Consider the following 55595-nt stretch of genomic DNA (forward strand, 5'->3'; position numbering starts at 1 on the left):
GCCCGGCCGCCGGTACCGGGGGTGCCGCTTCGCATCACGTGCATGGTCGTCTTCCCTCTCGACTGCGCCGCCCGGGCCCCGCTCTCGGTGTCCCGGATGCTGTTCCAGGCCGATCCTGGACACGTCTCACGTGACACCTTGAGGCGGATCCACGACTGAATCGCAATCCGACGGAGAAATCACCCGTAACGCCCCGGGCGTTCGCCCGTCCGGGACGGGTTCCCCCGAACTCGGGTTCCACCGGGGTCGGTTCTTCCGGACGGCCGGGAGCGGGCGGGAACGGGCGAGTCGGCTGCTCGCCGCGGCCGGCGCCGTGCCATGCCGTGCCGTGCCGTGCCGTGCCGTGCCATGACATGCCATGCGTGCTCGGCCGGCACGGGACCTCCGGTGCGCGCTTCGTCGGGCGCAGGTCCCCCGCCTGGTCTCGTCCGCCATCGTCGGCGCGGCACCGATCGGGTCCAGGGCTCTCCGGGCGCCCTTTTACGAGCTGCCAATCGAACCGGACCCCAGGGCTGCACCGCCGGAGCAGTGGCCGACCGCTCCGGACCGGCAGGAACGAAGGCAATTGGCCCTGTCGGATTACCTTTTCATGACTTCCGGATGACCTCTCCCTTCCAATCCGATGGCTACGATGACCGCACCCATGTCGATCAGAGTCGACATAGCCGGGTAGGGGGAACTGACGGTGAACCACATCCACGTCCAGACGCATGCCCTGCGCCAGTCGGCGAACGGCCTCACCGAGGCCGCCAAGACCTTCGGGCCCGTCGGGCACTGGCTCGACGACAGCCACACGGCCGCCGACAGCATGTCGGCCTGGGACTCCGGACCGGCGCTGAAGGACTGCGCCGACGCCTGGCAGGCCCATGTGAAGTCCGTCGTCGATCAACTACACGTCTATTCGAAGCAGTTGCACGATTCGGCCCACTCCTACGACCAGGCCGACCAGGAGTACGCCCGCCGGCTCGAGTCCGCGCTCAACGACCTCGGCGGTGCGGCGACGGAGCAGCAGCCGTGACGATGACCATCGCGGCGCTCAAGGCCGCCAACAGCATCGGCGTCGACGCCGCCGCCGGCTCCTGGCTCACTCTGTCCAAGCAGGCGTGGCAAGCCGTCAACGACATCCACGCCAACGGTGTCGACCCGCTCAAGGAGAACTGGAAGGACAAGGTCGGCGAGGCCGCCGGCCGCAAACTCCAGGAACAGGCCCAGATCCTGGAGGCCGGCGCGGACATCATGCGCGGCGTCGTCATGGTCCTCGACGGGCTGAGCGCCAGCATCACCCGGGCCAAACTCACCCTGAACTCCGCCCTGGACATGGCCAGGCAGTACGGCCTCACCGTCGACGAGTCCACGGCCACCGTCCACGGCAGCGGCGGCGCGGCGGCCTCCGACGACAACGTCGTCCAGGAGATCGACGCGCTACTCCAGGAGGCGCTGCGCGAGGCCGCCCAGGCCGACCGGCTGGCCTCCGCCGAGCTTCGCAAGCTCGCCGGGGCGGCCTGCGAGACCGATCCGCGCAAGGCCCTGGACCAGCTCCAGCGCGAAGCCTCACAGACCGAACTGTCCATGTACACCGGGGACATCCCCAGCGGGCAGGACCCCCGACTCGTCAGCGACTGGTGGAACGCGCTGACCGACAACCAGCGCGAGCAGCTGATGCTCTCCGATCCCGTGACCCTCGCCAACCTCCCCGGCATCCCCGACGACGTGAAGGTGGGCCTGCGCGGCGGGCCCAACGCCAAGTACGACCGGGTGAAGACCGTGCAGTGGGCGCTGGAGCACTGGAACGACACCACCATCGACGTCTTCGACGACAACTGCACCAACTTCGCCTCGGAGGCGCTGCGCCGGGGCGGCGTGCACGCCAAGTGGGACCAGTGGTGGGGCTGGCGTGGGGACGACACCTGGGGGCGCAGCGACGACGCCGGCGGCGACTGGTTCGACCAGCGGCTCGACTACTCGAAGAGCTGGGCCGGGGCGCAGAACATGCACGACTTCATGCTGCGCCACGGCGGTCGGGAGCTCACTCCGGACGAGGTGAGGCCCGGGGACATCGTCTACTACGAGGAGGACTCCGACCAGGACTCGCAGGACAAGAAGGGCGTCGTCCACCACACCGCGGTGGTGACGGCGGTGACCCCGGACGGGGACATCCGCTACACCCAGCACAGCGGCGGCCAGCAGAACGCGAGCCTGGGCGGCCGGATCGACAGCTTCCAGGAGCAGCGCGGGCACCAGAAGCTGCACTTCGTCCGCGTGAATCCGGACTGGTACTAGGCCTATGAACGAGGAACAGCGCTCTCCCCGGTGGCTGCGGGCGGGCGGCCCGTTGGTGCTCGGCTGCCTCGGGTGGGCGTTCGGCGTGCCGACGCTCCTCGCGGACGGCGACATCCACGCGCTCGTGAGCCGCTGCCAGGACAGCCCCGGCGCCCCGGCCCACGTGCTGCCGCTCGCCTGGGCGGGGCTGGTGCTCGGCATCGGCACGGTGTGCTGGGGCGGTTGGCAGCTCGTCACCGCCATCCGGCGCAGGACGTTCCGGATCGGCCTGGGGCACGCTCTGCTGTGCGTCCTGCTGCCGGTGGCGGCGATCGGGGTGCCGTTCCAGTACGCCCTCGCGCAGACCGCCGCGCACGACACCGGCACGCAGCGGAGCACCTGCTTCGGGCAGGGCCGGCTCACGGACGCCGTCACGGCGGACAGGACGGCTCCGGACACGGCGGCACCAGGTGCGACGGCACCAGGTGTGACGGCTCCGGGCGCGGCCGCTGCGGGTGTGGTCCGTGCGGGTGTGGTCGCTGCGGCCGCGGCGCGTCAGGCACGGCTCCCGGCCTGATCGCCGCCGCGCGAGCACCAGGCCGATGCCCAAGCCCAAGCCGGCGCCCAAGCCAGCGCCCAAGCCGACGAGGGCGAGCCCAGCCGGCTGCGCTCCGAGGACGCGCAGAGAGCAGAGGTCGAACATGTCGAGGCTCCTTCCCAGGGGACCAGACGGCCCCCGCTCGTGGTGCCTCAACGATGACCCCGGCCGCCTCTCCCGCACATGTGCTGACCAGCACAGTCTGAGCAACAACTCGCCCTCTGCCCCTGCCGATCGGCAGGGGCAGAGGGCGAGGGCACAACGCCACCGGAGACCTTTTCGGCCCGGTCCGGATCGGGCCGCCCCAGACCGAGGGCCGGCCACGTGATAGCCGCGGCGATCAATCCGGTGGTCGGAAAGCGCCCTGGGCTGTCGGCGCGGTCGCATGGAAGTGTCAGACCGTGCGCCACGAGGCGCCGCTAGGCCGGGCGGGGAGGAAAGGCCCCGCCGCAGGCCTGTCGCAGCAGGCCGGTGAAGCTGAGGGCGGCCTGATCGCGGAGACGCGCGGGAGGGCGGTAAGCAGCCCTGACAATGACGGGACGTCCTGGTGCTGCCGGACGGTGCGGGCCCGGCAAACGAGACGGTCACCCGGCCGTGTCACTCTTCTGGGAGGGCGGGCCGGGGAGGGGCTGCTGTCCGTCGACGGGGGGCGTGGTGGGATCGATCGGCGTCGTGTGTGTGGTGGCCGGGCTTGTCGGTGCGGGGCTGTTGCGGTGGCTGCCCGTGAGGGGGCGGGCCGACGGCCTGACGGCGGCCGGCGTGGCGGGAGTGCGGGGTGGTTCGAGAGCGGCGCTGAACGTGGCCGTCGTAGAACTCCACCTTGCGGGGGTGATCGATGTCGGCCGGCTTGGCCGACTGCGGCGGGTGGTGCACACCGGCCCCGGGCGTGACGTGACCTCGCTGCACCGAACCGCGTGGGCGGCGTTCGGCCGGGAGCTGTCGTTGGCCGATGCCGCCGCCGCTCCGGCTGTACGGCGGGCTCGGGAGGAGGTGCGCGCCGAACTGGCCGGGCGTGGCCTGCGATGCGGACGAGCCCGGCTGACGATGGCCGCCCTGCCGGCTCTTGCGGCAGGCGGTACGGGCGTGGCCATCGCGGCGCAGGAAGCCTTCTGGGTGGGCGTGCCCCTGGCCGTGCTCTCGCTCGCCGTCCTCTGCGCCCCGGCGCGGACACTGGCCGGGAGCAAGCTGTTGCGCGGGATGCGCCGCCTGCATCCGCTTCCCGGTGCCACCCCGCCCGGGCCGGAGGAGATCGGGATTCTTGCCGCGCTTCACGGGCGCCGGGCACTGCGTCTGCTCCTGCCGGAGTTCGCCGCCTATGCCGGTTTGCTCGGTGGCCGTGCCGCCAGGGAAACCGTCGCCTGATCCGAGGGCGACTCGTACGGCTCCAGCGCCCTTTCCGGTGACGGCGAAGGAGTCTGAGAGGCACCACTGAAGCTTCCGGGGGGATTCAGTGGGGTGGGTGAGTGACGGGCCGGTGCCGGCCAGACATCCGACGCGGCCGGCGGGCGTCCGTTCGGCGGGCAGCCCGTGAGCGGCGGCGGACAGCGGGGCTGCCAGGGCCCCGGGGGCCGGTCGGCCGACTGGCCACAGGGTGGTCATGGACCTCCCGACCCCGGGACGGGTGCCCACGGCGGGGGGATCAACCCGACTCCCGTCAGGCTCCGTCGTCCCGGCCAGGACCCGCCCGCCCCCGGCAGGTCCTACGGCTGGTGGACGTAGGGCGTCGTCGTGCTCAGCCAGGCGAAGCCGAGGCGCTGCAGGATGGGCCGGCTCTGGTCGCTCGCGTCGACCTGGAGGTACTGGTAGCCGAGCTCGGCCGCGAGGCGGGCGCGGTGGGCGACGAGGGCGCGGTAGATGCCCCGGCCTCGCCAGTCGGGCGCGGTGCCGCCACCCCAGAGGCCGGCGAACCCGGTGCCCGGGATCAGCTCCATCCGGGCGCCGCTGACCGGGCGGTCACCGGCCATCGCGACGACCATGCTGACCGTCTCGGCGCCGTGCCGCAGGTGGTCGAGCAGCCGCTCGCGCAGGCTGGGGCGCTCGGTGCCAAAGGCCTGTACGTGGGCTTCCATCAGCAGGTCCACCCCGGCCGGGTCCGTCACCGGGAGCAGCCGGACACCCTCGGGCAGGGCGGCATCGGTGGGAAGGTCCGCGATCCGGGCGATCATCAGCGCCTCGTCCGGCTCCGGGGTGAAGCCGGCCGCCAGCAGTCGGGCGCCGAGGTCCGCGGGGCGGTCGTGGGAGTAGGCCTTCCACTCGAACTCCAGCCCCAGTCCGGCGAAGTGGCGCACCTGTGCGGCGATGGCCGCGTCCGCCCCGGCCTCGTCCAGGCCGGACCAGACCACGCCGTTCCAGCTGTGTTCCGGACCCACCTGCCGGACCACGGCGCCGTCGCGCTCGACACGGCAGTCCGGGTCGGGCGGCGCGTTGCGTCGGAGTCGGTCGTCGAACAGGGCGAGCACTTCGTCATGATCCATCCGCTCACTCCAACACGGAGCGGGAGCGCGCGCCATCGAGTTTCCGCGCCACCTGCCGCGAGCGGCGGGCCGGGCAGGCCGGGCGGGCAGGCGGGCCGGACGGGCACTGCCCGGGGCGCGGCAGGAGGGCCGGACGGGCACTGCCCGGGGTGCGGCGGGTGGGGCGGACCTCGGCGATCACGGCGCAGCCGGGTCCGGCCGTAGGGAAGGTGCGGATGCCGCGGACGGTGTCCGCGTCCCGCTCGCCGTACTCGCGGTAGCCGCTGGGGCGCGGTGCTCGGGGGGTCGGGGGTGAGCAGCCCCTGTTCCTCGCAGTGGCGCAGGACACGCGGGGTGACGCCGGGCGACGCACGGGCGAACACCGTCGACGCCGAGGTCTTCGCCACGCACGAGGCGACGCTCCCGGCGGCGTGACAACTCCGTGCGGAATTGCGGTCGACGAGCGGATACGCACGCGGGAAGATCCGCAGGCTGAGGACCGAACACGGGGAGTCCGGTGATCACTCAAGGCGTGAAGATCACGACGCACTGCGACGACTGCGACGGTGTGCTGATACGCGACGTTGGCCAGTTCATCGACCGCGGGCAGGTGTGGTGGGGCACCGAAGGAAGGTGCCGGACCTGTCCCGCGGCGTGGTGCGAGCAGGACGGCGGCGGGCCGACTCCCGAGGAGATCCGTCAGGCGCTGCCGGCGGAGCACGGCCCCGCTCGACTTCGCCTTGCGGGGCCCGAGTCGAGCCTTGTCCCTGTCCTGCGTGCCCTGCGGGAGATTCACGGGCTCTCGCTGGCACAGGCCCGAGCCATGGCCCACGAGCTGAGGACCACCGGTCTGGTGGGCACGCTGGTCGAGATGGAGCTTGTGGCCGCTGGGCTCCGACATCGCTCGGTCGCGGCGGTCGTCGAGCCGGCGGAGGACTGACGGTCAGCGCCCCGGCCGGAACGGCTCGACAAGAGGATCAGGGATCCACACCGGGGCGGACGGGGTGGCCACGCCCGCCGGGCTGCTCGCCGGGCGGTCGGGGCGCTCCGCCGGAAGCCGCGAGCGCGGTGCCCGGGGGGATCACTGCGCCAGGTAGCCGCCGTCCACCGGCAGCACGACCCCGGTGACGAAGGAGGCGTCGTCCGAGGCGAGGAAGAGGACGGCCGCGGCGACCTCGGCCGGGGCGCCGAGCCGGCCCATCGGGTGCAGCTTCTCGATCGCCCCGAGGTACTCGGGTCCGCCGGGCTCGTCGTACAGCCGGGCGACCCGCTCGGTGGTGATGGTGCCGGGGGCGACGGCGTTGACCCGGATGCCGCGGTCGGCCCACTCGACGGCGAGGTGCTTGGTGAGGCCGGAGGCGACGAACTTGGCGGGCCCGTACACCGCCTGGCCGCGCTGGCCGGCCTCGCCGGAGATGGAGGACAGGCAGACGATCGAGCCGCCGGGCCGCTCCTGCGCCGTCATCGCCTCGATCGCGTACTTGCAGGTGAGGAACATGCCGCGGCCGTCCACCGCCATGACGTGGTCCCAGTCCTCGGCGGTGGCCTCGGTGATCTCCATCAGCGGGATGATCCCGGCGTTGGCGACCAGGACGTCCAGTCGCCCGTGCCGTTCGACGGCGGCCGCCACCATCCGGCGGGCGTCCTCGTCCCGGGCCACGTCGCCGACCACCGTGCTGACGGCGCCCGGGAGTTGCTCGGCCAGCCGGTCCAGTCCGGCCGCGTCCACGTCGGTGGCGACCACCGACGCGCCCTCCCGGACGAAGCGTTCGGCGACGGCCCGTCCGATGCCGCTGGCCGCGCCCGTCACCACACAGGAGCGGCCAGCCAGTCGCCCGGCCGCGGGGCTCCCCGCGTTCACAGTCACCATGGCGCGACTCTACCCAGCGGAGGGGCGGGAGTCGGGGGCCTTCGACCGGTGCGCCGGATCCGGCCGGTCGGCGGCTCAAATGCGGCCCGGGACACTCTGGCGGCGGCACCACGCGGGGCGACGGCCACAGAGAGCACTTGCGACGGCGACGGCGTAGCGACGGCGTAGCGACGGCGACAGCGACAGCGACAGCGGGAACGACAACGGGAACGACAACGGCGGCCGGGACCGTCGCCACGGTCCCGGCCGCCGTTCGGCCGATGTGCGGCCGCTGCTCGGCCGCCGTTCGACCGGCCTGCAGCCGATGCGCGGTGCAGGCCGCGGGAGCTACACCCGCGCGTCCGTGGCCAGGGCCTCGGCCACCTGGAGGTTGGGCTGCGGGTGGGTCAGCAGGTGTACGCCCGCCGCCAGCGCGCCGCCGACCAGCGGGGCGAGCAGGAACAGCCACAGCTGCGACAGCGCCTCGCCGCCCGCGAACAGCGCCGGGCCGAGGCTGCGCGCCGGGTTAACCGAGGTGCCGGTGAGCGGGATGCCGACCAGGTGGACGACCACCAGCGCGACGCCGATCGGCAGCCCGTCGAAGCCGACCGCGGCCAGCCGGTGGGTGACCGCCAGGACGACGTACACCAGCAGGAAGGTGAGGACGACCTCGGTCAGGAACGCGCCGCCGGCGTTGATGTGCACCTGGGAGCGCTCGCCCCAGCCGTTGGTGCCGAGCTTGCCGTGGGTCTCCAGCCCCGGCACCTGCTTCGCGAGCAGCAGGACGAGCGCCGCACCCGCGATGCCGCCGAGTACCTGCGCCACCCAGTACGACACCGCCGTGCGCCCGTCTATCCGGCGGGCGAGCAGGAAGCCGAGCGTCACCGCCGGGTTGACGTGGCAGCCGGAGATCGGGCCCAGCGCGTACGCGAGCGCGAGCAGCACGAAGCCGAACGCGAGCGCGATGCCCACCGCACCGATCGCCTCCCCCGCGAGCACCGCGGCGCCCACCGCCAGCAGCACCAGCAGCAGGGTCCCGAGGAACTCGCCGATCACCGCCCGCTTGTCCGTTCCACCCATGCGCCTGGTCCTCCTGACCGTCAGGGCAGGCGGTCCGGTACCGCCCACGTCCGGCCAACCCTGGTCGACCGTTCGAGGGATCGCATGTCGGCCGAGCGGCCCACCACCGTGTTCACGGCGCGTCCGCCTGCCGAATTACTCCGAACGGATGAAACCGTACGAAAATGGCGAGCCCAATGCAAAACGGAGGCAAAACGGGCAGACGCGGACAGGCCGGGCGGCGAACGGCCCTCGGAGGTCGGCGGGACGGCTGACAGGCCGGCCCGCAGAACGGTCGGCAGGCCGGCCGGAACGGCCTTCAGACCGTCAGCACGATCTTCCCGCGCAGGTGTCCGGCCTCACTGACCCGGTGCGCCTGCGCCGCCTCCGCCAGCGGGAACACCCGGTGCAGCGGCAGCCGCAGGGTGCCCGCCTCGTGCAGGGCGACGGCGGCCGCGAAGGCTCGCTGGTGGTACGGCTCGACGCCCTCGACACCACCGTTGAAACGCACGCCGTGCTCCTGCCCGCCCTCGAAGTCGGCGATCGTCAGCACCCGGTCGGTGCTCCCCGTCAGCTCGACCGACAGCGGCAGCACCCCGCCCCGCCCGGCCGCGTCCAGCGCCCGGTCCACCCCGCCCGGGGCGACGGCCCGCACGCGCTCGGCCAGGCCCTCGCCGTACGCCACCGGGATCGCGCCGAGTTCCCGAAGGTGGTCGTGGTTGGCCTCGCTCGCGGTGCCGATGACCGCGATCCCGCGCGCCCGGGCGAACTGGAGCAGCACGGTACCCACCCCGCCGGCCGCCCCGTGCACCAGCAGCGTCTCGCCCGGCCGCACGCCGAGGAGGTCCAGGACCCGCTCCGAGGTCTCGGCCGCCGTCGGGAGCGCGGCGGCCTCCTCCCAGCCCAGCCCGGCGGGCTTGTGGGCCAGCGCCGCCGCGTCCAGCAGCGCGTGTTCCGCGTAGGCGCCGCCCATCGTGCTGCCGAACACCTCGTCGCCGGGCTCGAAGCCGCTCACCTCGGCACCGACGGCCTCGACCGTGCCGGACACCTCCACGCCCGGCACGTAGGGGAAGACCACCGGGAACAGCCCGGCCAGCTCGCCGGTGCGCAGCCTGCGGTCCACCGGGTTGACGCCCACCGCTCGGACCGCGACCCGCACCTGGCCGGGGCCCGGGGCGGGCAGTTCGATGTCGATCGGGCGCAGCACGTCCACGCCGCCGAACTCGGAGAAGGCGATCGCCTTGGTCATGGAAGGTTCCTCGGTTCCAGGAGAGTTGGTCTGTCTTCCGACGCCTTCCATCCTGTGACCGGAGCGGCGGGCGTCCGGCCGGTCCTTCGGACGGTTCGACCTGTCCGAACGGCCAGGCGGGACCGTCGGCGCCCCGAACTAGGCTGGAGCGCATGGACGGCATGAGTGGTTCCCACGGCACCGACGGCATCGACGGCATCGACGGCACCGACGGCACCGACGGCACCGACGGCACCGACGGCACCGACGGCATCGACGGCATCGACGGCAAGGGCCAACTCCACGGCGAAGGCCGGAGTGCCGGCAAGACCCGGGCCGACGGCAAGGGCGAGGCCTGGCAGCAGCACTGGGGCCGCCCCGAGGACGCGCTGGCCCGCGCCCTCGAAGTGCTGCGCACACCCCGGCCGGACCTCCTGCGGCAGCTGTCGGCCGTGCTGGACACCCTCGTCCCGCACACGGCGCTCGCCCAGCTCAGCGGCGTCTGCACGTTCAGCCCCACGCACAACTACGGCCCGCCCGAGCTGACCGGGGCCATCGGCTCACTCGACCTGTCCCGGCTGGCCGAACGCGCGGCCGGGACGACCACGGCCGGCCGCCCCTGGCAGGGCGAGGCCGAACTCGCCGGGCAGTCCCGACCGGTCGTGGTCACGGCGACCACGCCCGGCACCGGCAGCGGCGCCGTCCTGGTCCTCGTCCGACAGGACGCCGAACCGCTCGCGGCCGGGGCGCTCGCCGTCCTCCAGCAGCTGTGGGACCTGGTGGTCGCCCACTCCGACCACCGGGCCACCGACGCCGCCCCCACCCAGGCCACCGCCTCCCGCGCCTCCGCCAACGCCCGCGCCCGCGCCATCGCCGAGTTCACCGGCACCCACAGCGCCGCGCTCACCGCGATCCTGGCGCCGCTGCGCTCGGCCGACCTGGACGACGCCACGGCCCGCCGCACCGCCACCGAGCTGGCCGTCACCGCCCTGCTCGACCTGCGCCAGGGCGCCGAACTGGACCGCACCCTCAGCGAGCAGCCCGCCGACGCCGCCTTCGCCCGACTGGTGCGCGAGCTGCGCCCACTGCTGCGGCACACCCCGGTCCAGCTCGACGTCGCGCCGCCGGCCGAGGCCGGCCGGTCCGTCCCCGCCGACGCCGCGCACACCGCCCGGGACGCCGTCCGGGTGGCCGTGCTGCTGATGCTGGAGCAGGAGAAGCCGACCCGGCTGCACGTGAGCTGGCAGCTCACGGCGGACGGCCTGCTGCGCGCCGTGGTGCGCGGCGACGGCCTCGGCGCCCTCACCGCCGACGCCCTCACCGTCCACCGCACCGCCGACCGCATCGCCACCCTCGGCGGACGCCACAGCGTCGAGGCCGTCCCCGGCTGGGGCACCACGGTGACCGTCGACCTCCCGCTCGCCCTACCCGAACCCGCCCTCGCCACCGACCCGTTGGACGGCCTCCAGCCGCGCGAACTGGAAGTCCTCGACCAGCTCGCGCGGGGCCGCCGCAACCGCGACATCGCGGCGGCGCTGCACATCAGCGAGTCGACGGTGAAGTTCCACGTCGCCAACATCCTCGCCAAGCTCGACGTCTCCTCGCGCGGCGAGGCCGCCGCCCTGGCCCACAGCGCCGGACTGCCGCGCGGGCCCGTCGGGCTGCACGCGGCATCCTGAGCACCTCCCCTTGGAAGGATTGGAAGGATTGGAAGGAGACGTCATGACCGACCCCACCAGCTGGGACCCCAGCACCCCCGGCATCCTGCGCCTGCCCTCCGGCCGCCTCCTGCGCGGCCGCGGCCTCAGCCGACCCATGCCTCCCGGACCCCAACCGACCTTCGGCCTCTACCTGTTGGACGACCGGCCGCCCCACGTCGACTGGCCGAGCCGCTGGGTCCGCTGGCCCGACTTCGGCCTCCCCGCCGACCACGCGGACGCCCACGACGCCTTCCGCGAGGCCTGGGAGCGCTCCGCCACCGAACGCGTCGAACTCGCCTGTGCCGGCGGCTGGGGCCGCACCGGGACCAGCCTCGCGTGCATCGCCGTCCTGGACGGCGTCCCGGCGGTGGAAGCGGTGCCGTACGTGCGGGAGCACTACGACCCGCACGCCGTCGAAACGCCGGAGCAGCGCGCGTTCGTGGAGCGGCTAGCCTAGGCGAGGTGGGGAACGATCCAGAGATGTCGGTGGCCAACGAGATCACCGGCACGATCACCGGCAACGTCTACCAGGCCGGAACGATCAATCTGACCAAGGCCGTCGAGCCGACAGTCACCGCCGAGTCCATGGCCGCCGCCCGCGCCGCGTACGCCCGACGGGTGCGGGAGACGTACGGGCGGCTCGATCTGGAGGTGCTCACCCCGCTCTCCGAACAGGGCGAGCACCCGGCGGTCGAGCTGCGGGAGGTGTTCGTCACCCCGCAGGTGCGGGAGGACCCGCCGCCGGTGGAGCTGCCGCGCGAGCTGGTCCAACGGCTGCTCGCGAGCGGCGAGTTCGCGGAGGAGGCCCTGCCGGGAGATCTTGGACAGTCCGCCCTGGAGCGCTTGCGCACCGAGTACCTGAACCGGCCGACGGAGGACGTGCTCTCCGTCCTCGCCGGGCCGCGCGGCGAGCGGGTGGTCCTGCTCGGCGACCCGGGGGCGGGAAAGTCCACCCTCGGCCGGTACTTGGCTCTGACGCTGGTGCAGGACGCCGACGGTCCGCTCGCCGCGCTGGACGGGCTGGTGCCGCTGGTGGTCGAGCTGCGGCAGTACGCCGAGGGGCAGTGGCGCGAGCGGACGTTCGAGGACTTCCTCGACCACCGTCACGCCGTGGCCGGGATGTCGCTGCCGGGGCCCGAACTGCGCCAACTCCTCTCCCGGGGCGAAGTGGTGGTCGTCTTCGACGGCCTGGACGAACTCTTCGACCCGGGCGTGCGCGCCGCCACGGCGGAGCGCATCGCGGCCTTCGCGGCACGCTACGAGCGGGCGCGCGTGGTCGTGACCTCGCGCGTCATCGGCTACCAGCGCGGACCGCTCGGCGGCGCCGGGTTCACCCACTTCATGCTCCAGGACCTCGAACCGGACCGGATCGCCGACTTCGCCCGGCGGTGGTACGCCACCGCGTGTCCGGCGGATCCCGGGCTCGCCGGACGGCTGGTCGAACGCATCACCAGCGCCGTCGGAGCATCCCGCCCCATCCGCGAACTGGCGGGCAACCCGCTGCTGTTGACCATCCTCGCCATCATCGGCCGCCGTCAGGCGCTGCCCCGCGACCGCCAGGGCGTCTACGAACACGCGGTCAGGGTGCTGGTCGCCCACTGGGACCGCGACACCAAGCACCTGAACACCCCCCTGAAGCCCGGCGCTTCCGAGGTTCTCGACCATCTCGACGACCGCGAACGCCTGGAACTGCTCCGCCTGCTCGCCCGCCGCATGCAGGAGGGCACCGGCGGCATCGCGGGCAACCACATCCACGCGGAGGAACTGGAAGCGGTCTTCCGCGACTTTTTCGCCCAGTTCGGCTACCTCCCCCACCAGTGCCTCGCCGCCGCCCGAACCCTGCGGGACCAGCTGCGGGAGCGAAACTTCATCCTTGCCCGGTACGGCAGCGAGGTGTACGGGTTCGTCCACCGGGCCTTCCTTGAGTACCTCGCGGCGGCGGACATCGTCCAGCGCTACACGGTCGGGAGAGAGTGGACACCGGAGGAGATGATCGAGGAGATCTTCGCCCGGAGGGCGGACGACCCGGCGTGGCACGAGGTGCTGCTGCTGGTGGTCAACCAGCTGAGCGAAGCGGATGCGGGAAGGGTCGTCGACCACCTGCTGGACCGTCGGGACGAGGATTCCCTGGTCCTTGCACTCAGGTCACTGGCGGAAGTCCGAAAAATCGGCCTGCTGAACGTGCAGAGCAACCGGGCTGTCGACGCCGTCATCGACGCGCTGGAGTCCGACCGGGACCTGCGACGCGGAAGTCAGCTGGCCACCGCGTTGACCTCACTGAATGCGACGCCGGCCTGGACCGGGCGTGAACACTTCCTCCGCTGGTTCCACCTCCAGGGGCAGTTCACCTCGGCGAGCGCGAGGACCGCAGTGGCCATGGCTCTCCACCCCTCGCTCGACGCCTCCCTCGCCCTCGTGACCTTCGGCCCTCCGGCGATCCGCGTCACCGCCGTCACCGCCCTGGCACACCGTTGGAATGCCGACCTCGATCTCGCCCCCACTCTGGTGGAACTCGCGACCCGTGCGCCACAGTGGGCGGTCCGCTCCAAGGCCGTGGCCGAACTGGGAAGGAGGTGGCCCGAGAACCACGAAGCGCTCTCCATTGCCCTGCGGCAGGCCGCCGAAGAACCCGACGCCGACGCGCGGGTCGCTGCTCTGGCGACCCTTGCCCGCAGCTGGGCTTCACATCCCGACGTCCTGCCGCTACTCCTGGACCGAGCCACCACTGACGACTCCCGCGAGGCCCGGGAGGCGTTGAAACTTCTGCTTAGTGCGTATTGGCCAGATCATCCGGCTGTTCACTCGCTCGCCCGGGACCTCCCACCGGGGCCTGGTCACAGCATCGACGACCCGGACGACTTCTGGCCGAGCCGCTTCGACGGTCCCGAAAGACTGCTGGAGTTCGCGGTCGACGGCATCGAAGTCATCCGACGCGTGGCGCTCATGGACCTCGTGCAGACTTGGCCTGCAATCGACAGGGTTCTCACACTGCTTCTCGACCGTACGGCCAACGACACCTCCCCGGCGATCCGCCGCATAGCGGTCAACGAGCTCGGCGGCCGTTGGTCCGGACATCCTGGGGTCCTGCCCCTGCTGTGGCACCGCGTCGATCACGAGGCTGACGACGCCGTCCGCGTCTCCCTCTTCGAAGCGATCGCCGCCGTGGCCCCGGACGCGCCCGAGACCCTCGCACTGCTCACTCGGTTGGCCACCGATCCCGAGTCGATCGGCTTCAGGGAATTGGCCCTGGCGCTGCTGGCCAGACACCTGCCCTCGCATCCCGCCACTCCCCGGCTCCTCCTCCACCACGTCACGGAGAACCCGAACCCCACGGCCCGGGGCACGGCGCTCAGCCAGTATGCGTTGGTCGCCGTCGATCGGGCCGAGACCACCGTCCGCGCCCGCGCCACCGACGATCCCAGCCCGGAGGTGCGCAGCCGGGCGCTGACCATGCTGGCCTGGCAGTGGCCCGGCCATCCGGAGACCACGGCGATCCTCCAAAGGGCTCTCGCCGATCCCGAGGTCCGCCAGGCCGCCGAGGACGGCCTCGGGGCCGTGGCACACCTCACCGCCAACGCCTGAGCCCACTCAGGCCGAAGCCAGGGTGCCAAGCGCGACGATGCCCGCGCGGCTGGAGCGGTAGACCGTCCCGTCGGCGGCGGCCAGTCGGATCGGGTTTCCTCCCGCGGTGTCGCCGCCGGGCGGCTCCGACTGGTCCTGCCAGCGCAGTTCACCCGTCGCGAGGTCGAACGCATACAGCTGGTCGTCGCCCGCGTCGGCGTACACGGCACCGCCGTCGGCAGCGGTCATGGCTGTCGGCCCGGGGCGGCTCCCGACGGGCACGTCGGCCGTCACGTCAGCCGGTGCGGCCTCCGGCAGGTCATCCGGCACAACCTCGCGCGCCCCCCGTCCGGCGCGGCATCCCGTCTCGCATCCTCGTTCACGCCGGACAGGACTTCGCTCCCCGCCCCGGGGTTGTACCGGATCCGGAAGAAGATCACGAGCAACCCCGGCCGCCGACGCTACGTCTTCCGCAACTCCGGCGCCGGCGCCCCGATGAGCAGTCGCCGCACCGCGTCCCAGGCCGCGCGCAGGGCGGCCGCGCAGGCCCGGGTGTCGGAGCCGAGCAGCCGCAGCCAGGCGCCGCTGTCCTGCGGCAGCACGCTCACCCCGTACAGCAGCGAACGGTCCCGGCCGGCCACCGCCTCGTGCAGGACGTCCGCGATCCGGCCCGCCGGGGCGAGCGGGCTGAGGACGTACAGGCTGGACATCACGTCGTGCCCGGCCAGTACCGCCGGGCCGGAGACTCCGCTGCCCCCGCCCGCCGAGGGTTCCAGCCGGACGGTGTCCAGTACCACCAACTCGCCGTCCGGGCGCCGGACTTCGAGGTCGGATGCGAGCACCCGGTAGGCGCTGCGTTCGCCCCGGGCGAGTCGGCCGGCCAGGACGGTCTCGCCGGCGAGCACCGTCGCGCCCGGGTCGACGGTGAGGACGGTCCGCTGGTAGAGGCGCGAGTCGACGAAGGGGATCACCGGCTCGGGCAGGTACTCGACGTAGGCGCGCGGGCCGGCCGTCAGGTTGACCAGCTGCGTCGCGTAGTCGTGTTCCATCCGGTAGACCTTGGTGGCCGCCTGGGTGGTCAGGTGGACGGCCGTGTCGGCGCCGCAGTGCAGGTCGGTGCGGAGCCGGTCGGCTTGGAGGATGCCGCCGCCGGTGGACATCAGGAAGGTGACGGCGAGGTCGGGGCGGGCCGGGTCGAAGTACAGCGGGCGCATGATCTGCAGCGGTGACTTCTGGTAGTGGCCGGTGAGTTCGGTGCGCCCGCCGACTTTCTCGAAGGCCAGTTCCAGCAGCCCGACCTTGCCGGGACGCCCGACCGCGAGGGTGTCGGGCGTCCCGGCGAAGCGCCGGACCGCGTACGGGACGCGGGCCGGCTCGTAGTGCCGGGGGTCGAGCCGGGGAACCGCCGAAGCCACCGCGGCCGGGGAAGCCTGAGGATCCGGAGGAGCCACCACAGCCGGGGCAGCCGGGGCAGCTGCCACAGTCGGGGAACCCGTCACGCCGGAACCGCCCGGAAGGTCTCCAGGAAGGCCGCGATCTCCTCCAGCCCCTCCCCCGTCAGGCAGTTGGTGAGCACGACCGGGCCGCCCTCGCGCACCCGGTGGGCGTCGGACTCCATCACCCCGAGGTCGGCGCGGACGTACTGGGCGATGTCGATCTTGTTGATGACCAGCAGGTCCGACTCGGTGATGCCCGGGCCGCGCTTGCGGGGCATCTTCTCGCCCTCGGCGGTGTCGAGGACGAAGAGGAAGAGGTCCACCAGCACCGGGCTGAAGGTCAGCGTGAGGTTGTCGCCGCCGGACTCGAAGAGCAGGGTGTCGACGTCCGGGAAGCGCTCCAGCATCTCGGCGCCGGCCGCGAGGTTCATCGTCGGGTCGTCCCGGACGGCGGTGTGCGGGCAGGCGCCGGTCTCCACGCCGACCACCCGCTCGGGGTCCAGCACCCCGGCCAGGGTGCGCCGCACGTGCTGGGCGTCCTCCTGGGTGTAGATGTCGTTGGTGATGACCGCCGGGCGGTGGCCTCGGGCGATCAGCACCGGGACGAGCGCCTCGATCAGCGCCGTCTTGCCGGAACCCACCGGTCCGCCGATGCCCACGCGGAGCACGTTCTCGGTCAACTCTCCTCCTCTGATGGTTCGTTGTGCTGTGTTCGGGTGCAGGGGTCAACTCATGAACAGCCGGGCCTCCGCCCGCTCGTGCCGCCCGGACATGGCGTCGGCGACCGGCACGCAGCCGCCGAGGTCCGCCAGGTCCCGTTCCAGGGCGGCGGACACGACCTCCCGGATCACCGGGGAGGTCGCCCGCAGCACCACCTGCGCCTTGCGGTGGTCGGTCAGCCGGAGCCGCAGCGCCGCGCCGACGAAGCTGGTGCAGAACGCGAACAGGTCGCTGGTGACGGCCTGGTGGACCGGAACCCCGGCCGAGGCGTACGCCACCCCGGCGGCCACCGCCTGACAGCCGGGGGCGCGCTTCTCCGCGACCAGTCCGGCGTACCGCTCCAGCGGCTCGCCGCCCACCGACTCCCGGGCGATGTCCAGGAGTTGGCGTCCGGTCCGGGTGGCGGCCAGGCGCAGCTCGCGGTTGAGCCTGGTGGCGTGAAGCCGCTGGTCGGTCTCGGCGAGCAGCTCCCAGTCACCCGCCGTGGCGGCCCGGTGGGCCAGGACCAGGGCCGTGGCGTCGGACGGTCCGACGCCGTGCCGCAGCAGGTCGGCGAGCAGCTCGGGCAGGGTGTCCGGGGTGACGGCCTTGGCCTGGGCGTAGCCCTCCAGGCCGTGCGAGAGGGTGTAGAAGCCGCTGGGGAAGGCCGAGTCGGTCAGCTGGAGGCAGACCAGCAGCGTGTCCAGCGAACCGGCCTGAGCGGCGCTCACCAGATCTCTCCCAGGAGACCCCCGGCCTCAGCCGGGGGAGATGGGGGTCCCCCCGCCCGGCGGGTGGGGAAGGGTCCTTGGCATGGAGCCGCGCTGCGGCGGAGTTCTCTGCACATCTGTTCTGACTTGCACTCTCTTTCATTGTCAGTGGGTGCTGTCAGGTTGCGGAACATGACGGCAGTGGCTGAGAGGATCTGTTCGTGCACCGCGTGCGGAGCCGTATCGCCTCGCGACAAGAACTCCGCCCGTGTGATGCTCGTCCGGGCCGGTCTCAACCCGGCTGGTGTTGATCGTGGAAGACCTGAACGTCCGCAGGGCGATCAGGCGGCGTGAGCCAGGAATCCCCTCCCGCCAGGCAGGGGAGGATGTCAAGCGAGGTAGAACAGGTGGTTGAGCGGCAGCTCGCGGGCCGGTTCGATGGTGGCCGGCTCGCCGTCCAGGGTGACCTTGTACGTCTCCGGGTCGACCGCGATCTTCGGCAGGGCGTCGTTGCGCACCATGTGCTGCTTGCCGACCGAGCGGCACCGCCGCACCGGCAGCACCCGGCTCTCCAGGCCGAGTCGGGCCGGAACCCCGAGGTCGACGGCGGCCTGCGACATGAAGGACACCCGGGTGGCCTGCCTGGCCCGCCCGTACTGGCCGAACATCGGGCGGTAGTAGACCGGTTGCGGGGTGGGCAGCGAGGCGTTCGGGTCGCCCATCAGCGCCCAGTTGATCACGCCGCCCTTGATGACCATCTTCGGCTTCGCGGCGAAGGAGTTGATCGGCCAGAGCACGATGTCGGCGAGCTTGCCGGGCTCCAGCGAGCCGATGTGGTCGGCGGTGCCGGAGGCGACGGCCGGGTTGATGGTGAGCTTGGCGAGGTAGCGCAGGACGCGGAAGTTGTCGTTGCGCTCGCTGTCGCCGGCGAGCTTGCCGCGCTGGTCCTTGCAGTGGTGGGCGGTCTGGAAGGCGCGGGTGAAGGACTCGCCGATCCGGCCCATCGCCTGCGAGTCGGAGGAGAAGATCGAGATGACGCCCTCGTCGTGCAGCACGGTCTCGGCGGCGATGGTCTCGGCGCGGACCCGGGAGTCGGCGAAGGAGACGTCCTCGGGGATGCTGTGGCTGAGGTGGTGGCAGACCATCACCATGTCCAGCAGCTCGTCGACCGAGTTGACGGTGTAGGGCAGCGTGGGGTTGGTGGAGGACGGCAGCACGTTGGGCTCGCCGGCGATCCGCATGATGTCGGGGGCGTGGCCGCCGCCCGCGCCCTCGGTGTGGAAGGTGTGGATGGTGCGGCCGTCGATCGCGGACAGGGTGTCCTCGAAGTAGCCGGACTCGTTGAGGGTGTCGGTGTGGATGGCCACCTGCACGTCGTACTCGTCGGCGACGCTCAGCGCGCTGTCGATCGCGGCCGGGGTGCTGCCCCAGTCCTCGTGCACCTTGAGGCCGCACACGCCCGCCTCGACCTGTTCGCGCAGCGCACCGGGCAGCGAGCCGTTGCCCTTGCCCAGCAGGCCGACGTTGACCGGCAGGTCCTCGACGGCCTGGTACATCCGGTGGATGTTCCACGGGCCGGGGGTGCAGGTGGTGCCGTTGGTGCCGTCGGACGGTCCTGTGCCGCCGCCGATCAGGGTGGTGATGCCGTTGCTCAGCGCCTCCTGCACCTGCTGCGGGGCGATGAAGTGGATGTGGGTGTCGATGCCGCCGGCGGTGGCGATCAGGTGCTCGCCGGAGATCACCTCGGTGCCGGGGCCGATCACCAGCCGGGGGTGCACTCCGCTCTGGGTGTGCGGGTTGCCGGCCTTGCCGACGGCGACGATGAGGCCGTCCTTGACGCCGATGTCGCCCTTGACGACGCCGAGCACCGGGTCCATGACCACCACGTTGGTGATCACCAGGTCGAGCGCGCCCTGTACGGAGGTCGCGGCCGGGTCCTGGGCCATTCCGTCGCGGATGGCCTTGCCGCCGCCGTAGACGGCCTCGTCGCCGTAGTGGCCCTGGTTGAAGTCCCGCTCGACCTCGACCACGAGGTTGGTGTCGGCGAGGTGGAAGCGGTCGCCGACGGTGGGGCCGAAGAGGTCGGTGTACTGCTTGCGGGAGAGGATGGCCATCAGTGGTCGCCTTCCTGGCCGGCCGGGCGGGTCTCCGTGGGGAGGTCCCGCGGCCGGTCTTCCTTGTGGTCGAGGTTGGTGCCCTTGAAGCCGCGGGCGATGGCCCGGTCAACGGCGCGGGCCCGGGTGCCGGGGGCGGTGATGCCGCCGTCCACGAGGTTGGCGAAGCCGACCAGGCGGCGGTGGCCGCCGAACTCGGCGAGGGTGACGTCCCTGGTGTCGCCGGGCTCGAACCGGACGGCGGTGCCGGCCGGGATGTCCAGGTGCTTGCCGAAGGCGGCGTTGCGGTCGAAGTCGAGGGCGGGGTTGGCCTCGAAGAAGTGGTAGTGGGATCCGACCTGGATCGCCCGGTCGCCGGTGTTGCTGACCGTGACGGTGGCCTTGGCGCGGCCGGCGTTGATCTCCACCGGGTCGTCGCCGTACAGGTATGCGGCGCTGCCGGACATGGCTGGCCTTCCTCTCTGCCGGGTCAGTGCGGGACGTGTGCGGGTTCGTGGGTGTCGTGGCCGTGGCCGTGGCCGTGGTGGTGCCCGTGGTGCCGGTGGTGCTGCCCGCCCGGCCCGTGGCCGTGCCCGGAGCCCGGCCCGTGGCTGTGCGCGTAGCCGTGCCCGTGCTCGGCGTCGAGGCCGGCCAGGATGCCGTCCTCCCCGTGCCCGAGCAGGTGCAGCGCCGCCGCCGCCCTGGCCGCGACCACCCCGGCGACGGCGGACGGCCGCAGCAGCGGGCCGCCGTCCCGTACGCCGGGCAGGGCGGTGCGCAGGGCCGGTCCGAACGAGGCCGGAACGGCCGTCACCTCGCGGGCGCCGAGCAGTCGGCAGCGTTCGGCGCCCTCGGCCGGGTCCGGGTCGCCGCCGTCGAAGGCGACCTCGACCCAGCGGTGCCGGCCGTACTGGCGGGCGAGGCGGGCGATCCGGAACAGCTCGGCGTCCTCGAACGGGCCGGCCGCCGGGGCGGTGACCAGCACCGCGCCGTCGGGGGCGGCACCGGCGGCGGCACGCAGCCAGCCGATCAGGTGGTCGGCGGCGCCGAAGGGCGCGGTCAGGGCGAGTCGTCCGCGGCCCTCTCCGGCGGCGAGCCAGCGCAGCGCCCGAGCGGTGTCGGCGACCAGCCCGGGGTCGCGGCCGAGCGTCATCGGCACGACGCACACCGCTCCGTCGCCCGCCGCGGCAAGCGCCGACCGTACAGCCTGGGTGAGCGGGCGGCCGGCGGGGGCGGCGGCGTGTACGGCGGGTCCGGCGTGTACGGCGGGTCCGGCGGGTCGGGCGGGTCCGGTCGCGACCAGCGTCGCGAGGTCCCGTCCGCCGTCGCTCTCGTGCCCGCCGGCCAGTACCACGGTGGCGGCCTGGGACCGGGTCATCGCTCAGGCACCCACCGGGTCGTGGCAGGAGACCAGTTTGGTCCCGTCCAGGAACGCCGCCTCGACCTGGAGCAGCGGAAGCATCTCGCGCACGCCCGGCATGACGTCCGCGCTGCCGACGACCTGCTTGCCGATCTCCATGCACTCGGCGACGGTGCGGCCGTCCCGGGCGCCCTCCATGATGGCCTCGCTGATGAGCGCGCAGGCCTCGCTGTAGTTCAGTTTGACGCCACGGTCGCGGCGTTTGCGGGCCAGATCGGCGACGACGTAGATGTACAGCTTGTCCATCTCACGCGGTGAGAGATTCACGGGGACCACTCTTCCTTTCCGGGAATCCGATGGAATGCAACAAAGCGGGAACTGATCGGGCCGCTTGGACCGCTTGGACTGCCTTCATTGCCTTCATTGCCTTCATTGCCGGCAGTCGGCCGAAGTACGGGAACTCCGGGGAAACCGGATGCGGAATTCAGGTCCGGCGCAGGCGCGGGACGGCCGGCACCGCCGCCAGGAACAGCATCGTGGTCAGCACGAACGGCCAGGTGAAGGCGTGGCCGCCGAAGGATGCGGAGGCCGCGCCGAGCGCCGGGGTCAGTACGGTCGCGCCGGCCGCGCCGACCAGGGCGTAGGCCGCGCTCCAGCCGTCGGGCACCAGGAACACCCCGCACAGCGCGAGGGCGACCAGCACACCGCTGTACCCGAGCAGGCCCTGGCCGACCGCCTCGCCGGGGGCGCCGAACGCCCAGGCCGTGAGCAGCCCGGTGGCGCTTCCCGCGCAGGCCATCAGGCCCGCGATGCGGCTCGCCGCGAACAGCCCGGCCAGGAACAGCAGGCCGACGTACCACTGGGGCATGAAGAAGACCTGACCGATGTTCGCGAAGAACCCGCGCCAGAGCTGGTCCCAGGTCAGCCCGGTCGGCCCGCCGGCCGGGACGGGCAGGGCGGCAGGTGCGCCGGCGCCGTGCCACAGCCGGCGGAAGCCGGGGGCAGCCGCCGTGACGGCCGTCGCGACCAGGCAGAACGGCGCGGTCAGCGCGGGCAGCCGCCAGGTGGCGAGCAGCGTCCCGAGCCCCGCCGTGACGACCACGGCGACCGCGGCCCCGAGGACCGCCACCGCGACCGTCGCCGGGTGCCCGGCCCCCAGGAAGACGGCGCAACCCAGCGCCACCAGACACCCGTTGTACCCGTGCAGCCCGGCCTCGACGGCCTCCCGGTCGAGCCCCAACCCGTACGCGACGGCGGTGGAGACGGCGCTGCCGAGCAGCCCGTAGAGGCCGAACTGCCAGCCGGCGGCGAGCAGTGCGGCCACGAAGAGGAGTCCGCACACGACGGACGGCATGAAATCGACCTGCGCCACGCCGCGCAGGATCTCCGCGAGCACTCTGCCGGATATCGGACGAGCCGTCACCGGGGCGCTCTCCCCAGCCTTTTGCCAATCCATGCTGCGCACCATTTCCGGTACGGCCGGCCTGCCTGAGAGTCGGCCCCGGCGATTCCTCCGGAACCGTACTCCTACGGATTGCGAAGTCCAGGGGGCGCGGAGTGTTATGCCAAATCCACGAAGGGTGACCGCCGGGCCGCTGAACTGCAACAATATGTTGAAGTCGATGCCCGTCGGGTTCGTTGCAGGGAGAAATCCTTTGCGAAGTTTTACTGACGGTTGGCGAACGCGGCACCGAGACGCCGGGTCAGGAACCGCTCGGACGACTCCAGTTGGAGCTCCGGCATGTCCAGGTGGCCCCCGGGGTTGGCGTGCAGCGTCTTCTCCCGGGAACCCAGCGCGCCGAACAGCGCGAGCGCCCCCTCGCGCGGGACCAGCCGGTCGTCCCACTGGAGCAGGAACTCCACCGGCACACCGACCCTCCCCGCCGCCTCCGCCTGCGAGGAGTGCCCCGTCAGTCCGAACACCGCGGCGGCGATGCGCGGCTCGGCCGCCGCCAACGGGATGCCGATCACGCTCCCCAACGACAACCCCCAGTACCCGACCGGCCCGAGGCCCTCCGCCTGCCCGAGACTCTCCGCCGGCCCGCCCTCCGCCGCCAGAGCGGCCAGTGCGTCCAGCGCGTCCAGCACCGCCACCCACTCCGCCACCGCCCGCTCCGCGAGCGCCGCCGTGTGCCGCGCCACCCACGCACTGACCGGCCGGCCCGCCGCGATCAACTCCCCGATCTCGGTGGCGAACCGCTCGTCCTGCGCACTGCGTGCCCGCTCCCCGTGCCCCGGCGCGTCCAGCGCCACCGCCGCGAACCCGTGCCGCCGTACGCACCGGTGCGCCCGGTCCACCAGCCCCGGCCCCAGCTTGTGCCCGCCGCCGCCGTGCCCCAGCAGCACCAGCGGCCGCCCACCGAGGGGCGGCCCGTCCGGCTGCCACAGCACTCCGGGCACGCCGTCGAGGGTGAAGTGGCGCTGCGTCACGCCGTCCGCGCTGGATTCCGAGGTGAAGTGCACCCGGCCATCATGGCTCCCGACACACGTTCGAGTCCCGGCTTTTCGCCGCGGCCACCGGAGCCGCTGCCACCGGAGCCTCCGCAGCCGAAGCCGCCGCCACCTCCGCCGCTGACGGAACGCCCGGGAGCGGGAGGTCGGCCGGGACGACTTCCCACCCCCCGGCGGGTCCACCGGTGCGGCTACGCGGCCGGGGCGGGCTCGCCGAGGAAGGCCAGGAGGAGTTCGGTGATCTCGGCGGGGCGTTCCAGGCTGGGGAGGTGGCCGGCCCAGGGGAGTTCCCGGTGGCGGGCGTCGGGGAGGAGGGCGGGGAGGGCGGCGGCGATGTCGCGGAAGTCCTGGAAGTCGTGGGCACCGGCCACGGCCAGGGTGCGGGCGGTGATCCGGCCGAGGTCGACGTCCTCGCGGTCGGGGCCGATCGTCGCCTCCAGCTGGACGTCGAAGGCGTGGCGCTGCATCAGCCGGACCTGCGCCCGGGCCTGCTCGTCGGCCTCCGGGCCGAGCCAGGCGTCGACGTTCAGCTCGACGGCCGCGTCGAGGTCCCCGGCCTCGATCAGTTCGTCCTCACGGCCGCCGAAGGCACGCAGGGTGTCGCTGGGCTGGTGTCCGGGCATGCCCGCGCCGAGCAGGGCCAGCCTGGTGACCGCCTCGGGGCGCAGCGCGGCCGCCGTCAGAGCGATCCGGCCGCCGTGGGAGGCGCCGACCAGGGTGGCGGTCTCGATGCCCAGGTGGTCGAGCAGGGCCAGGACGTCCCCGGTGTCGCTGTAGGGGCTCTCCGCGAGCGGCGTGTCGCCGAAGCCGCGGAAGTCGCAGCGGACCACCCGGTACCCGGCGTCGATCAGCGGCTGCCACTGCGCGTCCCACATCCGCCGGTCGCACACCGAGGAGTGCAGCAGCACCACGGCGGGCCCACTGCCTGCAACATCATGAGAAATGATCACCCGGCGGATGCTAGTGCCCACCTGCCCGTTCCCCAATCGATTTGAAACCGCCCCGGCCGGCGGTAAGCGCTTCCGGCGGTCCCCGGGCTCTGGACGGGTGAAGGAGGTGCTCGAAGGTGCTCATGGGAGATGCGAAGAGCGAGCGGGACGACGGGTTCCAGGCGTTCATCGTCGCGGCCTGGCCCCGCCTGGTGCGGACGGCGTACCTGCTGGCCGGCGAGCAGTACGCGGCCGAGGACCTGGTGCAGTCCGCCGCCGAGAAGGCCTGCGCGGCCTGGTCGAGGGTGCGCCGGGCCGACGATCCGTACGCCTACGTGCGGCGGATCCTGGTCAACCAGCACGCCCGCCGCTGGCGCCGTCGGGCGCCGGAGCTGCTGGTGGACGCGGTGCCGGACACGGCGGGGACCGAGGACGGCTTCGCCCGATCCGACCAGCGCGGGGCCCTGCTGGCCGCGCTGGCCACCCTGCCGCCGCGTCAGCGCGAGGCGGTGGTGCTGCGGCACTGGGAGGACCTGAGCGACAGCCAGACGGCGGCGGCGATGGGCTGCTCGGTGGGCGCGGTGCGCAGCCACGCGGCGAAGGGCATCGCGCGGCTGCGGCAGGTCACGGCACTGGTGGAACTCAAGGACACGACGCACATCGGAGGAACGGCATGAGGCGCGGAACGGACCAGGAGCCGGGCGGGACGGGCGCGTGCGTGGACGACGGCAGGGACGTGTGGGTCGGCCTCGGCCTGGCCGAGGCGGCGGCGGGCGCGCGGATCGGTCCGGCGCCGGTGGCGGACATCGTGGCGGGCGGCCGCCGACTGCGGCACCGCCGCCGTACGGTGGTCGGCGCGGTGGCGCTGGCCTCGGTGGTGGCGCTGACCGGCGGGGCGCTGGCGCAGCTGCGCCCTGGCCCGGCGCCCGCCCACGGGGTCGGCCCGGCGGGCGTCGGCACCGTGCTCGAACCGGCGACCGCCGCGCCCTCGACGACTGCTGCGGTGCGTGACCCGCTCACCCCGGTCCGGGTGCTGCTGAGCCAGGGCGCGGCCCCGGACGGCAAGCAGTGGCAGCTGTGGGCGGCGCTGTGGCCGGAGGCCCCGCGGGAGCGGGCGTTCGAGCAGGCGACGGCGGTGTGGAAGGAGCGCAGCCGCTACGACCCCGCCGTGGCCGAGCCGACGGAGGAGTACGTCCAGCGGTACTGGCAGCCCGACTCCGATGTCGTCAACGTCTACTTCACGGTGGACGGGGTGCGGCTGAGCCATGACTCCGAGGGCTCCCAGCCGGCCCCGGGCAAGGTCGACCCGCGCAGCCGGACCACCTTCGGCGGCGGTCTGTTCGGCCACCGGGGCAAAGGGGACACCGTGGCCCCGCTCGACGTGGTGCTGCTCTGGCTCGGCCCGGACGTCGGCCGGGTGGTGGTGACCTGGACCGACGGCACCTCCACCGAGCCGCCGCTCGTCACCGTGGCCGACTCCCCCGTCCGCACGGCGGTGGTGGCCCGCCCGGGGGCGAAGCGGGCGGCCTCCTGGCAGTTCTTCGACAGGGACGGCCGTGCGCTTCCGGACGCCGGCGCCAAGTTCCTGACCGAGCCCGGCTTCTGAGGTCGGCTCCCCCGACGCGCCCTCAGCCGAGGAGCAGCTTCGCGGCCGCCGCCGCGCCGTCCGTGCGGATGCCGGCGGCGAGGGCGGCGGCGCGCTCGCGGGTGGCGGGGGCGAGGGCATGGCGCAGGGCGGTGGCGAGGGACTCGGCGGTCGGGGTCGGGCCGTCGTGGGCGGCGCCGATGCCCAGCGCCGCCACCCGCGAGGCCCAGTACGGCTGGTCCACCATCTGCGGGACCAGCACCTGGGGCACCCCCGCCCGGGCCGCCGTGGTGGTGGTGCCCGCGCCGCCGTGGTGGACGACGGCGGCGACCTTCGGGAACAGCGCCTGCTGGTTGACCTCGCCGACCGCGAAGCAGTCCCCGGCCCCGTCCACCTCGGCGAGCCGGGCCCAGCCGCGGCCGAGCAGCACCCGCCGGCCCTGGGCGCGGACGGCCTCGACGGCCGCCTGGGCGGCGCCCGCCGGGTCACGCAGCGGCATGCTGCCGAAGCCGACGTACACCGGCGCCTCACCGGCCGCCAGGAAGGCGGACAGGTCGGCGGGCAGCGGTCGTTCGTCCGGCAGGATCCACGCGCCGGTCTGCACCGCCTCGGGCCATCCCTCGGGCCATCCCTCCTCGGGCCGCCCCGCCCCGGCCGGGCTCGGCCACGGGTCGAGCAGCGGGTCGGTGGCCAGCCACGGCCGGCCGGTGAGGACGTGGTCCCGGACGTTGTCGACCTCGGGCAGTCCGACCGCCGCCCGGTGGGTGTTGACCGCCTCCCCGAACAGCGTGTTCATCGTCCCGATGTTGAGCTCCCACAGCTCCCGGAGGTCGGTCACCTCCGGCGGGTACGGCGCCATCGGGTACTCGAAGGGCCGGTGGTGCGGGGAGGGCAGCACGGTCGGCTGGAGGGCGACGTACGCGAAGCGGGCGCCCAGCCGCTCGGCCGCCGCCTGCGCGCCGGCCACCGCCGGGAACAGACCGGTGGCCACCACCGCGCCGCCCGGCTCGGCCGCCCCGAGCACCGCCGCGTGGAACTGCTCGACCAGTCGGGCGGCGCGCTCGGAGATGCCCGAGGGCGCCGGCGGCGGCCCGCTGACCAGCGCGCGCACCGACTGCCCGACCGGCACCAGTTCCACCCCGGCCTCGGCCAGCCGCGCCGAGAACTCCTCGTCCGGCGACGCGCACACCCGCACCGAGGCGCCCAGCTCCTGCAACCGCAGCGCGAGCGCGGCCATCGGCTCGACGTCCCCGCGCGACCCGTACGTCGACAACACCACTCGCACGTCAGACTCCCCGTCATTTCCCCGGCCTCATGCCCTTGAGCCGGTGATTCTGCGGCATCGCCGGGGTCTTGTGGCAAGGCCCCCCGTGCGCTATACGTTGAGAGTGGCGAGGAGTGGGGAAAGCCGTCCTCGGGGACGGCCTCCCACAGCACGGACCTCCTGCCAGAATCGCCCCATGCGCGCGATCATCGAGTCCATGGCCGGTCAACTCACCCGTGTTCCGGGCGTGGTGGGGGTGATGCTCGGCGGGAGCCGGGCCCGCGGCGAGGAGCGGCCGGAGTCGGACTGGGACCTCGGGGTGTACTACCGGGGCGGCCTCGACCTCGACGCGCTGCGTGAACTCGCCGGGCCGGGGGCCGAGGTGGCCGGTCCGGGCGGCTGGGGGCCGTGGGTGAACGGCGGGGCGTGGCTGCGGGTCGACGCGGTCGCCGTGGACTGGATCCTGCGGGACCTCGACCGGGTCGAACGGGTGTGGGCGGACTGCCGCGAGGGCCGTTACGAGGTGGGGACGCAGGCCGGCCATCCGCTCGGCTTCTGGTCCCCCTGCTACCCGGGCGAGGTCGCCCTCGGGCAGCCACTGGCCGACCCCACCGGGGAGTTGGCGCGGCTCAAGCGGCAGACCGCCGACTACCCGGAGCCGCTGCGCGAGGCCCTCACCGCTGCCACCTGGGAGGCCGGCTTCCTGCTGGAAACCGCCGCGAAGAGCGCCGTCCGCGCCGACGCCCTGCACGTCTCGCTCTGCCTGTCCCGCGCCGTCGGCATCCTGGTCCAGGCCCTGTACGCCCACCACCGCCGCTGGTGCCTCAACGAGAAGGGAGCCCTGGCCGTGGCGGAGCAACTGCCCGACACACCAGGGAACTTCGGCACGGTCGCGCGCGGCCTGCTCGCCGAGCCCGGCGGATCGGCGGCGGAACTGACGGCCACCGTCACCCGGGCCCGGGAGCTGACCCGGGAGACGGTGGCAGCACTGGGCCGCTGAACCGGACGCCACGGACCCCGACAGCGCGCGGCGGCGCGTAGCGGCGCGCGGCCGGTCAGCCCGGGTGGTCAGCCCGGATGGTCAGCCCGGGTGGTAGGAGAGGGTGAGCTCGTGGTCGGGTTCGGCCGTCACCGCGAGGGCCGCCGATCTGAACTCCCCTTCCCGGTCCGGCTCCACGTCGACGCAGTCCGGGCAGCACAGCTGGTCCACCACGGCCGCGAACCGCCGCTCCGCCACGGTCCGGTGATCGCCGGCCGCGTGCCAGAGCGCGGCGGCGGCCTCCGAGGGCGTGCACTCCCCCGACGTCAGCCGGGCCGCCGCGCGGTGCAGCTCGCAGCGCCGGACGAAGTCCTCGTCCGGCACCGGCAGGCCGAGCTCGGTCATCGCCCGCCAGAGCAGTGCCGTCAGTTCGGCCGAGTGCTCGCCTCGGCCCCGCCGCCCCGCCAGCTCGCACAGTGCGGGCGACTCCCCGCCGACACCTGCCGCCAGCAGCTCGGCGGCGGCCATCGGCAGCTCCTCGGGGGAGACGGCTCCGGTGGAGTACCGCCAGCCCAGGGTGAAAGCGTCGTTCATGGCCCCATGATCACCCGGCGACCGGGGCCCTGACCAGCGAGTTGCCCGCGCTGCGGAAAACCGCAGGGCGGGGGACTGTGGTTTTCCGCAGGAGGTTCGCCGGAAACCCGCATACCGCCGCTGACCTGCGATTTCTAGCGTGGAGGGCAGAGCCGAGCGCACCGGCGCCGGCGTCCCTACCCCCTGGAGCACCGCATGCGGAACACCGTCCTCGCCATCGCCCAGCAGCCCGCCGACGGGTTCGCCGGCTGGGCGGCCGACCTGGTGGACACCATGGGCGGCCCCGGCGCCGGCCTGGCGATCGCGCTGGAGAACCTGTTCCCGCCGCTGCCCAGCGAGGTGATCCTGCCGCTGACGGGCTTCGCCGCCGGGCAGGGCGTGATCAGCCTCGCGTCCGCGCTGACCTGGACCACCCTCGGGTCGGTCGTCGGGGCCGTCGTCCTGTACTGGCTGGGCGCGCTGTTCGGCCGGGAGCGGATGCACGCGATCTGGGCCCGGCTGCCGCTGGTCAAGGCCTCCGACCTGGAGCGCACCGAGGCCTGGTTCGCCCGGCACGGGACGAAGGCGGTACTGCTGGGCCGGATGGTGCCGATCTTCCGCAGCCTGATCTCCGTCCCGGCCGGGGTCGAGCGGATGCCGCTGCCCGCGTTCGTCATGCTGACCACGATCGGCAGCCTGGTGTGGAACAGCGTGCTGGTGATGGCCGGGTTCCTGCTCGGGGACCGCTGGGACGTGGTGGAGACGTACGTGGGCCTGCTCTCCAAGGCGGTCCTGGTGGTGGTCGTGGTGGCCGTGGCCGGGTACGTCGTGATGCGCTGGCGCGGGCGCAACAGCGCCGCCCAGCACCGCCGCGCCCGGTGAGCGAGCCGACCGGCCGGAACGTCCGGAGCCACCCGGGCCGCCCGACCGGCCCGGGCCACCCGACCGATCCCGCCGGCCCCGCCGCCCCCGTAAGCTCGGACCCCGTGCAGGGGGATGGAACAGACACCACGTCATGGCCGCGCCGCGCCACCGGCTTCCTGCTCGGCTGCCCGAGCGCCGTCCTCGCCGCGCTGTACCTGCTGCTGGCCGGTGCCGTCCTCGGCCCGTTCCTGCTCTGGCCGCGCACCCGCCCTTACGCGGCGCCGGGCCTGCTGTCGGGGGTGCGCCGGCTGGCCGCCCTGGAGCGGGCCCGGCGCAGCGCGTTCTTCGGCGACCGCTTCCCGCGCCACTACCGGGCGGACGAGGGCAGGCTGCTGCGCTACCTGGTGGTGCGCAGCGGCGGCGGGCTGGTCGCCGGGGTGGTGCTGGGGTTGCTGGTCTTCGGGCTGGCGCTGGCCGTACTGCTGGTCGGCGGGGTGCTGCGCGGCTCGCTGGGCTGGGAGGAGCTGGCGACCCAGGTGCTGCTCGGCGGGGTGCTGCTCTTCCTGGCCGTGCAGGGCCTGTTCTCGCTGGCCGCGCTGGACGCCAGGAGCGCGCGGGAGTGCTTCGGGCCGTCCGAGGCCGAGCTGCTGCGCCGCCGGATCGCCGAACTCGCCGACAGCCGGGCCGCGGTGGTGCGGGCGGTGGACACCGAGCGGCGGCGGATCGAGCGGGACCTGCACGACGGCGTGCAGCAGCGGGTGGTGGCGCTGGCGATGCTGCTCGGCCGGGCGCGGCGCGGTCTGGACCGCCACCGGGACCCGGAGCGGACGGAGGCGCTGCTGCGCCAGGCGCACGGGGAGGCGCAGGAGTTGCTGACCGAGCTGCGCGAGGTGGCCTGGCGGGCGTACCCGTCGGCGCTGGACACCCTGGGGCTGGAGGAGGCGCTGGGCGGGGTGGCCGAGCGCTGCGCCATCCCACTGCGGCTGCGCTACGAGGTGGCCGCTCCGCTCCCCGAACCAGTGCGGACCGCCGCCTACTTCGTGGTGTCCGAGTGCGTCACCAACGCGGCCAAGCACTCGGCCGCCTCGGTGATCTCGGCCCGGGTCGAGGGGACCGCCACCCTGCTCACCGTACGGGTCGAGGACGACGGAGGCGGCGGGGCGGACCCGACGGGCAGCGGCCTGACCGGCCTGCGCGGGCGGGTCGCCGCGCTGGACGGTACCCTCCACGTCCACAGCCCCGCCGGGGGGCCGACCGTCATCACCGCGGAGCTGCCATGCGCGTGACCCTCGCCGAGGACTCGACCCTGCTGCGGGAGGGCCTGGTCCGCCTGCTCGCCGAGGAGGGGCACGAGGTGCTGGCCGCGGTCGGCGACGCGACGGCGCTGACGGCGGCGGTGGCGGAGCAGCCGCCGGACATCGTGGTGGTGGACATCCGGATGCCGCCGACCCACACCGACGAGGGGCTGCGGGCCGCGGTGGAGATCCGCGAGCGGTGGCCGCAGGTCGGGGTCCTGGTGCTCTCCCAGCACATCGAACGCGGTTACGCGGCGAGGCTGTTGGACGCGGGCGCGGAGCGGGTCGGCTACCTGCTGAAGGACCGGGTGGCCGAGGTGGACGAGTTCCTGGACGCCCTGGTGCGGGTCGCGGCGGGCGGCGCGGTGATCGACCCGGAGGTGGTACGCCAACTGGTGGTGCGCACCACCCGCACCGACCCGCTGGCCCGGCTCACCCCGCGCGAGCGCAGCGTCCTGGAGGCGCTCGCCCAGGGCTGGACCAACGCCGCCATCGCGCAGCGGCTGCACGTCTCGCAGAGTGCGGTGGAGAAGAACCTCAACGCCGTCTTCGACAAGCTGGACCTGCCCCGCACCACCGACTACAACCGCCGCATCCTGGCCGTCCTGCACTACCTGGGCGCGTAGTCCCCCGCGGCGGCAGCGGCTCGGTCCGGACCGGGGTCACCGGGGTCACCGACAGCTCCGGCGACACCGACGGCACGGACCCAGACGGGGAACGGCCGGACGGGCGGCTCCTGCCCGTCGTCCTCGCCTTCCCCACCTTCCTCGCTTTCCTCGCTTTCCTCGCCCGTGAGCCTGGTCGTGCCCGGCTCCTCGTCGGCCAGGAAGTCCGCGACGATCGGCCCGAGGTCCGCCACCGGCTCGTACACGCCACCGAACGGCAGGTCGTCCGGACCGACCGATCCGGTCGAGCACCGCAGCTGCCCGGCCTGGTCGTCGTGCCAGACGTAGAACGTGGCCGGCCCGTCGTGGCCCAGCGCCCGGACCCGTTCACGGAGCAGGGCGGCGGTCCGCTCGAAGGCGTCCACCACCTCCTGGACGGTCAGCGCCCGCCGGTCCTCGACCTCGGCGTTCAGCCACCAGGTGTTGGTCTCCCACTCCACCGGGTGGTCGTCCGGCCGCAGTGCCAGCGGTTCCTCGGCCGGCTCGGCGATCCACGTCAACAGCATGGCGGCGGTATCCCCCGGCCGGGGCGGCGGCCCGGCACCCGGGGCTCGGCGCTCGGGCGCGAGGGCCCGGGTCGGGGCCCAGCACAGGTCCCAGAGCACAGGTCCCGGAGCCCGGGGCCCAGCACAGGTCCCAGAGCCCGGGGCCCTGGCTCAGGGCTCCTGCGGCGCCCGTCCCCGGATTGAGCCGTTCGGGTGGGTGACCGGGCCGCCGCCGGTGGCGCCGCCCGGCCCGGCGTCCCGGTGGGTGGCCTCCTGTGCACCGAGGGTGAGAACGCGGTCCGCCAGCGTCAGCAGGGCCCGGTCGTGGGTGATCAGGAGGGTGGTGCGCCCGGCCATCAGGCGGCGCAGCGCGGGGACGAGCTGCTCGATGGTGTGCGGGTCCAGGCCGCTGGTGGGTTCGTCCAGGATCACCACGGGCGTGTCGCGCAGGAAGGCCCGGGCGATGGCGACGCGCCGGCTCTGCCCACCGGAGAGCTGGAAGCCGTCGGCGCCGATCACCGTGCGGTAGCCCTCCGGGAGCGCTGTGACGAATTCGTGGGCCCCGGCGCTGCGGGCGGCGCGTTCGATGTCGGCGGGCGGGGCGTCCGGACGGCCGTACACGATGTTGTCGGCGATGCTCGCGTGGAACAGCGGGGCCTCCTGTGTGAGCAGCGTGACCGCTTGGCGCAGTGAGGCGAGGGTGAGGTCGCGCAGGTCCTGCCCGTCGAGGCGGACGGCGCCGGCCTGCGGGTCGAGGAAGCGGACCAGGAGCTTGGCGAGGGTCGACTTGCCGCTGCCACTGGGCCCGACGACGGCCAGGGTCTCCCCGGGGAGCAGGTCGAGGTCCAGGTCGGCGAGGACCGGCGGTCCGGGGACGCCGACGGCGCCGGGGTAGGCGGCGCGGACGCCCTCGAGGGTGATCCGGCCCTGGACCGGGCCGGTGTCCCGGGCCGTGGGGCGCTCCTGCACCGGGCTGTGGAGGTCGTGCAGCTCCAGGACGCGTTCGCCCGAGGCGCAGGCCAAGCCGGCCATCGGAATGAGGGCGGCGAGCTGCTGGACGGGCTCGAACAGCTGCGCCATGAAGGCGGCGAAGGCGAGCAGACCGCCCAGGCTGAGGTTCCCGCGGATGACCTGCAGCGCGCCGACACCCACCACGGCCAGCCCGGCCAGCAGCTGCAGCACCCCGAGGAAGGGCTGGTAGAGGCCGGAGACCCGGGCGGCGGCGAGTTCTGCGTCGAGCAGGGCCCGGCCCTCCCGGCGGACCCGTGCGACCTCGCGGCTCTCCTGGCCACACGTCCGGGTGACGGTGGCGTTGCGCAGGGATTCCTCCAGCAGCGCGGTGACCCCGCCCGCGCGGCGCTGGACCCGCCGCTCCCGACGCCGGATGACGCGCCCGAACAGCGTGCTGGACAGGACGAACAGCGGGGTGGCCAGCAGCGCGGCCACGGTGAGCGGCCAGCTCAGGTAGAAGGCGGCGCCGGTGAACAGCAGCAGGCTGACGAAGGCGACGGCGCCCTCGACCAGCCCGGTGGCCACCATCCGCTCGATCTCGGCGATGTCGAAGGTGAGCCGCGCCACCAGGTCGCCGCGCCAGCGGGTCTCCAGGGTGTCGGGGGGCAGGGTGTGCAGGTGGGCGAGGGTGTCGGTGCGCAGCCGCAGCATGTAGCGCTCGGCGATCCAGGTGCTGGCGTAGCTGCCGGCGAAGGTGAGCAGCCCGGCGACGATGGACGCCGCGAGCATGAGGACGGCGAGCGGCCAGAAGGCGGCGAAGTCCCGTGGGACGAGGACGTTGTCGATGAGGTCCTTGAACAGCCAGACCGAGACGATCTCGCCGAAGGCGCCGAGGACGAGCAGGGCCGCGCTCACCGGGAGCCAGCGCGCGTCGGGACGCACCCACGGCCAGAACCGGCGGACCAGCTCCCGCAGCGGGATGACCGGCGATTCCGCCACCGGTCCGTGGTCGTCGGCCTTGAAGGCCTTCGATGCCTTGGAGCCCTTGAAGACCTTGGGGGCCACCCGGTCACCCGGGGGCGTCACATCGCGCATGGACACGACCCATTGCTCTCGGAGACGTCGTTCCGGGATCCGGAAACGACGTTCCGGGGCGTGGACCCGTCGTTCCGGGCTGGGGACCCGCCATCCTCCGCGCGGAGGCGGCGTCGCCCCAGGACGAGGGGCCGGCGGTCGTACCGCCGACCCCTGTGATGGTGCTAGTCGGGACTATCGGGTGCAGTCCTGGCCGAAATCACCGTCACCACCAGTCGAAACCGAAACGGCGGCGGAAATCACGACGGTCAAAACCACGACCACGGTCAAAGTCACGGCCTCGGCCGTAACCTCGGCCGTAACCACGGCCGTAACCACGGCCGTAACCACCGTCCCTGTCTCCTCGACGACCGAAGTAACTCATCACGGCTTCTCTCTCTCGTCGCGTCGGCGCTCCTTACCACCCGCGACCCGCACCGACGGCGTGGGTTGCGATGACTGGAGGCCGTTGCCAGTGGTCGGACCGTTCCGGCGGCCTGTCGGCGACGCCCGGTCGGCTCCGTCCCACTACTCCAGTATCCGCCCACCGAGCGTATGCGCAGCTTCTGAGCCGATCGGATTCTGAGTCGATCCGATCGGACGACTATTCGGCCACCACTGTGGCTGGTGCCCCGCCCGTCACGTTCAGCAACTGCCGATAGGTCATCGGCACGACGGTGTGCGGGTGTCCCGCGGCCGCCCAGAGCACCTCGTGGTCCTCGAGCGCCGTGTCGACCACGGTGCGCAGCCGTGCCGGGTGGCCGGTCGGCGCGACTCCGCCGATGGCCTGGCCGGTGGCCTCGCGGACCTGGGCGGCGGTGGCGCGCTCGATCGGGCCGGTGCCCAGCCGGCGGGCCAGGTGGGCGGTGTCCACCCGGTGGGCGCCGCTGGTCATCACCAGCAGCGGTGCGCCGTCGCAGATGAACACCAGGCTGTTCGCGATGGCGCCGACGTCGCAGCCGAGCGCGGCGGCGGCCTCGGCGGCGGTGCGGGCGGAGTCGGGCAGGACGCGGATCTCGCCGGGGACGCCGGCCGCCGCCAGGGCCTCGGCGACGGCCTGACTGCGTGCAGGGAGGATGGAGGTCATCGGCCCATCATGCCTTCCGCGCCGGACGGCGCCCTCCGCACACCCGCAGGGGGCATCGAGGCGGACCTCGCGGCGCGCTCGACTCCGTGCCGACGGGCCCGGCCGAACTCTTCCCGGCGGGGCGTCACACAGTTTTCACACCCCGGCCATCCACCGGCCGCGCGTCGCATTGACACTGCGTCAAGCGAGTCGGGAGCCGCCTGCTCCGCATACACACGGTCAACGATCGAATGACATTGTGCCCACCGCGTGCACAAGCCCGGCCCAGGCAGCGAACGGGCTTTCACTCTAATCACACGGTATGACTAATATCGCTTCGTCAAAAACCCGTTCCCCGGACGGCCCGCCCCTCACCGGCCGGCCGCCAGCCCCAAGGAGTCAGCTCTGCGCGCGCGTGCGAATCGGCGGCCCCCGACGCCGAAGGGCCCCCGCAGGCGTCCACGCCTGTCCCTGCGGACGGCGCTGCTCGTCCTGGCCGTCGTCCCCAGCATCGCCCTGGTCGCCCTCTGGGCCGTGACCAGTGGTGAGACCATCGCCGACTTCCAGCGGCTGGCCGACCAGGCCACCATCGCGCAGAAGGCCGGCCAGCCGTCCAACATCGTGTACTACAACCTCCAGGAGGAGCGGCGGCTCAGCGCCGAGGCACTCGCCCGGCCCGGCTCCAACGCCGACCAGCTGCGTCATCAGCGCCAGCTGACCGACGACGCGGTGCGGCAGTTCCAGACCCTCTCCGGGGCCACCGCCGACAACGCCCCCGAAGAGGTCCGCGCCGCCGTCGTCGAGGCCCGCCAGGCCATGGGCAAGCTGGCCGAGCAGCGAGCCGCCGTCGACCGCGCCACCACCGACCAGCAGAGCGTCTACGCCTACTACACCGACCTGATCAGCGTCGACCTGCGGCTGTTCACCGCGCTCAGCCGGGTCGACACCGGCGAGGTCACCTGGCTGTCCAAGACCCTGGTCAACTCCTTCTGGGCCAAGGAGATGCTCTCCCGCGAGGACGCCATCCTGGCCCGCGGCTGGCCCACCGGGCGGCTGTCCGCCACCGACTACCAGCAGGTCCAGCAGCTGATCGGCTCCCAGGACCACCTGCTCAACATCCAGGTCCTGCCGTACATCCCGGACGCCGAGGCGCCGGCCTGGCACGAGCTGATCAACAGCCCGTCCTGGCAGGCCAAGGCCGCCGTCGAGCAGGCGCTACTCAAGCCCACCGCCGCCGACGCCGCCGGCACCGTCAAGCTCCCGGCGACCCAGGACCAGTGGCGCCAGGCCCTCGACGGGCTCAACCCGCCGCTGGTCAAGGCCATCGAGGACCGCACCAACGGCATCATCGAGGTCGCCAAGGGCGCCATCATCGGCATGCTCACCCGGGTCGTGCTGACCACCGTCATCGGCCTGATCACGGTCGTCGCGGTCGTCATCGCCTCCTGGCGGCTCAGCCGCTCGCTGCGCCGCCGCATCAAGGACCTGCACACCCAGGCCGAGGAGATGCGCAGCACCCTGCCCGAGGTGGTCGACCGTCTCGGCCGCGGCGAGCAGGTGGACGTCGAGGCCGAGAGCCGCGCCGTCACCGACGGCCCGTACGGCAGCGGCACCGACGAGCTGGCCCGGCTCGGCCAGGCGCTCAACCTGGCCCGCTCCGCCGCCCTGGAGGCCGCCGTCGGCCAGGCCGAGCAGCACCGCGGCTTCGAGCGGCTGCTCCAGCGCATCGCCCGCCGCACCCAGCTGCTGATCGGCCGCCAGCTGCGCAAGCTGGACGAGCTGGAGCGCAAGCACGACGACCCGGAGGTCCTGGAGGGCCTCTTCGACCTCGACCACCTCACCGCCCGCCTGCGCCGCTACGAGGAGAACCTCGTCATCATGGCCGGCGGCCAGCCGCAGCGGCGCTGGCGCAAGCCCGTCCCGCTGCTGGACGTGCTGCGCGCCGCGCAGGGCGAGGTCCAGGACTACCGCCGGATCTCGATCGACATCGAGGGCCACCCGTGGCTCTCCGAACGGGCCGTCGGCCCGGTGGCCCACGTGCTCGCCGAGCTGATGGAGAACGCCACCACCTTCTCCAAGCCGCCCACGCCGGTCGAGGTGCGCGCCGCCGTGGTCGGCCGCGGGCTGGCGATCGAGATCGAGGACCGGGGCCTCGGCATGGACCCGGAGCAGTACGACGCGGCCAACGAGCTGATGAGCCGCCCGCCGCGCACCGACGTGCTGGCCCGGGCCGACGACATCCGCCTCGGCTTCCACGTGGTCGCCCGGCTGGCCTCCCTGCACGGGCTGAGGATCGAGTTCCGCCCGTCCGCGTTCGGCGGCACCCGGGCGGTCGTCCTCGTCCCGGACGAGCTGGTCATCGAGGGCGACACCGGGCTGCCGGACGGCGCCGGCGGCACCGCCACCGAGCCGATCCCGCTGGTGCGCCGCTCGCGCCGGGCCGTGCGCTCGGCCTCCGACGAGGCGCCGGCCCCGGTGCCGACCGGTCCGCCGGTCGCGCCGGTGGACTCCTTCGCGCAGGGCGACTTCGCCCCGCAGGCCGCTCCGGTGCCACTGCCTCAGCCGGAACCGGCCCCGATGCCCCTTCCGGTGCGGGTGCCGCTGCGGCTGCCCTCGGCGGACGCCGGGGTGGGCGAAGGGCCGGAGACCACGCTCCAGGACGTTCCGGTGCCGCCGGCGCCGTTCCCGGCGGAACAGCCGTTCCCCACCGAGCAGTCCTACCAGGCGCAGCCGCTCCCCGCAGAGCAGCCCTACCAGGCGGCACAGCCGCCCCCCGCGGAGCAGCAGCCGTACCAGCCGCAGCAGACCCACCCGGCGTACCCGGCCGGGCAGTCCTTCGGCCCGGAGCAGTCGTACGGGTCCGAACCGTCGTACGGCGCTGAACCTTTCCACGCCCCGCAGCCGTCCTACGGGGTGGAGCAGCCCGTCCCGGCCGCTCAGCCGTCCTTCCAGCCGGAGCAGCCGATCGAGCACAGCTCCCCGGCCGACCCGGCGCCCGTCCAGGACGCCCCGGCCTACCCCGACATCGCCTACGCGCGGGTGACCGAGGCCGAGGCCCCGTACGCCGACGAGCAGTACCGCCCGGCCGACCACTACCGGCTGGCCGAGCGGCGGCAGCGTCGCGAGTACCAGACCTCGGTGCCGTTCAGCCCGGCCGAGGGCGGCCAGCCCCCGCTGCCGCAACGCGTCCGGCAGGCCAGCCTGGCGGCCGAGCTGCGGGTGCCCCCGCCGGCCGAGCCGCAGCGGGTCGAGCGGTCCGCCGAGAACGCCACGCCCGCCGGCCCGTTCCAGCGCACCGACTGCCCGGTACGGCGATCGGGTGCGGCCATCGGCGCCTTCCAGCGCCAGTCCCGCGCCGCCCGGGCCCAGGACAGCGGGGAGCACCCGCTGCCCGCCACCCCGCCGGCCCCCTCCCCCACCCCGTCCCCTTGGGCCCCTCCGGCCGCGGACTCCCGAACCACACGAACGGATGAGCAGTCATGAACCGCACGATCGCCACCCACCAGGACCTGGACTGGCTGCTGGACGGACTCGTCGACTCGGTACCCGGGACCAGGAACGCCGTCCTGCTCTCCGACGACGGTCTCGTGGTCAGCCACTCCCGCACCATCGAGCGGGCCGACGCCGAGCGCCTGGCCGCCGTCGCCACCGGCCAGCAGAGCCTGGCCCGCGGGGTCGGGGCGCTGTTCGACGGCGGCCCGGTGCACCAGGTGATCGTCGAGCTCGCCGAGTGCTGGCTGTTCGTCATCGCCGCCGCCCAGGGCACCCACCTGGCCGTGGTCGCCTCCCAGGAGGTGGACGCCGAGGTGATGTCCGTCGCGATGCACACCCTGGTGCAGCAGGTCGGACAGAAGCTCACCACCCCGGTCCGCCACGACGACGCCCCCGGCGCCCCCGGCGCCCCGGCCTCCTTCGACGCCTTCGCCGCCCGGAACCGGGGCTGACCCGGGTGGAACCGTACGGGAACGACGCCTGGGGGAACGGCCGCGACGACGGCCGGCAGGCCGGTCCGCGGTCCGGCCCCGCCTCCGACCCGCAGCCCGGTCCGCCGTCCGGCCCGCTGTCCGACCGGGAGGACCGGGACGACCGCCGGCGGCGCGGCGCGGTGCCGCACTGGAGCGAGCTGGAGGAGGAAGCGGAGGACGAGTCGGGCAGCATGGTGCGCCCGTACACGATCACCCGCGGCCGGACCGCACCCGAGCGGGACGACCTCACCCTCATCACCGTGCTCACCACGGTCGAGGAGAAGGCCGAAGCGGCCCTGGCGCGGGGCAACCGCGCCGGCGCTCGCGGCCTGCAGCCCGAGCACCGGCTGATCCTCGAAATCTGCCGGCACCCGATCGCCGTCGCCGAGGTGTCGGCGGACCTGGACCTCCCGGTCTCGGTCACCAAGATCCTGCTGGGCGACCTGGTCGCCCAGGGCCTGCTGAAGGCCCGGGCGCCGCTCTCGGTGGCCCGGGCCGCCGGGGGCGTGGACCTCAGCCTGCTCACGGCCGTACGCGAAGGACTCCGGAGACTCTGAACATGGCAACACCGCACTCCGCCGTCGGCTCCCCCGCCGCCCCGATCGCCCCGGCCGCCGTCAAGATCCTCATCGCGGGCGGCTTCGGCGTGGGCAAGACCACCCTGGTCGGCTCGGTCAGCGAGGTCACCCCGCTGCGCACCGAGGAGTACCTGACCCGGGCCAGCGTCGGCGTCGACGACCTGGCCGGCATCGACCAGAAGACCACCACCACCGTCGCGCTCGACTTCGGCCGGATCACGATCAGCCCCGAGCTGGTCCTCTACCTGTTCGGCACGCCCGGCCAGGAACGCTTCTGGTTCATGTGGAACGACCTGGTCAACGGCGCCCTCGGCGGGATCGTCATCGCCGACACCCGCCGACTGGAGACCAGCTTCGCCTCCATCGACTTCTTCGAGAGCCGGGGCATCCCGTTCGTGGTAGCGATCAACTGCTTCCACAACACCAACACCCGTACCCCCGACGAGATCCGGGCCGCGCTCGACCTCGACCCGCAGGTGCCGATGCTGCTCGGGGACGTGCGCGAGCGCGCCTTCGGTCGGGACCTGCTGCTCGCCCTGGTCGACCACCTGATGGACCTCGCCGCCACGCCCGCCGGCTGAGCCGTCCCCCTCCCCCGGCCGGACCTCCCGTGAACTTCCCTACGGAGCACCCCTCATGACCAGTCCCCTGCGCGTCCTCGTCCACGGCGGCGGCATCGGCGGCCTCACCCTCGCCACCGCCCTCGCCCAGCGCGGCCACCAGGTCGACGTCGCCGAGCTGCGCGAGCAGCTGGAGGCCCTCGGCGTCGGCATCATCCAGCCGTCCAACGCCCTGCACGTGATGCGCGAGATCGGCGTCCTGGAGGACTGCCTGGCCGTCGGCTTCGAGTGGGAGGTGCTGACCATCTGCGACCCGGCCGGCGCCACCCTCGCGAAGATCCCGCAGCCCCGGATGGGCGACGCCCCCTCCAACAACGGCATACCGCGCCCCGCGCTGGCCCGCGTCCTCGCCGACGCCGCCGCGAAGGCGGGCGTCACCGTCCGCTTCGGCACCACCATCGACACCCTGGCCGAGGACGCCGACGGCGTCGAGGTCACCCTCACCGACGGACACGCCGGCCGCTACGACCTGGTCGTCGGCTTCGACGGCATCGGCTCGCCGCTGCGCCGCCGGCTGTACGGCGAGAAGTACCTCCCCGAGTACACCGGCTTCGCCAACTGGCGGGTCACGCTGCCGCGTTCGCCCGAGGTGCGGGGCGTGGTGATGTCCTCCGGCAACCTGAGGGCGAAGGCGCTGCTCACCCCGATCAGCGCGGAGCGGATGTACCTGGGCTCGGTCTTCGCCGAGGCCGAGGACTTCCGCCCGGACCCCGAGCGCGCCCACGAGCAGCTGCGCGAGCGGCTGGCCGGCTTCGGCGGCCCGATCGCCGGGGCCCTGGCGCAGATCACCGACCCCGCCGCCGTGGTCTACACGCGGATCTCGCAGGTCACCGTCGAGGAGCCCTGGCACGTCGGTCGGATCGTGCTGGCCGGCGACGCCGCCCACGCCTCCACCCCACACCTCGCCCAGGGCGCCGCGATGGCCGTCGAGGACGCCCTCGTGCTCGCCCAGAGCCTGGACGAGGCCGACTCCGTCCCGGCCGCGCTCGCCGCCTGGGAGGAGCGCCGCCGCCCGCGCGCGATGTGGGTCCAGGCCCTGTCGCGGGCCGTCCTCAAGCAGGAGACGGGCACCCCGACCACGCCGGAGGAGGACGAGCTGCTGAAGGTCGGCATCCCCGGCGCGGCACACGTCCTGGTGCAGCCGTACTGACGGCTCCGGGCTGACGGCTCCGGGCTGACGGCTCCGGGCTGACGGCTCCGCACCGACGGCTGCGGGCTGACGGCTACGGGCTACGGGCCACGGCCGGTCACGGGCCCGGCGGGGCGCTGCGGCGCGCCGCCGGGCTCACCAGCGGCCGGCCAGCTGCAGGATCCGGTACCCGAGCCAGCCCGGCGGGACCAGCGCGAGGGCCAGCCCGGCGGTTACCAGGTCCGCCTTCCTCGTGGCGAGTTGAGCCCGCCAGGCCATCGCCCGCTGCCGCCTCCCGTCGGCCGTCAGGGCGGTGTGGATGGTGTGCGCCAGGTGCACCGTGGGCGTCGGCGGGGAGGAGATGCCCGACCGGGCCATCCACCGCCACGCCGCCGGGCCCTGGCGCTCCTTCACCGGGAACACCCGTGGGGTCCACCGGCCGTCGAAGGTGATGACGGCTCCGATCCAGTGCCCGCCGGTGACCATCTCCCTGGGCAGCAGCGGGGTGGGCAGGCTCTCGTTCAACTCGCCGGCCAGCTCCGGCAGGCCGCGCGGGGCCAGCAGGATGAGCTTCGCCGGCGGCTGCGTGGCCCTGGCCTCCCCGATCTCCCAGCGCAGCCCCTCCCCCGGCCCCAGGCGCAGGACGATCAGCTGGGACAGGTCCATCAGCCGGCGCACGGTGCCCTGCCAGTCGTCGAGCGGCAGGTAGAACCGGGCGGCGCCCAGGAGCGGCAGGGTCTCCCCCGGCCGTCCCACCGCGATCACCGGGCCCACGGCGCCCAGCGCGGCGGCGAACTGCACCTCCCGGGTGCGCAGGCCCGCCGCCGTCCGGGCGTCCTCCCGGGCGGCCGCCTCGTCGTCGAAGCTGCGCAGGTAGAGCACGGGTCTGCGGCCGTCCCGCAGCAGTGCCTGGGCGGCCCCGCGAGCCGCGTACGGGCGGGTGCGGAGCAGGACCAGGAGTCCGGCCCCCGCGGCCGCCACACCGCCGACCAGCAGCAGGAGCGACACCCTCGGCGGGAGCCCTTCGCTCCGCTCCGACGCGGCGACGGCGAGGGCTCCGCCCCCGGACAGCACGCAGCCGGCGGCCCTGGCGATCCGGACGGCGCGCCGCCAGCGCGGCTGCGGCGTGCCGTACCGGTTGACCAGCGCGACGATCTCGGCGACCCCGGACCGGCGCCGGTGGCGCAGCCACAGGGCGGGCCCGAGCAGCGCCAGCGCGACCGCCCCGCACCACCACGCCCCCACCCTGCTCCCGCGCACCTGCTCGCCCATGCCCACGTTGACCAGCAGGTGCAGCGCCGCGTAGGCCGAGGTGACCGCGACCGCCGTGATCGACCGGGAGACCACGCGGAGCCGGGACGACAACACGTCGATCCACCCCCTAGCCTTCGCGCAGCCCTTCGAGCGGTCCTTCGAGCGGTCCTGCGCGCGGCGCCCCGAGCGGCCTGTCGAGCGGCCTGTCGAGTGGCCTGTCGAGTGGCCTGTCGAGCAGCCCCGTGAGCAGGACCCTTCCATGCGATACCGCAACCGGCGGACCGTCATGCGTGTGCGACCGGTACCGGTTTCCCGGCGCACGCCCCGGGCGGGCGGTCTTGTGCCCGCGCCGGGTCGCGGTACAGGCTGACGGCCGACCCGGCCAGTCGACGCCCTGGAGGTCCGGTGCCGTCCCTGTTCCGCATGCTCGACCTGCACGAGGCCGTGGAGCACGAACGGCAGCACCCCGGAGGGCGGCTGTTCGTCTCCGACTACAACGGCGGGCACCCGTTCGTCGCCGACTACCTCGGCCCGCTCGCCCACACCCCGCCGTACCTGCTCGGCGACGTCACCCGCTACTCGGCGATCGACGAGGACCGCGCCCTGCGGGCCAAGATCGCCCGGCTGCACAGCACGTACGACGAGGTGGAGTACGGGCCGGAGCGGGTGATCCCAGCGGGCGGCTCCACCAGCCTGCTCGGCACCTTCTGCACCTGGCTGCAGCTGAGCGGTGTGCGACGCGTCCACTACCTGCCGCCCGTCTACTACAAGTTCGCCTACTTCTTCCGGCAGTTCGGCATCGAGCCGGTCCGGGTGAGCGAACTGCACGCCCGACAGGAGGGCTTCGCACCGGAGTTGCCCGACGAGCGGACGGTGCTCCTGCTCACCGATCCGCTCTGGTACGCCGGGCAGCCGGTCCCGGCCGGGGTGATCGAGCGGATCGGCGAGTGGCAACGGGCCACCGGGTCACTGGTGTTCGTGGACGGCACCTTCCAGTACCTGCGCTGGGACGGCGGCCGCCGCGAGGAGAGCGCCGCCCTGCCGGCCGACCTCACGGTGCGGCTGGTGTGCCCCACCAAGTACCTGTCCATCCACGGCTACCGCTGCGCCCACCTGCTCGTCCCCGAACGGCTGCGCGAGCCGCTCGCCGACCTCCACATCAACCTGCACGGGGACGTCACGGTCGCCGACCGCCTGTTCGCCCACCGCGCCGCCGACCTGATGCTCGACGGGGAGGGCAACCGGCGGCTGGTGGAACACATCCGGGCCAACCACCGGCGGATCCTCGACAGCGGCGCGCTGCGGGACTGCGCGCCGGTGGACACCGGGTACTTCCTGTTCGCCCGGGTCGCCGCCCCGGCCGCCCGGCTGCTCGCGCTCGACGAGCGGCACTTCGAACTCACCGGCCACGAGGGGTTCGTACGGATCAACCTGCTGAACGAGGCGGCGCTGGACGGGCTGACGGCTCCGGACCTGCTGGCGGCTCCGGGCGGGCCTGCGGAGTCGGCCGGGCCGACGGTGTCGGGCGGGCCGGCGGCACCGGCCGGCTGATCTGGTCCCGGCGGTCCCACACCGCCTTGGAGATCCGGGCGAGCAGCCGGGCCGCCGGATCGGTGCGGTCGGTGCCGTCGGCGAGCCGGCCGGTGTAGCAGACGGCGATCAGGTAGGGCGGGCAGTCGGCCGGCTGGACCAGCCCGACGCCGAGCCGGACACCGGGGAACCAGCCGTTCTTGAAGGCGATCCGGGTGTTGGAGGGCAGGCCGGCGGCCAGGTCCACCCGGAACTCGTTGCACTCGAGGAGGGCGAGGAGTTCCGGCTCCCCGGCGAGCGAGCGCAGCAGTCGCACCAGGTCGTGGGCGCTCACCCGGTTGTGCACGCCCTGGGCACGCGCCGCGTAGTCCTCGATGCCGCGCGGGGTGGAGCTGTGCGTGGCCCCGGCGCGGCGCCACACGTCGGTGACGGCCTGCTGGGTGGTGCGGGCCAGGCAGATGTTGGTGGCCAGGTTGGAGGAGTGGGTGATCATCCGCTCGGCGAGCAGGCGCAACGGCACGTGGGTGCCGAGCAGTTCCCAGGGCAGCGGATCGCTGTCCCAGTCCGGGTCGTTGCCGAACTCGCCGCCCACGACGGACTCGAAGCGGTTCACCACCGGCACCTCGGCGTCGAGGTTCGCCCCGCTGCGGCAGAGCGCCGCGAGCACCGCGACCTTCATCGTGCTGGCGGCGTCGTGAAGTTCGTCCGGGTTGTGGACGAACACCGGCTCCGCTCGTTCCGCCCAGGGGGCCACCACCACAGAGAGCATGGGGGAAGGGTAGGGGAGGTCGGGGCCGGACCTCGACGGTTGCGGCACACGACACGAACCCGGCGCTCCCGCGCGGCGCCGCGGACGCGACGCTTTCACCCGTTCGCGTTCCTCCCCGGCAGCCGGCGGCCGGTGGTCCTGCGCGGCTGCCGCACGACGACGCGGCCGTGGCGCTTGGTGCCGACCAGCTCCACGCGCAGGGTGGTCGGCACACCGGAATCCGGCGCCCGGCGGTCCCTGACCCTGCTGAACTCCAGTGCCAGGCCGTCGGAATCGACCACGATGCCCGGCCGGGTGATCAGCGTCAGGGTCTTGCCCTCCATGTCCAGGTCGATCCGCAGGGTGTCCTGGGTGATCACCGCCTGGGTGAAGTCGAGGGTCACGTCGCACCACTCCACAACGAGCTCCAGCCGGCGCGGCACCACCCAACGGCCCTCCCGCCGGACCGGGCTCCACCGCTGGTCGATCCGCAGGACGTCCTTGACCTCCGCCACCACCCCGTCGGCGGAGACCGACACGGCCGGCAAGTCGGCGGTGAGCCCCGCCAGTTCACCGAGTGTCCGGGCCGACAGCGCGACCTCCAGGCGCTCGTCCAGCTCGTCCGGGGTCAGCCGGCCGTCGCCCGCCGCGACCCGCAGCAGCTCGGCCACCCGGTCCCGGTCGGCGTGCGAGGCCCGCAGTGCGGACTGCGGGCCGTGGCCGGCCTGCGTCCCGGCTGGCACGATCTCTCCCGGCATGGTCCCCGTCCTGAACTCGACGATGGTCTTCGCGCGTTGGGCAGCGGCGCGAACGGGAACTCACGATATATCGCGATAGGGCTTCTCGCCAGGCCCGCGCTCAGCGGGGCGTGCCGCGGGCGGCCCGCGGGCTCACCCGCATGCGGATGTCGTCGGCGGCCCAGAGGACGAACCGCTCGACCGGGACCACCCGGTGGCCCGGTTCGGGCCGGAAGCGGAGCCGCTTGAGCAGCACGGCCAGCAGCACCCGGGCCTCCAGCGTGGCCAGGCCCGCCCCCTCGCAGCCGCGCGGGCCCAGACCGAACGGGATCCAGGCCAGCCGGGGGCGCCCCGCCGACTCCTCGGGGGTGAAGCGTTCGGGCCGGAACCGCTCGGGCTCGGGCCAGTACACGGGGTTCAGGTGGACGGCCAGGATCGGGAGGAGGACCACCGCCCCGGCGGGGACCAGGTACTCGCCGACGGCCAGCGGTTCGGCGGTCAGCCGGGCGCCGTACGGGCCGGGCGGGTAGCGGCGCAGCGACTCGCGCAGCACCATCCCGAGGTACGGCAGCCGCGGCAGGTCGGCGTGGTCGGGCACCGGGCGCTCGCCGAGGACGCGGTCGAGCTCCTCGGTGACGCGCGCGGCCGCCTCCGGGTGGGCGGCGAGCAGGTGCAGGGTCCAGGAGACGGCGACGCCGGTGGTGTGGTGGGCGGCCAGCATCACCGTCAGGACGGTGTCGCGGATCCGCGCGGGGCTCTCGCCCGCCGCGACGAGGGCGGCGATCAGGTCGCTGCGCTCGCCGGGGCCGCCCCCGGCCCCGGCGCCGGCCCCGTGCGCCGCGACGACCCGGTCGACCGTCTCGCGCAGGAGGGCGAGCGCCCGCGCGGCGCGCTCGGCACGCTCGGCTCGTTCGGTACGCCGTTCCCGGCCCTGCCCGGCGGGCGCCGGGTAGAGGCGCTCCAACTGGTCGGTGAGCACCGCCTCGAAGGCCTCGACCACACCGTCCGGGTCCTCGACCTCGCCGCCCAGGGCGTAGCCGCAGATCATCCGCAGGGACGTCCTGGCGAGCTCCCGCTGGAGCTCGACGGGCCGGCCGGCGGGCAAGGCGGCCCAGCGGTCGGCGAGTTCGGCGGCCAGGGCCGCGAAGAGGTCGAAGTGCCGTTCGTACGAGGGCCGTCCGGCCAGGACGGTGAGCAGCAGCCGGCGCCACGGGTCGTGCTCGGCGGCCGGGAGCACCTGGAGGTTGTCCGCCTCGAACAGCGGGTCGAGGAAGGAGAACAGCCGCCGCGGCCGCTCGTCGAGGTGGACGACCGCCTCCAGCAGCACCGGGTCGGCGATCGACACGGCGGTCTCCGCGCCGGGCAGTCGGAACCGTACGACCGGGCCGTACTCGGCGTGCAGCCACAGCTGGTAGGTGTGCAGTCCGCCCGCCCGCGCGATGGCGCCCGCGCCGTCGTCCGCTTCGGGCTCGGGGCCGGGGATCTCCATCGGACCTCCTCGTCGCAGCGTGGCAAGCGCGACGGAGTGGGAAGTCGGCCGGGCCGACTTCCCACTCCTCTGGCCTGCCACGGCGTCAGTTGACGAATGACCTGGGTCAGTTGACGAAGTAACTGAATCCGACCGTCGCCGCGGTCATCCCGGCGGCGATCTCGCGTGTCAGTGCCCCCTGGCAGTTCGCCGCGGAGTACACGTCGACCGTCGAGTCCGTGAGGTTCTGGACGACGACCGGCGACACGGTCGGGTAACACCCCCGTGCCGGGTTCTGGTGGGCCACCCCGTTCACCACCAGCACCCCCGTGGCCGCCTGGGCAGGCACGGCGAGCGCGAGCACTCCGGCGGCGGCCAGCATCCCGACCGCTGCGATCCGACGACGCATGACTGTTCTCCCTTCCGAGGGCGCGCAACCGGTGACGGCGCCCTTCCGGGTCATGGATTCCCCGGCCGCCCTGTCCATGTCAGAACAGCGGCCGCAATCCCCCGAAGCGACGACAGCGCCGCCCCCCGGAGGGTCATGCCTGCTCGGGGTGCGCCTCTCCGGCCGGCAGGGCCCGGACGGCGCGGGCGATGTCCGTGCGCAGCCCGTCGAGGGTGTGGTCGGGACCGAGGATCATGCGGCGGAGCTGGGGCATGGCGAGGCTCCAGCCGACCATGCCGAGCGTGAGGAACAGCCGCGCCCGGGGGTCGTCCGCTGGTCACCGTGCTGCTGGCCGTCACGGGCTGCGCGCTGCTGGCCGCCGGACTCGCCCCCGCCGCCGGGCGCGCCGCGATCCACGAGTTCATCGCCTCCGTCCTGCCCGGCTTCCGCCCCTTCCTGGGGCTGACGCCCCTGGAGGCGCACACCGTCGGCAACCACGTCGCGGTCTCCTGGCGGGGCGCGGCCGTCGCCCTGGACGGCAGGCCGGTCAACTGGTCCGGCATCAACGTCTACGAGCTGGACGACACCGGGCTCATCCGGGAGGCCAGGGCGTACTTCAACAGCGCCGTGTTCCGGGCCCAGCTCGCCGGCTGACGACGCTCGGCACGTACGGCCGGGCCGGGGGCGACTCCGGCCCGGCCGTCCGCCGTCAGCCGTCAGCCGTCCAGCAGGTGCAGGGCCTGCCGCAGGTTGTGCTCGGCGATGCCGGCCATCGCCTCGCGGGCCGGGAAGTCCCCGTCGAGCAGGCGCAGCGGTCCCGCCGTCAGCGAGAGGCGCTGCGCCAACGCGTAGAGGGCGAGCCGGTCCTCGTCCAGGCCGTCCGCCGCCAGCGGGCGGTAGTCGGCCTCGGGCAGGCGGATCCGCAGGAAGACGTGCTCCCACTCGGCGTCGAAGTACATCGTGCCCTCGACGTCGATCAGCACCGGCCGGCCTTCGGCGTCCACCAGGACGTGGTCGGGCCCGAGTTCGCCGTGCACCACGCCGTACTCGGCGCGGGGCCGCACCGCCGCCGCCAGGGCCCGCAGCCGTTCCACGAACCGGTCCCGGGCTTCCGCGATCCGGGGGTCGCGGGCCGCCGCCTCCGCGAGGTCGCGCAGCGCGCGGTCCAGCACGACGCCCTCGCAGGACAGGCCGTGCGATGCTCCTCCCCCGTCGACGACCGCCACCTTCCCGTAGCCGGACGCCCGGTGGCCGCGCATGGCCTCCAGTGCCTCGCCGAGCCGGGCCAGCACCGGGGCGGCGGCGCGCGGGTCGCGGGCGAGCAGCTTCTCCAGGCTCTCGCCGGGGACGTCCTCGACGATCGCGAGGTCACCCGTGCCCGGGGCGCCGTCCAGGTCCCCGGCGCGCCGGACGAACCGGAGCGCCGGGACCCGGACGCCGAGCGCGGCCAGCCGTGCGTGCGCGGCCTCGAACAGGTCGAGCCCGAGGCCGGGCGAGAACGGGTCGGCGAGGTCGTCGTCGCCCTCGGCCGCCGGCCAGTAGTTCTCGGCGCCGGCCCAGCGGTAGGCGATCGCCGTCGTCCCGTCGTCCGTGAAGAGGCGGTACACGCCCTTCTTGCTGCCGCCCGCCAGCCGTTCGACCGACGCCAGTCGCCGCCCGGCGCCCAGCGCGGCCCGCGCCGCACCCGCCAACAGCTCCCGCACCACTGCCCGCCTCTCCCCGGCCGCCCCCGCCCGGGCCGGCGCTCCTGGTCGCCGACCGCCCGACTGCCTACTGCCTACTGCCCACTGCCCACTGCCCACTGCCGGATGTGGCGGCTCAGGTCACCGGCCAGGGTGATCCGCACCCGCCGCTCCGCGAACCGCCGGCGGCCGTCCTCCCCGCGCGCGAAGCGGTCGTCGTACCGACCGGCGGCGACGGTCTGCAGCGGCAGCTCGGGCAGTGCCTGCAGCACGGTGACGTACGAGCGGGCGACCGCCGTCCCCGCGCGCTCGTCGACCTCGACCACCACGTTGGTCGTGACGTGCTGGGTCCGCGGCCTGCCGTCGGCGTGGACGACGATCATCCCGCGGAACATCGCCTCGATCGCCTCGCTCCCGCTCACCGGCTCCCCACCGCCGACGAAGACGGCGTCGGAGAGCAGGGCGCCGAGCCCCGCGAAGTCGCCGTCGTCGACGAGTTCGGCGTAGCGCGCGATCAGGCCCTCGATCGCCCGTGGCTCTGCACCGGGTCGGCAGGTGCGGACATGCGCTCCCCCAGGGTTCGTGCGGCGGTCATCTCGCCCAGCCCTCGCGCATCGTGATCCTGCGCCGGAAAATCACTGGCGGGGCGGTGCCGCCGGCGGTCGAACCGGCCGGGCGTCCCGACCCGACAGCCCCTACGCCAGCCGGGAGATCTCGGCGGCGACGGCCTCCGGTTCGGCGGCGACGGTGACGCGGGCGATGCCGTCCAGGCCCGGGTGGGCGCCGACCCGGACGGAGTGCCGCGCGTTGCGCAGCAGGTCGAGGTCGTTGATGTCGTTGCCGAAGGCGTCGTAGGCGTCGATCCCCAGCGAGGTCAGCGCCTCCCACTTGTTGGTGGTGCCCGGGGCGAAGTCGATGATCGCCTCGTCGAGGTGGTGGTTGACGTTCAGTCCGAGCGCGCGGCAGGCGTCGGCGAGGCCCGGGAGGTCGGTCGCCTCGACCACCAGGAACTTGACCACGGCGGGGAGTTCGGCGAGCTCCACCCGGCGGGCGAGGCCGCCCTGGTCGACCCGGCCGCAGATCGGGTGGTCGGCCGGTCCGGTGTAGGCGTAGTCCCAGGGGCCGTCGGCGAGGTAGCCCGCCCGGAACCGCTCCACCTCGCCCAGCAGCCGGCCGAGTTCGCCGGTCTCGAACGCGGTCCGCGCCCGCACCTGGCCGTCGACGGAGACCAGGCTGCCGTTGCCGCCGATCAGCGTGGCGGTGGGGAAGGCCCCGTCGAGGACGGGCAGGAGGTCGCGGACCGGCCGGGCGGAGGCGAAGACCAGCTGGTGACCGGCCCGCTCGCAGGTGTCGAGAGCGGCGAGGATCCTGCTGTCGATCGTCCTCCCGTCGAAGCAGAGCGTGCCGTCGATGTCGAAGACCATGGTGCGGGCGTCGGAGGAGATCATCGGGTGATGCTATCCGGCCGGGTGCGTGCCCGGTCCACCGCCCGTCGTCCGCCCGGGCGCTCCTACCAGTAGTCGGCCATCAGCTCGTGGTCCACCGTCATGGCGGCCCGGTCCAGCGCGGGCAGGCCCAGGTGGTCGCAGATCAGGGCGGTGAGCCGCTGTTCGCGGTCCCGGGCCCCGGAGCACTCGCCCCTGGGGTCGAGCCCGGCCTCCGTGACGAGGGAGACCAGCCCGTCGGGCAGGTACTCCTCGGTGAACAGGGTGTTCTCGTAGCTGACGGAGAAGGAGAACCGGCCGTCCCTGAAGTGGTACGCCTCCGGGCCGTGGGCCTTGCCGATGCAGGGGTTGGGCACGAACACCGCCAGCTCGGCGTCCTCGGGGCAGAGCCTGCGGTAGTCGACGACGCCGTAGTCGTCGCGGGCGTGGTCGAACAACGGGTGCACGATCACGCCCCAGTCGCCGGGCGCCGGGTCCCCGCCCCGGGCGAACGGCGGGCGGCGCTGGGCGATCAGCCCGTCGGCCACGGCGGCCGGGGTGGTGCCCTTGAAGTACAGCAGGACGGTCTCGTCCTCGCCGTGGTGCCGTCCGCGCAGCCAGTCGATGGGGCCGCAGTGGATCCAGTCGTGGTCGGTCATGACCGGCACCGTAACCCTCGGCACCGACACCGCCCGCCGGGTGCGACGAACGCGGCCCCCTCCCGCCGGGGGCGGCCCACCGCCGGGTACCGTACGGCCGTGAACAACGCGACGCCTCCCGGGTGGTACCCGGTCCCCGGTCCGGACGGCGCCCCCGGCCACGAGCGCTGGTGGGACGGCACGGCCTGGACCAGCGACGTCCGGCCGGTCCGGGGCGGCGGCTACGGCTACCCGGGCCAGGAGACGCACTCCGGGCCCCAGGCCTACCCGGCACAGCAGCCCTACCCGGCGCATCAGGCCTACCCCGCCCACCCCGCGCAGCCGCAGCCGTACCCCGCCGCGACCTACGGCCACCCGGGCCCCGGCTACCCCGACCCCGGCTACCCGCCCGTGGCCCCCGCCCCGAAGCGGGTCAAGCCGGGTGTGGTGATCGCCGTCGCGGTCGCCGTCCTGGCGGTCGGCGGCGGCATCGCCGGGCTCGCGCTCAGCCACGGCGGCGACCCGGTGGCGGACCCGACCACCGACCCCACCGTCTCCGTCAGCCGCAGCACCGAACCGACGACGAGCCCCACCCCCACCCTCACCCCCACCCCGAAGCCGTCCACGCCCAAGCCCGCCCCGGTCCTCAGGAGCACCGTCGCGGACCAGCAGCACTCGATCACCCTCCCGGTGTTCGAGGGCTGGGAGGTGGCGGCGAAGGACACCTCGCAGTGGTCGGTCTACCTCGGCAGCGGCCGCTACACCTGCGCGAACGGCAAGCCCTGCATCCGCGGCCGGTTCTCGGTGGAGAAGAACACCATCCAGGGTGACACCCCCAAGGCGGCGGCCGACGCCGCCATGCCGGCCGTCGCCAAGCAGATCTTCAGCGGGATGACCTCGCAGACCGACTACGGCTCGGGCAGCCTCGCCGTGGCCGGCGTGGCCGGCTACGCCACCCGCTGGCACATCACCAACGCCGACGGCTCCCAGGGCTACGTCCTGCTGGCCGCCCTCCCCGCGAAGGGCGGCGGCTACGTGGTCTTCGACGGCGGCGTGGACGACGACCCGGCCGCCCCGGACGTCTCGGTGCTGGACCAGATCCTCCTGGGGGTCAAGAAGGACGACGCCCCGACCGCCGGCACCTGACGCCGCGTTCCGGGGCCCGGCGGCCGGTCGGCTCCACGGCCGCCGAAGCGCTCCGGGAGCCGCCTGGCGCGGAGAGGACCGGCTCCGACGAGGTACGGCCCGGGGAGCGCGCCCGGGCACCGTGGTCCCGCGTCCGCCGCATCCTCCTTCGAGACGAACGCCGCTCCGGGCTACGCGGGCCGGTCGCCCGGGAGCTGCTCCGGCGCGGAGGGGATCGGGAGCACCCGCGGACGGGCGGTGAGGCGGTCGCTGCGGCGCAGGACGAAGACCACCGGCAGCGCGATCAGGCTGGGCCCGGCGAGCAGGCCGGCCAGCCACTGGCGGTCGGCCAGGCCGACGACCACCGAGCCGACGAGCATCCCGGCCGCGAGCACGAAGCCGGCCACCAGGCCGCCGAGGTAGAGCTGGTGGGCGCGCTGCTCCTTGCCCTCCCGGGCGGCGATCCGGGCCCGCTCGGTGACGTGCTCCTCCCGTATCCGGGCCGCGTCGAGCGCCGAGGCCGACGCCGCCCGGTCGCGTTCCAGTGCCGCCTGGTGGCGTTCCCTGGCGCTCTCCCTGGCGTGCTCGCGCTGGAGTTCCAGTTCGAGGTGCTCCAGGGCCACCCGCAGGTGCTCGGGCGGGAGTTGGGCCCACTGGGTGGCGATCTCCAGGGCCGTCGGGCGGCGGGTGCGGCCCTCCTCGGGGGTGGTCACCGGTCGTCACCTCGGGGCGTGGGGGCGGTTCGGTCGGGGCTGCGGGCGGCGCCGGGCGGCGGGCCGAGGCGGAGGAAGAGCCGCTCCAGGCCGTCGGTGACGGTCTCGGCGGCCACGGGGGTGAGCGGGTCGTCGGCGTAGTCGAGCAGGGGCCGGTACCGGGCGCCGGAGCCGTCCCCGGCGACCACCGCGTCGTCCGCCCAGGTGAAGACGCTTCTTCCGACAGTGAGGCCGACGTCGCCGTGGAAGACCGGCCCCATGACCTGAGTCGGCGCTCGGCCCGCCGGCAGGCCCGCGGGGCCGGAGACCGCCATGCCCCCGGGTACGGGGCCGCCCGACCGCGGGGCGCGCCCGCCTCTGCGGGGTCTGGCCCCCCACGCGCCCGGTCGGTCCGGCACCGGCAGCGCCAACGCGGCCAGCACCGCCGCCGCCACCGCCGGGACGACCACCCACCAGCCGATCCCGGTGGCGGCGTGCAGCGCCAGCGTCCCGACCCAGACCAGGACGGCCACCCCGCCGAACACCCGGCGCCTGTTCCCCACCTCGCTCCCCCTTCCGTCGGTCCGAGCCTACCCACGGCGAGGGCCCCCCGGTCGGAGAACTCGACCGAGGGGCCCGTGGAATGACGGCAGGTCAGTGGCTCAGCCGTGCCGCGGCGCCGGCAGCGTGGCCGAGCCGGCGAGCAGCGGCCACTCCCGGTGGAACGGCGGCAGCGGCAGCTTGCCCTCGATGACCGGGGTGCCGAAGACCTTCAGGTGGGCGAGCAGCGAGCCGTTCAGGTCGATGCCGCCGACCAGGGACCAACTGCCCTCCACCTGCGGCGGGTTGCCGGAGGAGTCGGCGACCAGCGAGCCTTCCGCCCGGGCGCTCAGATAGGGGGCGACGCGGGTCTCCACGCCGACGGTGTCGTACAGGCCGAGGCTGATCTCGGCGCCGAGCGCGGCCCGCACGCCCGCCTTGCCGTTGAGCCGCACGTGCACCGGGGTGACCTTGGTCTCGGCGTCGGTGACCGGGGTCCAGCCCTTGCCGCCGGTGTAGTCAGCGCGCACCGCCCAGGTGCCGGTGGCGTCCTGCTCGGCCTCCAGGTGGACCTGACCGTCGGCGCTGACCTCCAGGTAGCAGGTGAGGCCGAGGTTGACGACCACCGGCAGGCCGGCGACGGTCAGCACCGGGCTGGCCTGCAGCTTGGCGAAGGGCACCCGGACGGGCGCCGCGCCGGTGCTGCGGGCGGCGTCACCGGTGACCTTCCACTGGGCGTGGGCGCCGAGGTCGAAGCCGATCGAGGCGGTGCGCGGGCTGCCGGCCGCCGCGCCGTGGTAGGCGAAGTGGACGGCGGGGTGGAGCTGGAGCGAGCCGGACGCGTCGAGGCTCGCGCCGTCGGGCAGCGGGACGGGGGCCTTGACGTTCACCTCGAGGGTGCCGGAGGCATCGGCCTGGATGCCGCCCGCGGTCAGGCCCGCGGTCGCCTTGAGGTCCTTGACCAGCGGGGTCACGGTGATGCCGCGCGGGTCGACGGGGACGTTGCCGTCGGCCTCGGTGCCGCCGAGGAGTTCGGCCAGGGTGGCCGGACGGGTGGTCAGGGCGAGGGTGTCGCCCGGGGCGGGGCGGACGCCGGTGACGGCGACCAGCGCGCCCTGCGGCGCGGCGGCCGTGGGCGGGCTGGCGATCAGCTGCCCGGGCTGGACGGCCGCCGCAGCCGCGGTCGGGGCGGCACCGGGCGAGGCGGAGGCCGACGCCGAGGTGGAAGCCGGGGCCGAGGTGGAAGCCGGGGCCGAGGGCGTGGCGGCCGGCTCCGCCGCCGACAGCACCGCCGTCCCGGCCGCCGGGTCGTACGCCGTCAGCTGGAGGTTCCTGGTCGCCGCGGTGACGGCGCCGCCGTCCTTGCCCGGGCTGCCGATGGCGGCCTGCCGGTCCCCGGCGGGCGCGGCGGTGACGGGCGCCTTGCCCGGGGTCGGACGGCCGGCGGCGGGGGTGCCCGCCTTGGCGCGCGGGGTGCCGCCCGAAGGCGCCGCGGCGGCGGCCGGGCTGCCCCCGGCGGCGGTCGCGGCCGGGTCGGCGACAGTGGCGGCGGCCGGTGCGACACCGGCCTGGGAGGGACCGGGGCTGGTCGGCCCGCACGCGGCGGCCCCGGCGAGGACGAGGGTGAGGACGGCGGGGCCGGCGGCCCTGCCTATGGAGCTCTTGAACACGCGGCGTCATGTTACTGACGAGGAATAAGTTTGTCGAAGACAGGCCAAAAAAGCCAGCCAGATCAGGTTTAACCACAGGTCAGCCAGGCTTACCCAACCGCGCCGCCGGCAGCGGCGCCCCGTCGGGAACCGCACCCCCGCCCCCGCTCGACAGCTCCGCGAGGTACCGCGAGCGCGCCATCGGCTCGGCCCCGAGGCTCCGCACGTGCGGCCCGTCCCAC

At 73.9% G+C, this 55595-nt stretch carries 55 protein-coding genes and 2 pseudogenes (2 of these 57 only partly in view); 23 read left to right on the forward strand and 34 right to left on the reverse strand.

Features of this window, described 5'->3' with window-relative positions; genetic code table 11:
* Positions 1-44 carry the start of a hypothetical protein gene (locus ACIQ87_RS02650; RefSeq protein WP_402400461.1) on the reverse strand. 544 nt of this gene lie to the left of the window's left edge, so the window shows 44 of its 588 coding nt (coding positions 1-44); it begins with the start codon at positions 42-44; its stop codon lies beyond the left edge, outside the window.
* Positions 45-685: 641 nt separating this feature from the next.
* On the opposite strand from ACIQ87_RS02650, the gene ACIQ87_RS02655 reads away from it, so the two are divergent.
* The 4 genes from ACIQ87_RS02655 (at position 686) to ACIQ87_RS02670 (ending at position 4219) form a co-directional block, all read left to right on the forward strand.
* Entirely contained in the window at positions 686-1018 is a 333-nt protein-coding gene (locus ACIQ87_RS02655; RefSeq protein ID WP_402400464.1) for a type VII secretion target, read from the forward strand.
* Between the two features lie 2 nt (positions 1019-1020).
* Positions 1021-2280, forward strand: a complete 1260-nt coding sequence (locus ACIQ87_RS02660) for an amidase domain-containing protein (protein WP_402400913.1) — start codon at positions 1021-1023, stop codon at positions 2278-2280.
* Positions 2281-2284: 4 nt separating this feature from the next.
* Positions 2285-2836 (forward strand): hypothetical protein, encoded by a 552-nt coding sequence (locus ACIQ87_RS02665; RefSeq protein ID WP_402400467.1) that lies wholly within the window; start codon positions 2285-2287, stop codon positions 2834-2836.
* A gap of 675 nt (positions 2837-3511) precedes the next feature.
* Positions 3512-4219, forward strand: coding sequence for a hypothetical protein (locus tag ACIQ87_RS02670; protein ID WP_402400470.1), 708 nt, complete (start codon positions 3512-3514; stop codon positions 4217-4219).
* A gap of 338 nt (positions 4220-4557) precedes the next feature.
* Here ACIQ87_RS02670 and ACIQ87_RS02675 read toward each other — a convergent pair whose 3' ends face one another.
* Positions 4558-5331: a GNAT family N-acetyltransferase gene (locus ACIQ87_RS02675; protein ID WP_402400472.1), complete on the reverse strand. Its 774-nt coding sequence runs from the start codon at positions 5329-5331 to the stop codon at positions 4558-4560.
* Positions 5332-5842: 511 nt separating this feature from the next.
* Between ACIQ87_RS02675 and ACIQ87_RS02680 the strand changes: the two genes are divergently transcribed.
* Positions 5843-6250, forward strand: a complete 408-nt coding sequence (locus ACIQ87_RS02680; RefSeq protein ID WP_402400475.1) for a hypothetical protein — start codon at positions 5843-5845, stop codon at positions 6248-6250.
* Between the two features lie 141 nt (positions 6251-6391).
* Here ACIQ87_RS02680 and ACIQ87_RS02685 read toward each other — a convergent pair whose 3' ends face one another.
* The 3 genes from ACIQ87_RS02685 to ACIQ87_RS02695 form a co-directional block, all read right to left on the reverse strand.
* The gene (locus tag ACIQ87_RS02685) at positions 6392-7180 is read right to left on the reverse strand and encodes an SDR family NAD(P)-dependent oxidoreductase (protein WP_402400477.1); all 789 of its coding nucleotides are present in this window, start codon (positions 7178-7180) and stop codon (positions 6392-6394) included.
* Positions 7181-7507: 327 nt separating this feature from the next.
* Positions 7508-8239: an MIP family channel protein gene (locus ACIQ87_RS02690; protein WP_402400480.1), complete on the reverse strand. Its 732-nt coding sequence runs from the start codon at positions 8237-8239 to the stop codon at positions 7508-7510.
* A 298-nt stretch (positions 8240-8537) separates the two neighbouring features.
* Complete coding sequence (locus ACIQ87_RS02695; protein WP_402400482.1) at positions 8538-9467, reverse strand: NADP-dependent oxidoreductase; 930 nt, start codon at positions 9465-9467, stop codon at positions 8538-8540.
* A gap of 152 nt (positions 9468-9619) precedes the next feature.
* On the opposite strand from ACIQ87_RS02695, the gene ACIQ87_RS02700 reads away from it, so the two are divergent.
* The 3 genes from ACIQ87_RS02700 to ACIQ87_RS02710 are packed head-to-tail and all read left to right on the forward strand — an operon-like array spanning position 9620 to position 14728.
* The gene (locus ACIQ87_RS02700) at positions 9620-11125 is read left to right on the forward strand and encodes a LuxR C-terminal-related transcriptional regulator (RefSeq protein ID WP_402400485.1); all 1506 of its coding nucleotides are present in this window, start codon (positions 9620-9622) and stop codon (positions 11123-11125) included.
* 43 nt (positions 11126-11168) lie between these two features.
* Positions 11169-11603, forward strand: a complete 435-nt coding sequence (locus tag ACIQ87_RS02705) for a protein-tyrosine phosphatase family protein (protein ID WP_402400487.1) — start codon at positions 11169-11171, stop codon at positions 11601-11603.
* 5 nt (positions 11604-11608) lie between these two features.
* Positions 11609-14728 (forward strand): HEAT repeat domain-containing protein, encoded by a 3120-nt coding sequence (locus ACIQ87_RS02710; RefSeq protein WP_402400489.1) that lies wholly within the window; start codon positions 11609-11611, stop codon positions 14726-14728.
* 6 nt (positions 14729-14734) lie between these two features.
* Here ACIQ87_RS02710 and ACIQ87_RS02715 read toward each other — a convergent pair whose 3' ends face one another.
* From ACIQ87_RS02715 to ACIQ87_RS02730, 4 genes are all read right to left on the reverse strand, one after another.
* Positions 14735-14956 (reverse strand): PQQ-binding-like beta-propeller repeat protein, encoded by a 222-nt coding sequence (locus ACIQ87_RS02715; protein ID WP_402400492.1) that lies wholly within the window; start codon positions 14954-14956, stop codon positions 14735-14737.
* A gap of 212 nt (positions 14957-15168) precedes the next feature.
* Positions 15169-16122, reverse strand: a complete 954-nt coding sequence (locus tag ACIQ87_RS02720) for an urease accessory protein UreD (protein ID WP_402400494.1) — start codon at positions 16120-16122, stop codon at positions 15169-15171.
* 80 nt (positions 16123-16202) lie between these two features.
* Complete coding sequence (gene ureG, locus ACIQ87_RS02725; protein ID WP_402400497.1) at positions 16203-16823, reverse strand: urease accessory protein UreG; 621 nt, start codon at positions 16821-16823, stop codon at positions 16203-16205.
* Between the two features lie 45 nt (positions 16824-16868).
* On the reverse strand, positions 16869-17573 hold the full coding sequence (locus tag ACIQ87_RS02730) for an urease accessory protein UreF (RefSeq protein ID WP_402400499.1): 705 nt from the start codon (positions 17571-17573) through the stop codon (positions 16869-16871).
* Positions 17574-17759: 186 nt separating this feature from the next.
* Between ACIQ87_RS02730 and ACIQ87_RS02735 the strand changes: the two are divergent.
* Positions 17760-17967 (forward strand): annotated as a pseudogene (locus tag ACIQ87_RS02735) (RNA-guided endonuclease TnpB family protein); the annotation flags it as partial.
* Here ACIQ87_RS02735 and ureC read toward each other — a convergent pair.
* From ureC to ACIQ87_RS02770, 7 genes are all read right to left on the reverse strand, one after another.
* Positions 17942-19666, reverse strand: a complete 1725-nt coding sequence (ureC, locus tag ACIQ87_RS02740; RefSeq protein WP_402400502.1) for an urease subunit alpha — start codon at positions 19664-19666, stop codon at positions 17942-17944. The pseudogene ACIQ87_RS02735 and the gene ureC sit on opposite strands and share 26 nt — an antisense overlap.
* Positions 19666-20112, reverse strand: a complete 447-nt coding sequence (locus tag ACIQ87_RS02745) for an urease subunit beta (RefSeq protein ID WP_402400505.1) — start codon at positions 20110-20112, stop codon at positions 19666-19668. The genes ureC and ACIQ87_RS02745 overlap by 1 nt, the downstream gene beginning before the upstream one ends.
* Before the next feature lie 23 nt (positions 20113-20135).
* The gene (locus ACIQ87_RS02750; RefSeq protein ID WP_402400508.1) at positions 20136-21023 is read right to left on the reverse strand and encodes a sirohydrochlorin chelatase; all 888 of its coding nucleotides are present in this window, start codon (positions 21021-21023) and stop codon (positions 20136-20138) included.
* A gap of 3 nt (positions 21024-21026) precedes the next feature.
* Positions 21027-21332 carry an urease subunit gamma gene (locus ACIQ87_RS02755; protein ID WP_350739600.1) on the reverse strand — a complete coding sequence of 102 codons (306 nt, stop codon included), beginning with the start codon at positions 21330-21332 and terminating at the stop codon, positions 21027-21029.
* Positions 21333-21489: 157 nt separating this feature from the next.
* Positions 21490-22377: an urea transporter gene (locus ACIQ87_RS02760; RefSeq protein WP_402400511.1), complete on the reverse strand. Its 888-nt coding sequence runs from the start codon at positions 22375-22377 to the stop codon at positions 21490-21492.
* Between the two features lie 293 nt (positions 22378-22670).
* Positions 22671-23468: an alpha/beta hydrolase gene (locus ACIQ87_RS02765; RefSeq protein WP_402400514.1), complete on the reverse strand. Its 798-nt coding sequence runs from the start codon at positions 23466-23468 to the stop codon at positions 22671-22673.
* Between the two features lie 179 nt (positions 23469-23647).
* Positions 23648-24406, reverse strand: a complete 759-nt coding sequence (locus ACIQ87_RS02770; protein WP_402400916.1) for an alpha/beta fold hydrolase — start codon at positions 24404-24406, stop codon at positions 23648-23650.
* Positions 24407-24528: 122 nt separating this feature from the next.
* Between ACIQ87_RS02770 and ACIQ87_RS02775 the strand changes: the two genes are divergently transcribed.
* Positions 24529-25062: a SigE family RNA polymerase sigma factor gene (locus ACIQ87_RS02775; RefSeq protein ID WP_402400516.1), complete on the forward strand. Its 534-nt coding sequence runs from the start codon at positions 24529-24531 to the stop codon at positions 25060-25062.
* Entirely contained in the window at positions 25059-25991 is a 933-nt protein-coding gene (locus ACIQ87_RS02780) for a hypothetical protein (RefSeq protein ID WP_402400519.1), read from the forward strand. Before ACIQ87_RS02775 ends, ACIQ87_RS02780 begins: the two co-directional genes overlap by 4 nt.
* A gap of 22 nt (positions 25992-26013) precedes the next feature.
* Here the strand turns inward: ACIQ87_RS02780 and ACIQ87_RS02785 are convergent, their stop codons facing one another.
* Positions 26014-27255 (reverse strand): glycosyltransferase, encoded by a 1242-nt coding sequence (locus tag ACIQ87_RS02785; protein WP_402400521.1) that lies wholly within the window; start codon positions 27253-27255, stop codon positions 26014-26016.
* Positions 27256-27430: 175 nt separating this feature from the next.
* Between ACIQ87_RS02785 and ACIQ87_RS02790 the strand changes: the two genes are divergently transcribed.
* Positions 27431-28234, forward strand: a complete 804-nt coding sequence (locus tag ACIQ87_RS02790) for a nucleotidyltransferase domain-containing protein (RefSeq protein ID WP_402400524.1) — start codon at positions 27431-27433, stop codon at positions 28232-28234.
* A gap of 81 nt (positions 28235-28315) precedes the next feature.
* Here ACIQ87_RS02790 and ACIQ87_RS02795 read toward each other — a convergent pair whose 3' ends face one another.
* A complete protein-coding gene (locus ACIQ87_RS02795; RefSeq protein ID WP_402400527.1) occupies positions 28316-28807 on the reverse strand; it encodes a hypothetical protein in 492 nt (163 codons plus the stop codon).
* Positions 28808-29002: 195 nt separating this feature from the next.
* Here ACIQ87_RS02795 and ACIQ87_RS02800 point away from each other — a divergent pair, with 195 nt between their 5' ends.
* From ACIQ87_RS02800 to ACIQ87_RS02810, 3 genes are all read left to right on the forward strand, one after another.
* Entirely contained in the window at positions 29003-29668 is a 666-nt protein-coding gene (locus tag ACIQ87_RS02800) for a DedA family protein (protein ID WP_402400530.1), read from the forward strand.
* A 104-nt stretch (positions 29669-29772) separates the two neighbouring features.
* On the forward strand, positions 29773-30936 hold the full coding sequence (locus ACIQ87_RS02805) for a sensor histidine kinase (protein ID WP_402400534.1): 1164 nt from the start codon (positions 29773-29775) through the stop codon (positions 30934-30936).
* Positions 30927-31571 (forward strand): response regulator, encoded by a 645-nt coding sequence (locus ACIQ87_RS02810; RefSeq protein WP_392913757.1) that lies wholly within the window; start codon positions 30927-30929, stop codon positions 31569-31571. The genes ACIQ87_RS02805 and ACIQ87_RS02810 overlap by 10 nt, the downstream gene beginning before the upstream one ends.
* On the opposite strand, the gene ACIQ87_RS02815 is transcribed toward ACIQ87_RS02810, so the two are convergent.
* The 3 genes from ACIQ87_RS02815 to ACIQ87_RS02825 form a co-directional block, all read right to left on the reverse strand.
* The gene (locus ACIQ87_RS02815; RefSeq protein WP_402400538.1) at positions 31556-32116 is read right to left on the reverse strand and encodes a hypothetical protein; all 561 of its coding nucleotides are present in this window, start codon (positions 32114-32116) and stop codon (positions 31556-31558) included. The genes ACIQ87_RS02810 and ACIQ87_RS02815 overlap by 16 nt on opposite strands.
* Before the next feature lie 150 nt (positions 32117-32266).
* Positions 32267-34141, reverse strand: coding sequence for an ABC transporter ATP-binding protein (locus tag ACIQ87_RS02820; protein WP_402400919.1), 1875 nt, complete (start codon positions 34139-34141; stop codon positions 32267-32269).
* 583 nt (positions 34142-34724) lie between these two features.
* Entirely contained in the window at positions 34725-35207 is a 483-nt protein-coding gene (locus ACIQ87_RS02825) for a YbaK/EbsC family protein (RefSeq protein ID WP_402400541.1), read from the reverse strand.
* Between the two features lie 513 nt (positions 35208-35720).
* Here ACIQ87_RS02825 and ACIQ87_RS02830 point away from each other — a divergent pair.
* Genes ACIQ87_RS02830 through ACIQ87_RS02850 form a run of 5 tightly spaced genes read left to right on the forward strand, consistent with a single transcriptional unit; the run spans position 35721 to position 41499 of the window.
* The gene (locus tag ACIQ87_RS02830) at positions 35721-38669 is read left to right on the forward strand and encodes a nitrate- and nitrite sensing domain-containing protein (protein ID WP_402400544.1); all 2949 of its coding nucleotides are present in this window, start codon (positions 35721-35723) and stop codon (positions 38667-38669) included.
* A complete protein-coding gene (locus ACIQ87_RS02835) occupies positions 38666-39130 on the forward strand; it encodes a roadblock/LC7 domain-containing protein (RefSeq protein ID WP_402400546.1) in 465 nt (154 codons plus the stop codon). The genes ACIQ87_RS02830 and ACIQ87_RS02835 overlap by 4 nt, the downstream gene beginning before the upstream one ends.
* Positions 39131-39135: 5 nt before the next feature.
* On the forward strand, positions 39136-39708 hold the full coding sequence (locus tag ACIQ87_RS02840) for a DUF742 domain-containing protein (RefSeq protein ID WP_402400548.1): 573 nt from the start codon (positions 39136-39138) through the stop codon (positions 39706-39708).
* A gap of 2 nt (positions 39709-39710) precedes the next feature.
* Positions 39711-40310, forward strand: a complete 600-nt coding sequence (locus tag ACIQ87_RS02845) for a GTP-binding protein (RefSeq protein ID WP_402400550.1) — start codon at positions 39711-39713, stop codon at positions 40308-40310.
* Between the two features lie 55 nt (positions 40311-40365).
* Complete coding sequence (locus ACIQ87_RS02850; RefSeq protein WP_402400553.1) at positions 40366-41499, forward strand: FAD-dependent monooxygenase; 1134 nt, start codon at positions 40366-40368, stop codon at positions 41497-41499.
* 135 nt (positions 41500-41634) lie between these two features.
* On the opposite strand, the gene ACIQ87_RS02855 is transcribed toward ACIQ87_RS02850, so the two are convergent.
* Positions 41635-42843, reverse strand: a complete 1209-nt coding sequence (locus ACIQ87_RS02855; protein ID WP_402400556.1) for a transferase — start codon at positions 42841-42843, stop codon at positions 41635-41637.
* Positions 42844-43155: 312 nt separating this feature from the next.
* Here ACIQ87_RS02855 and ACIQ87_RS02860 point away from each other — a divergent pair.
* Positions 43156-44115: pseudogene (locus tag ACIQ87_RS02860) on the forward strand (aminotransferase class I/II-fold pyridoxal phosphate-dependent enzyme); the annotation flags it as partial.
* A gap of 43 nt (positions 44116-44158) precedes the next feature.
* Here ACIQ87_RS02860 and ACIQ87_RS02865 read toward each other — a convergent pair.
* The 4 genes from ACIQ87_RS02865 to ACIQ87_RS02880 all read right to left on the reverse strand — a co-directional run bounded on the left by ACIQ87_RS02865 (position 44159) and on the right by ACIQ87_RS02880 (position 47624).
* A complete protein-coding gene (locus ACIQ87_RS02865; RefSeq protein WP_402400559.1) occupies positions 44159-45031 on the reverse strand; it encodes a serine hydrolase in 873 nt (290 codons plus the stop codon).
* 95 nt (positions 45032-45126) lie between these two features.
* A complete protein-coding gene (locus tag ACIQ87_RS02870; RefSeq protein ID WP_402400562.1) occupies positions 45127-45768 on the reverse strand; it encodes a DUF1707 domain-containing protein in 642 nt (213 codons plus the stop codon).
* Between the two features lie 100 nt (positions 45769-45868).
* The gene (locus tag ACIQ87_RS02875; RefSeq protein ID WP_402400565.1) at positions 45869-47236 is read right to left on the reverse strand and encodes a cytochrome P450; all 1368 of its coding nucleotides are present in this window, start codon (positions 47234-47236) and stop codon (positions 45869-45871) included.
* Between the two features lie 106 nt (positions 47237-47342).
* Positions 47343-47624 (reverse strand): hypothetical protein, encoded by a 282-nt coding sequence (locus tag ACIQ87_RS02880; RefSeq protein WP_402400568.1) that lies wholly within the window; start codon positions 47622-47624, stop codon positions 47343-47345.
* A 321-nt stretch (positions 47625-47945) separates the two neighbouring features.
* Between ACIQ87_RS02880 and ACIQ87_RS02885 the strand changes: the two genes are divergently transcribed.
* The gene (locus ACIQ87_RS02885) at positions 47946-48257 is read left to right on the forward strand and encodes a nuclear transport factor 2 family protein (RefSeq protein WP_402400570.1); all 312 of its coding nucleotides are present in this window, start codon (positions 47946-47948) and stop codon (positions 48255-48257) included.
* Positions 48258-48319: 62 nt separating this feature from the next.
* Here the strand turns inward: ACIQ87_RS02885 and ACIQ87_RS02890 are convergent, their stop codons facing one another.
* The 4 genes from ACIQ87_RS02890 to ACIQ87_RS02905 form a co-directional block, all read right to left on the reverse strand.
* The gene (locus tag ACIQ87_RS02890) at positions 48320-49309 is read right to left on the reverse strand and encodes a phosphotransferase family protein (RefSeq protein WP_402400573.1); all 990 of its coding nucleotides are present in this window, start codon (positions 49307-49309) and stop codon (positions 48320-48322) included.
* 71 nt (positions 49310-49380) lie between these two features.
* Positions 49381-49812 carry a nuclear transport factor 2 family protein gene (locus ACIQ87_RS02895; protein ID WP_402400921.1) on the reverse strand — a complete coding sequence of 144 codons (432 nt, stop codon included), beginning with the start codon at positions 49810-49812 and terminating at the stop codon, positions 49381-49383.
* Between the two features lie 168 nt (positions 49813-49980).
* Positions 49981-50733: an HAD hydrolase family protein gene (locus tag ACIQ87_RS02900; RefSeq protein ID WP_402400575.1), complete on the reverse strand. Its 753-nt coding sequence runs from the start codon at positions 50731-50733 to the stop codon at positions 49981-49983.
* 62 nt (positions 50734-50795) lie between these two features.
* Positions 50796-51368, reverse strand: coding sequence for a hypothetical protein (locus ACIQ87_RS02905; protein WP_402400577.1), 573 nt, complete (start codon positions 51366-51368; stop codon positions 50796-50798).
* A 99-nt stretch (positions 51369-51467) separates the two neighbouring features.
* Between ACIQ87_RS02905 and ACIQ87_RS02910 the strand changes: the two genes are divergently transcribed.
* Entirely contained in the window at positions 51468-52493 is a 1026-nt protein-coding gene (locus ACIQ87_RS02910) for a DUF2510 domain-containing protein (protein WP_402400580.1), read from the forward strand.
* 170 nt (positions 52494-52663) lie between these two features.
* Here ACIQ87_RS02910 and ACIQ87_RS02915 read toward each other — a convergent pair whose 3' ends face one another.
* The 4 genes from ACIQ87_RS02915 to ACIQ87_RS02930 form a co-directional block, all read right to left on the reverse strand.
* Positions 52664-53185 carry a hypothetical protein gene (locus ACIQ87_RS02915; RefSeq protein ID WP_402400583.1) on the reverse strand — a complete coding sequence of 174 codons (522 nt, stop codon included), beginning with the start codon at positions 53183-53185 and terminating at the stop codon, positions 52664-52666.
* The gene (locus ACIQ87_RS02920; RefSeq protein WP_402400585.1) at positions 53182-53727 is read right to left on the reverse strand and encodes a hypothetical protein; all 546 of its coding nucleotides are present in this window, start codon (positions 53725-53727) and stop codon (positions 53182-53184) included. Before ACIQ87_RS02920 ends, ACIQ87_RS02915 begins: the two co-directional genes overlap by 4 nt.
* A gap of 99 nt (positions 53728-53826) precedes the next feature.
* A complete protein-coding gene (locus ACIQ87_RS02925; protein ID WP_402400587.1) occupies positions 53827-55374 on the reverse strand; it encodes a hypothetical protein in 1548 nt (515 codons plus the stop codon).
* 79 nt (positions 55375-55453) lie between these two features.
* Positions 55454-55595, reverse strand: the end of a protein-coding gene (locus tag ACIQ87_RS02930) for a leucyl/phenylalanyl-tRNA--protein transferase (protein WP_402400590.1). Its footprint extends 632 nt past the window's final position; 142 of the gene's 774 nt are visible here — the last part of the coding sequence; the start codon falls outside the window, past its right edge; the stop codon is at positions 55454-55456.

Origin of the sequence: Kitasatospora sp. NPDC096204 (assembly GCF_044763205.1) — a bacterium.
Classification (GTDB): Bacteria; Actinomycetota; Actinomycetes; order Streptomycetales; family Streptomycetaceae; genus Kitasatospora.

Excerpts from the sequence above, each read along its gene's own strand:
- ACIQ87_RS02695 (WP_402400482.1), bottom strand. The coding sequence starts at position 9,467 with ATGACCAAGGCGATCGCCTTCTCCGAGTTCGGCGGCGTGGACGTGCTG.
- ACIQ87_RS02820 (WP_402400919.1), bottom strand. The coding sequence starts at position 34,141 with ATGCGCGATGTGACGCCCCCGGGTGACCGGGTGGCCCCCAAGGTCTTC.
- ACIQ87_RS02675 (WP_402400472.1), bottom strand. The coding sequence starts at position 5,331 with ATGGATCATGACGAAGTGCTCGCCCTGTTCGACGACCGACTCCGACGC.
- ACIQ87_RS02845 (WP_402400550.1), top strand. The coding sequence starts at position 39,711 with ATGGCAACACCGCACTCCGCCGTCGGCTCCCCCGCCGCCCCGATCGCC.
- ACIQ87_RS02750 (WP_402400508.1), bottom strand. The coding sequence starts at position 21,023 with ATGACCCGGTCCCAGGCCGCCACCGTGGTACTGGCCGGCGGGCACGAG.
- ACIQ87_RS02715 (WP_402400492.1), bottom strand. The coding sequence starts at position 14,956 with ATGACCGCTGCCGACGGCGGTGCCGTGTACGCCGACGCGGGCGACGAC.
- ACIQ87_RS02800 (WP_402400530.1), top strand. The coding sequence starts at position 29,003 with ATGCGGAACACCGTCCTCGCCATCGCCCAGCAGCCCGCCGACGGGTTC.
- ACIQ87_RS02870 (WP_402400562.1), bottom strand. The coding sequence starts at position 45,768 with ATGCCGGGAGAGATCGTGCCAGCCGGGACGCAGGCCGGCCACGGCCCG.
- ACIQ87_RS02705 (WP_402400487.1), top strand. The coding sequence starts at position 11,169 with ATGACCGACCCCACCAGCTGGGACCCCAGCACCCCCGGCATCCTGCGC.
- ACIQ87_RS02775 (WP_402400516.1), top strand. The coding sequence starts at position 24,529 with ATGGGAGATGCGAAGAGCGAGCGGGACGACGGGTTCCAGGCGTTCATC.
- ACIQ87_RS02790 (WP_402400524.1), top strand. The coding sequence starts at position 27,431 with ATGCGCGCGATCATCGAGTCCATGGCCGGTCAACTCACCCGTGTTCCG.
- ACIQ87_RS02665 (WP_402400467.1), top strand. The coding sequence starts at position 2,285 with ATGAACGAGGAACAGCGCTCTCCCCGGTGGCTGCGGGCGGGCGGCCCG.
- ACIQ87_RS02810 (WP_392913757.1), top strand. The coding sequence starts at position 30,927 with ATGCGCGTGACCCTCGCCGAGGACTCGACCCTGCTGCGGGAGGGCCTG.
- ACIQ87_RS02850 (WP_402400553.1), top strand. The coding sequence starts at position 40,366 with ATGACCAGTCCCCTGCGCGTCCTCGTCCACGGCGGCGGCATCGGCGGC.
- ureC (WP_402400502.1), bottom strand. The coding sequence starts at position 19,666 with ATGGCCATCCTCTCCCGCAAGCAGTACACCGACCTCTTCGGCCCCACC.
- ACIQ87_RS02835 (WP_402400546.1), top strand. The coding sequence starts at position 38,666 with ATGAACCGCACGATCGCCACCCACCAGGACCTGGACTGGCTGCTGGAC.
- ACIQ87_RS02900 (WP_402400575.1), bottom strand. The coding sequence starts at position 50,733 with ATGATCTCCTCCGACGCCCGCACCATGGTCTTCGACATCGACGGCACG.
- ACIQ87_RS02905 (WP_402400577.1), bottom strand. The coding sequence starts at position 51,368 with ATGACCGACCACGACTGGATCCACTGCGGCCCCATCGACTGGCTGCGC.
- ACIQ87_RS02700 (WP_402400485.1), top strand. The coding sequence starts at position 9,620 with ATGGACGGCATGAGTGGTTCCCACGGCACCGACGGCATCGACGGCATC.
- ACIQ87_RS02660 (WP_402400913.1), top strand. The coding sequence starts at position 1,021 with ATGACCATCGCGGCGCTCAAGGCCGCCAACAGCATCGGCGTCGACGCC.
- ACIQ87_RS02685 (WP_402400477.1), bottom strand. The coding sequence starts at position 7,180 with ATGGTGACTGTGAACGCGGGGAGCCCCGCGGCCGGGCGACTGGCTGGC.
- ACIQ87_RS02865 (WP_402400559.1), bottom strand. The coding sequence starts at position 45,031 with ATGCTCTCTGTGGTGGTGGCCCCCTGGGCGGAACGAGCGGAGCCGGTG.
- ACIQ87_RS02795 (WP_402400527.1), bottom strand. The coding sequence starts at position 28,807 with ATGAACGACGCTTTCACCCTGGGCTGGCGGTACTCCACCGGAGCCGTC.
- ACIQ87_RS02780 (WP_402400519.1), top strand. The coding sequence starts at position 25,059 with ATGAGGCGCGGAACGGACCAGGAGCCGGGCGGGACGGGCGCGTGCGTG.
- ACIQ87_RS02880 (WP_402400568.1), bottom strand. The coding sequence starts at position 47,624 with ATGCGTCGTCGGATCGCAGCGGTCGGGATGCTGGCCGCCGCCGGAGTG.
- ACIQ87_RS02745 (WP_402400505.1), bottom strand. The coding sequence starts at position 20,112 with ATGTCCGGCAGCGCCGCATACCTGTACGGCGACGACCCGGTGGAGATC.
- ACIQ87_RS02815 (WP_402400538.1), bottom strand. The coding sequence starts at position 32,116 with ATGCTGTTGACGTGGATCGCCGAGCCGGCCGAGGAACCGCTGGCACTG.
- ACIQ87_RS02875 (WP_402400565.1), bottom strand. The coding sequence starts at position 47,236 with ATGGAGATCCCCGGCCCCGAGCCCGAAGCGGACGACGGCGCGGGCGCC.
- ACIQ87_RS02825 (WP_402400541.1), bottom strand. The coding sequence starts at position 35,207 with ATGACCTCCATCCTCCCTGCACGCAGTCAGGCCGTCGCCGAGGCCCTG.
- ACIQ87_RS02690 (WP_402400480.1), bottom strand. The coding sequence starts at position 8,239 with ATGGGTGGAACGGACAAGCGGGCGGTGATCGGCGAGTTCCTCGGGACC.